The organism is Sphingomonas sp. SP6, assembly GCF_058313435.1.
Window position 1 is genome coordinate 111,419 of record NZ_JBZFLG010000003.1, and the last position, 55,683, is coordinate 167,101.

Below are 55,683 nucleotides of genomic sequence, written 5' to 3' on the forward strand. Positions count from 1 at the left end.
ATCCAGCGCGTAGAGCACCTCGGCCGTCGCGGTCGCGGCGGCGCGAAGGCCCAGGGCCTCGGGCACGATCTGATCGAGGTAGAAGCGCGCGATCGCCTGCTTGTGCGTTCCGAAGGCATCGTCACCCGCCGCCCTCGCCTCACGCTCGAGCAGCCACCCGCATACGGCGACCGAGAGCATGGTGAGGAACGGATAGCTCGCCGCGAGCCGGTCGTCGCTATCGGCGGTCTGGAGGTGTCGGCCGATCTCGCCGCAGGTCTGGGCCAGGGCCTTGAGGTCCGCGTGCTCGGCCTCGCGCGCCATGTCGTCGATCAGTGAGGCGAACGCGCCGCCGACGTCGAGGTTGAGCTTGCGGCCGACCAGATCGGCGGCCTGGATACCGTTGGTCCCCTCGTAGATCGGGGTGATCCGCGCATCGCGGAAGAACTGCGCGGCGCCGGTCTCCTCGACATAGCCCATCCCGCCGTGGACCTGGATGCCGAGCGACGCGACTTCGTTGCCCAGATCGGTCGCATGCGCCTTCGCCAGAGGAGTGACGAGCTCGAGCCGGCTGCGCGCGGCGGCGTCCCCCGCCGCGGCGCGATCGACCTGACCGGCGGCGTAATAGACCAGAGCGCGCGCGGCCTGCGTCTGCGCCTTCATCCGCATCAGCATGCGGCGGACGTCGGGATGCTCGACGATCGCGGCGGGCGCGCCGGCGCGCGCGCCCTGCACCCGCTCGCGCGCATAGCCGACCGCCTTCTGGGTCGCGGCCTCGGCGACCTGGACCCCCTGGAGGCCGACGTTGAGGCGGGCGTTGTTCATCATCGTGAACATCGCGCGCATTCCGCCGCCGACCGGGCCGATCAGCTCGCCCACGCAATTTCCCTCGTCGCCGAACGACAGGACGCACGTGGGGGAGGCATGGAGCCCCATCTTGTGTTCGATCGAGACGACGCGGACGTCGTTGGGCTCGGCCGGCGCGCCGTTCGCGTCGAGGCGGAACTTGGGGACGAGGAACAGCGAGATGCCGCGCGTGCCCGCCGGCGCATCCGGGGTGCGGGCGAGGACGAGGTGGACGATGTTGTCGGCAAGATCGTGGTCGCCGAACGAGATGTAGATCTTGGTGCCGACGATGCTCCACTTGCCTTCGCCGAGCGGGGTCGCGGTGGCGCGGAGCGCGCCGACGTCGCTCCCCGCCTGCGGCTCGGTGAGGTTCATGGTGCCGGTCCATTCGCCGGTCGCGAGCTTGGGCAGGTACAGCCGCTGCTGCTCCGGCGTGCCATGGTGGGCGAGCGCCTCGATCGCGCCGACCGTCAGGATCGGGCAGAGCGCGAAGCCCATGTTCGCGCTGCCGAGCGTCTCGAGCACCGCGCACTGGACGGCGAACGGCAGCCCCTGCCCGCCCCACTCCTCGGCGACGCCGATCGTGCCCCAGCCGCCCTCGACGAACGCCTGATAGGCGGCGTGGTAGCCGTCCGGCATCACCACGCCTTCGGGGGTCCAGCGCGCGCCGACGGTGTCGCCGACGCGGGCGAGCGGGGCCCATTCGCCGGTGGCGAACTGGCCCGCGCCCTCGAGCACCGCGTCGAGCATGTCGGCGTCCACCCCGAGTGCGCCGACGCCGGCGGTCCGGTCCAGCACGAAGCGCTGCTCGGCAATGGGGGCGGCGTAGGGCATCTCGTCTCTCCTCGGAGACGCCGCTATACCGCCGCGCGATGGAGGCTCAACACCCCGGCCTGCGCGCATACGGCGAGGCGGCGATCGCCGAGGCGGCGGCGCTGATCCGCGGCGGGGGGATCGCCGCAGTGTCGACGGAGACGGTCTATGGGCTTGCGGCGGACGCCACCAATCCGGACGCGGTCGCGCGCATCTATGCGGCAAAGGGTCGCCCCGGGTTCAATCCGCTCATCGTCCACGTGAGCGGAACGGCCGACGCCGAACGGCTGGCGACCTTCGACGCGCGCGCGCGGGCTCTGGCGGCGCGATTCTGGCCCGGCCCGCTGACGCTGGTGCTGCCGCTTCGCGCCGATGCGGGCATCGCGCCGGCGGTCACGGCAGGACTCGACACGGTCGCGATCCGGGTCCCCGCGCACCGGGCGATGCGCGCGCTGATCGCCGCCTCCGGGCGCCCGCTCGCCGCCCCGTCGGCCAACGCCAGCAACGGCATCAGCCCGACGACCGCGGCGCATGTCGCCGCGAGCCTCGGGGCGCGCGTGCCGTTGATCCTCGACGACGGCCCCTGCCCCGCCGGCATCGAATCGACCATCGTGATGGGCGATCGCATCCTCCGGCCGGGGCCGATTCCGGCGGAGGCGCTGGGGCTCGCCGCCGCAGCGATGACGGCAGGCGAGGTCCGGGCCCCGGGGCAACTCGCGACGCACTATGCGCCAGCCAAGCCGCTGCGGCTGGGGGCGACCTCTGCCACGGCCGACGAATGGCTGATCGGGTTCGGTGCGGTCGCCGGCGACGATACGCTCTCCGCGACCGGAGACCTGGCCGCGGCCGCGTCGCACCTGTTCGCCGCGCTTCACCGCGCCGATGGATCGCAAAAGTCGCGGATCGCGGTCGCCCCGGTGCCGGAGCGCGGCGTCGGCGCAGCGATCAACGACAGGCTCCGGCGCGCCGCGCAGCGATAGCTGGCCCGCTTTCCTCGCGCTTCCCGCTTGATGGGCGGACACGACAGCAGGGAAGCGAGACATGGCGTTCAACACGGGCTGGAACGGCTTCGGTGAAAACACCGGCGGCATCTTCATTAACGGCGACACGAGCAAGTACAAGGTCCGCTGGGGCGACGGATCGGAAGAGGTCGTCCGGCTGGACCAGGACGATGACGGCGACCCGCTGTCGGGCGGCACCTTCCACTCCTATGCGCAGGACGGGACCTACGATATCGCCGTGGACCAGGCCGGGGCGGGGCTGCCGCCGATCCGGCTCAAGGCGTTCATGTACTCGCACGCCACCAACGATCTCGACATCGGCGGGACGCGCCTGTCGGACCTGTTCACCGGCGGCAGCGGCCACGACACGTTGAAGGGCGCGGACGGCAACGACGCGATCGCGGGCGCGGACGGGGACGACCGACTGTTCGGTCAAGCGGGCGACGACTTCGCCGCCGGCGGACGAGGGCAGGATTCGGTCTCCGGCGGGGACGGCAACGATCTCCTGGGCGGCAACGAAGACACCGACGTGCTGCACGGCGACGGCGGCAACGACACGTTGTACGGCGATACCGGCAACGACCGGCTGTTCGGCGACGACGGCGACGACTTTCTCGAAGGCGGCTCAGGCGCCGACCGGCTGACCGGAGGCGCGGGCGCGGACGTGTTCGAGATCGCGCCGCCGCGGGACGAGAACGGCGTGCAGGTGTTCTTCGATCCCGACCGCGACATCGTCGTCGATTATCAACAAGGCGTCGACCACCTCTCCGTGGACCAGTGGTTCGCGGACAATCAGTTCACGCTGATCGGCTCCGCGAAGTTCACCGGAGCGGGGGACGAGGTGCGGTTCACGAGCCAGAACGGCGGGACGATCGTGTTCGGCGATGTCGACGGAGACAGAATCGCGGACTTCAGCATCCGCCTCGACGTGCAGGTGACGCTGACCAGCGACGACTTCGTGTTCTAACGCCAGTCGAAGGCGATCCGGGTCTCGCCGCTCGGATCGCCGGCCGGGGTGAAGCGGCGCTCGACGATCATCCCATGCCCGTCGGCAGCGACCGCGACGACGGTCGAACAGCGGGTGCCGTAGACGGGATTGCGGATGAAGATGCCGGAGAACGCGGGGTCCTCCGTCATCTCCTCGGCCAGCCCGTCGAGCAGCCGTTCGGGAATGTCGGCGGGACCGGCGAGCCAATCCGATACGATCGCCTTGAGGCGGACCGTCTTGGGCCAGGGCTCGTCGAGCCCGGCGTTGGCGACGCCGTACACGCCGGGGGCGAGCGGGTGCTGCGCCGCCTTGGGGCGGTTCGTGGAGAAGGTCGCCGCCTCGCGATCGGCTGCGATGAGGTTGTACGCGCCGTATGCGGCGGAATCGCCGGGGGCGGACCGGGTCACCGCGGCGGTGACCAAGTCGCCGCGCGAGCGCGGGGCGGGCGTCATCGTCCCGCCGCGGACGTTCGTGACCACCGCGAACCGGCCTTGTCGCGACACTCCCAACCACGTCCCTCCCGACACGAGATCCCGGCCCGCGATCACGCCCGGCAGGTCGTCCCATTCGGCGAGCGGCGCGGACTCACGGGCATGGAATTCGTCGCGATTGCCCGCCGCGACCAGCAGCCAGCGTGGGTCGGCGCGCCAGGCCAGGGCGAGGACGCACACGCCTTAGAAGGTGAGCGGATCGGGGCCGATGCGGCCGTCCGGCGAATCGAGGCCGTCGATCGCGGCGACGTCCTCGGCCGACAGCGAGACCTCGGCCGCGCGAGCGTTGTCGCGCAGGTGCTCGGCGTCGCCCGCCTTGGGGATCACCGACAGGCCGTGGTGCAGGTGCCAGGCGATCACCACCTGCGCCGGGGTCGCGCCGATCCGCTCGGCGATGCCGCCGATCGTCGCGTCCTTCAGCACATCACCCTGCCCGAGCGGGCTCCAGCTCTGCGTCACGATCCCGTGCGCCGCGTGATAGCCGCGCTGTTCGCGCTGCTGGAAGCGGGGGTGAAGCTCGATCTGGTTGACCGCGGGGGTGACGCCCGTCGCCGCCACGATCCGGTCGATATGCTCGGGGAGGAAGTTCGACACCCCGATCGACATCGCCTTGCCCGCGTCGCGGAGGCGGATCAGCGTTGCCCATGCCTCGACGAATTGGTCCTCCGCCGGATGCGGCCAGTGGATGAGATAGAGGTCGACCGTGTCGCGACCGAGCAGCGCCAGGCTCTCGTCGAGCGCCGCCTCGGCATCGGCATGGCGATCGTTCCACAGCTTTGTGGTGAGGAACGCCTCATCGTTGGTCAGCCCTTCGCCGACCCCCCGCTCATTGTGGTAGATCGCGGCCGTGTCGACCAGGCGGAAGCCGAGATCGAGCCCGTTGCGGACCACCGCCGCCACCTGGCCATCGGGGATCTGATAGGTGCCCATGCCGAGCCGGGGCATGACGCGGCCGTCGTTGAGGGTGAGATCGGTCATCCGCGTCGAACCATTGCTGCGCCGCGCCGGTTCCGCCTTCGCGCTTGCCCGCGGCGCGATCTGCGCTAGGCGGCGCCGATGGTCGAGAAGATTTTGGGGGCGCTCGCGGCGTTCGCGATCGCGGTGATCTCCGCAGGAGGCTATTGGGGAATCGCGCTGCTGATGGCGATCGAGAGCGCCTGCGTGCCCTTGCCGTCCGAGATCATCATGCCGTTCGCGGGCTATCTGGTCTCGACGGGCGAGCTGAACCTGTATCTCGCCGCGACCGCGGGAGCGATCGGGTGCAACCTGGGGTCGATCGTCGCCTACGAGATCGGCAGGCGCGGCGGGCGGCCGCTGGCGGAGAAGTACGGCCGCTACCTTCTGATCGGGCCGGGCGAGCTCGACTTTGCCGACCGCTTCTTCGCCCGCTGGGGTGGGACGGCGGTGCTGATCGGGCGGCTGCTGCCGGTGGTGAGGACATTCATCGCCTTTCCCGCCGGGGTGGCGCGGATGAAGCTGGTGCCGTTCCACCTCTATACCTTCGTGGGTTCCTGGCCGTTCTGCCTGTTCCTCGCCTGGATCGGGATGAAGCTCGGCTCCGCGTGGAACAGCGATCCGCGGCTGAAGGCCTTCTTCCACCGCGCGGACCTGGCGATCGGGGTGGTGATCGTGGCGGCGGTGGCGTTCTATGTTTGGCACCGGGTGAGGGGGATGCGGGGCCGTTGAGTTGATCCTCCCCTGCAAGGGGAGGTGGCAGCCGAAGGCTGACGGACGGGGCTCTCCGCCGGCGATACAGAGGAGGAGAGCCCCCTCCGACGCTTCGCGCCACCTCCCCGCAAGCGGGGAGGATCGAAGAAGTCAGAACAACCTACCCCCATCCGGCACCGGCTCGCTCGGCCCGATCAGGACGACCTTGCCGTCGACGTCGGGGAAGCCGAGCGTCAGGACCTCGGACATCACCGGGCCGATCTGGCGCGGGGGGAAGTTGACGACCGCCGCCACCTGCCGCCCGACCAGCTCCTCGAGCGGGTAATGCTCGGTGATCTGCGCCGACGACTTCCTCCGCCCGATCGCCCCGCCGAAGTCGATCGTCAGCTTGTAGGCGGGCTTCCGCGCCTCGGGGAACGGCTCCGCCGCGACAATCGTGCCGATGCGGATGTCGACCTTCAGCCAGTCGTCGAACGCGATCGTCTCGGCCGCGGGGGTGTTCGCTTCCGGAACGATGTGCATTAGAAGTCCGGGTCCTCATAATGGCTCGGCGGCTCGACGCCGCGCATCCGTTCGGCGAGGATCGGCCGGACGCTCCGCCGGCTCTTGAACCCACGGTACCAACGCGCGGTCTGCTCGTGGCCCTTCCAGTCGATCCCGCCGAGATAGTCGGCGATCGAGATCTGCGCCGCCGCGGCGAGATCGGCGAGGCTGATCGTCGAACCGGCCATCCAGTGGCGGTGATCGAGCAGCCAGTCCACATAGTCGAGATGCCGGATCGCGGCCTTCATCGCCTCGCGCAGCACCTTGGCGTCGGGCGAGGTGCGGCGGATCATGCGCTTCTCCATCCGCTCCTGGAGCAACGGCGCGGTGACGTCGCGGTAGAAGTGATGATCGAACCAGGCGACCAGCCGCCGGATCTCGGCGCGCCCGGTGGCGGGGCCGTTGATCATCGCGACGCGCTCGACCGTCTCCTCGAAATATTCGCAGATCGCCATCGAATCGATCAGGACGAGGCCCTTGTCGCGCTCGACCATCACCGGGGTCTGCCCGGCGGGGTTCATGTCGAGGAACTCGTCGCGTTGGTCCCACGGCGCCTCCGCGACGAGCTCGTAGCCCACGTCCTTCTCGTTGAGGAGCAGGCGGACCTTGCGGGAGAAAGGACACAGGGTGAACTGGTGGAGCTGCCACATGCGGGTCCTATGCGCGTAGGGAGCAAGCGGTGGAAGGGGCGATGGACGAAGGCAAGTGGATGACGGCGGGGCTGACGCTGGTCGCGTTCGTGATCGGGTTGACCCTGCCCGACATAGACCAGTTGGTCGGCGTGCATCGCAGCGGGGTGACGCACAGCGTGCTGCCCGCGCTGGTCGCGCTGGGGCGGGTGCGATGGCGCGAGGCGGGGTGCGGGCTCGCCGGCGGGATCGGGGTGCATCTCTCCGCCGACTGCTTCCCGCGGGCGATGACCGGGTATGCGACGGTGAAGCTGCCGTTCGAAGGGTCGATCGGGACGGTGGCCTCGTATCTGTGGCTGGGGACGAACGCGCTGCTGGCGCTGGCGCTCGCCGCCTGGGCGCTGCGGCGGTTGCACCATCCGTTCGCGGCTGCGGGCGTGGCGGCGGGGGCGGCGGTGTTCGCGACCGGGTATCTGTGGCGCGATCCGGGTGGGTGGCCGGTGCTGGGGATTGTGGCGGTGGCGGGGATGGTCTGGTGGCGGCTCAGGTCCGGGAGAGGCTATGACAGGTGATCCTTACAAGGGGTCCTGCGAGGCGGAGGTTACCGCGAAAGGTGCGCTCCAAGCCACATCCAACTGGTGCCTTGGCCGTTGATCACGGCACCGCCCGTTTTGTGGCCGTCCGTCTGTTCAGTCACAAAGTTCGATAGTTCACCATGGCCATCCGGCCATTTCCAGAGTTCTCGGTCGAAACCGGCCAACCGATCCGCTGAGACAGGCTGATGCGTAAACGCGAGGTCATCCACACCGACGAAGTGGATTGCCCGGGTCTCGGTGGCTCCCGGCACAAGGCCGGGCTGGCGGAGGGTGCCGTCATTCGTCCCCTACTCCGCCGCGACCGCCTCCAGTTCGGCGTCGTCGAGCGGATGCGTCAGCCGTCCGAGCATCTCCTTGGGCACCACCTGCCAGAAGTCGCCCGCCGTCCGGTCGAAGTCATCTAGGATGCCGTGCGCCCAGCGGCTGTCGGTCGCCACCGCGTGCTCGGCGATGAGGGCGCGGAGGCGGGTGGTCCAGTAATCGGACGCGAGGCGGCGCCAGACGATCGATTCCGGGTTGGCGCGGCGGGCGAACGAGCCGTCTGGGTCGTAGACGAACGCCATCCCCCCGGTCATCCCCGCGCCGAAATTCGCCCCGACCGCGCCCAGGATCACCGCGACGCCGCCGGTCATATACTCGCAGCCGTTGGCCCCGCAGCCTTCGACCACCACGACAGCACCCGAGTTGCGGACCGCGAACCGCTCGCCCGCCTGCCCCGCCGCGAGCAGCTTGCCCGAGGTCGCGCCGTAGAGGACGGTGTTGCCGACGATCGTGTTGTCCTGCGTCGCGAGCGTCGAGGACACCGCCGGGCGGACGACGATGACGCCTCCAGAAAGACCTTTGCCGACGTAATCGTTGGCGTCGCCCAGCACCTCCAGCCGGATGCCCTTGCACAGGAACGCGCCGAGCGACTGGCCGGCGGTGCCGCGCAGGCGGATGGTGACGTGGCCGTCGTTCAATTTCGACATGCCGAAGGTGCGGGTGATCTCCGACGACAGCCGGGTGCCGACCGCGCGGTGGACGTTGCGGACGCTGTAGGTGAGCTGCATCTTCTCGCCGCGGCTGAAGACGGCGGCGGCGTCCTTGATGATCTGCGCGTCGAGACTGTCGGGGACCTCGTTGCGGAAGGTCGAGAGCGAGAAGCGCCGCTCGGCGTCGGTCGCGTCGACCTTGGCGAGGATGGGATTGAGGTCCAGATCGTCGAGATGCTCGGCCCCGCGGCTGACCTGCTTGAGGAGCTCGGTCCGCCCGATCACCTCGTCGAGGCTGCGGAACCCCAGCCGGGCGAGGATGTCGCGCACTTCTTCCGCGATGAAGGTCATCAGGTTGATGACCTTCTCCGGCGTGCCGACGAACCTGTCGCGGAGCTTCGGGTCCTGCGTGCAGATGCCGACCGGGCAGGTGTTCGAATGGCACTGGCGGACCATGATGCAGCCCATCGCGACCAGCGACAGCGTGCCGATCCCGAACTCCTCCGCGCCGAGGATCGCGGCGATGACGATGTCGCGTCCGGTCTTGAGCCCGCCGTCGGTGCGCAGCTTCACGCGGCCGCGCAGCCCGTTCAAGGTGAGGACCTGGTTGACCTCGCTCAGCCCCATTTCCCACGGGGTCCCTGCATATTTGATGCTGGTCTGGGGGGACGCGCCGGTGCCGCCGACGTGGCCCGCGACGAGGATCACGTCGGCATGCGCCTTCGCCACGCCGGCGGCGACGGTGCCGATTCCCGCCGAGCTGACGAGCTTGACGCAGACGCGGGCGCGCGGGTTGATCTGCTTCAGGTCGTAGATGAGCTGGGCGAGGTCCTCGATCGAATAGATGTCGTGGTGCGGCGGGGGCGAGATGAGGGTCACGCCCGGGGTGGCGTGGCGCAGCTTGGCGATGAACTCGGTGACCTTGAAGCCGGGGAGCTGTCCGCCCTCGCCGGGCTTGGCGCCCTGCGCGACCTTGATCTCGATCTCCTCACAGGCGTTGAGGTATTCCGCCGTCACGCCGAACCGGCCCGACGCGATCTGCTTGACCCCGGAGTTGGCGTTGTCGCCGTTGTCGTACGGCTGGTAGCGCGCCTTGTCCTCGCCGCCCTCTCCCGACACCGCCTTCGCGCCGATCCGGTTCATCGCGATCGCGAGCGTCTCGTGCGCCTCGGGGCTGAGCGCGCCGAGCGACATGCCCGGCGTGACGAAGCGCTTCCTGATCTCGGTGATCGCCTCGACCTGATCGATCGGGACGCCGTCCGCTGGGAAGTTGAACTGGAGCAGATCGCGCAGGTAGATCGGCGGCAGGTCCGCCACCCCGCGCGAGAATTGCAGGTAGTTGGCGTAATTGTCGGTCGCGCACGCGGTCTGGAGCAGGTGCATCAGCTGCGCTGAATAGGCATGCGCCTCGCCGGTGTGGCGCTGGCGGTAGAAGCCGCCGATCGGCAGCGTGGTGACCTGCTCGTCGAACGCCGCTTCGTGCCGCTCGGTCGCGTTGACGTGGAGCGAATGATAGCCCTCGCCGCTGATCTTGGCGGGCATGCCGGGGAACAGATCGTTGACCAGCGCGCGGGAAAGCCCGACCGCCTCGAAATTGTAGCCGCCGCGGTACGACGAGATCACGGCGATCCCCATTTTGCTCATGATCTTGAGCAGGCCCTCCTCGACCGCCTTGCGGTGGTTGGCGAGGCATTGGGTGAGCGTCAGATCAGCGAACAGTCCGCGGGCGTGGCGATCGGCGATCGCGGCCTCGGAAAGATAGGCGTTCACCGTCGTCGCGCCGACGCCGATCAGGACAGCGTAATAATGCGTGTCGAGGCATTCGGCGGTGCGCGCGTTGATGCTGGCGTAGGAGCGCAGCCCCCGGCGGACCAGATGGGTGTGGACCGCCGCGGTCGCGAGCACGCCGGGGATCGCGACCCGGTCCTCGGACACGCGCTCGTCGGTCAGGAACAGCTCGCTGCGCCCCTCGCGCACCGCCTGTTCGGCCTGGTTGCGGATGCGCTGGATCGCGGCGCGCAATTTCTCGGGACCGCCGCCGATCTCGAAAGTGCAGTCGATCTCTGCCGCACCCGCGCCGAAATAGGTCTTGAGCCGCGCCCAGTCTTCGCCGGTCAGCACGGGCGATTCGAGCACCAGCACCCGCTCGCGCCGGTCCTCGGTGTCGAGGATGTTGGCGAGATTGCCGAACCGGGTCTTCAACGACATCACGTAGCGTTCGCGCAACGGGTCGATCGGCGGATTGGTGACCTGGCTGAAGTTCTGGCGGAAGAATTGGCTGATGATCCGCGGCTTGTCGCTGATGACAGCGAGCGGGGTGTCGTCGCCCATCGAGCCGATCGCCTCCTTGCCGGTCTCGACCATGGGCGCGAGGATCAGCTCCATATCCTCGAGCGTCTGCCCCGCGGCGACCTGGCGGCGGGCGAGCTCGGCGCGGGGGTAGCGCGTGATCGTGTCCGCCGAAGGCGGCGGCAAATCGTCCATCACCGCGAATTCGCCGATCATGCCGGCGTAATCGTGCTCGGCGGCGATCCGATCCTTGACCGCCCGATCCTCGAGCAGGACGCCCTCTTGCAGGTCGACCGCGATCATCTGCCCGGGGCCGAGCCGGCCCTTGGCGACGATCGTCGATTCGGGGACCGAGACCATCCCGCTTTCGGAGCCGACGATCAGCAGTTCGTCCGACGTGCGCGTGTAGCGCAGCGGGCGGAGCGCGTTCCTGTCCATCCCCGCGACCGCCCAGCGCCCGTCGGTCATCGCCAGCGCGGCGGGGCCGTCCCACGGCTCCATGACGCTCGCCAGATATTGGTACATCGCGGTGTGCGCCGGCGGCATGTCGCCGCCGTCGACCTGCGCCTCGGGCACCAGCATCAGCTTGGCGGTGGGCGCGTCGCGGCCCGAACGGCAGATCGCCTCGAACACCGCGTCGAGCGCGGCGGTGTCGCTCGCACCTGCGGGGATCACCGGCTTGATGTCTTCCGAATGCTCGCCGAAGGCGGTGGCCGCCATCTTGATCTCGTGGCTGAGCATCCAGTTCTTGTTGCCGCGAATCGTGTTGATCTCGCCGTTGTGCGCGAGGCAGCGGAACGGCTGCGCAAGCCACCACTGCGGGAAGGTGTTGGTGGAATAACGCTGGTGGAAGATCGCGACGCGGCTCTCGAAGCGGCGATCCTGCAGGTCGGGGTAGAAGAGCGACAGGCTCTCGGCGAGGAACAGCCCCTTGTAGACGATGCTCCGGCAGCTGAGCGAGCAGATGTAGAAGCCCTGGATCTGCGCGGCGATGATCCGCTTCTCGATCCGGCGGCGGACGAGGTAGAGCGTCTTCTCGAACTCGTCGGCCGACTGTTCGTCCGCGGTCGGTCCGGCGATCATGATCTGCTCGATCTCGGGGCGCGTCGCCTGCGCCTTCATGCCGATGACCGATACGTCGACCGGCACCTGACGCCAGCCGTAGATCGTGTAGCCGGCGTCGATGATCGCGCTTTCGACGATCGTGCGGCAGCTCTCCTGCGCCGAAAGATCGGTGCGCGGCAGGAAGATCATCCCGACCGCAAGCCGGTTCGGCAGCACCTTGTGCCCGCCGGCGACGATGGCGTCGTCGAAGAAGCGGGTCGGCAGGTCGACGTGGATGCCCGCGCCGTCGCCGGTCTTGCCGTCGGCATCGACCGCGCCGCGGTGCCATACCGCCTTGAGCGCATCGATCGCCGACTGGACGACGCGGCGCGACGCCTTGCCGTCGGTCGCGGCGACGAGGCCGACGCCGCAGGCGTCGGACTCCATGTCGGGGCGATACATGCCCTCTTGCGCGAGGCGCGTGGCGAGGTGGGTGCGGGGGTCAGTCATCGGACGATTCTCGATCGCTCGCAAAGCGAGTGGAAATCAGGTGGAGCGCGGCGACGAGGCGTTCGGCGGCAGCCAGCGCATCGGCGAGTTCGCGTCGACGCTGCTCCGGCGTCATCGCATATTCGTGAATCAGCCGGTTGCGCTGCTCGTTGAGTTCAATCCAGACGGGGACATTCTCGATGATCTCATAGCCATCGAGACGATCGAGCATCGCACCCAAGGGATGACGAAGGTCGCGTCCTTCCAGCACCGCCAGGAGGCGCGGGAACAGCTTCCGCAACGTCAGGTCCGTGACCTGCTGGAACCGCTGGAGAAAGGCGTCGGTGGCGAGCAGATCGAACCGCGTCTTGCCGTCCTCTTCCCTCAGGATCGCGTCCGCATCTTCGTGCAGCGAGCGCTCAAGCCGCGCGATGGCGCCGGCGAGAGCCCGCGCGGTCTCGGCCAGCCTGGCCTCTCGGGTGCTCACAACCGCTGACCTTCGGCCATCGCACGCGCAACGACATCGGAAATTGGCTGTCCGGCGATCGAGACGAGGATGTCGTATTCGCGGTCGCCTACCCAGCGATCGAGCAGCGCCCGGAAACGAGCGCGCGACCCCGGCGCGGGCTCATCGGAAGAAAGAATGTGAAGGTCGATATCCCCACCCCGCCGAGTATCGTCGAGCCGGCTGCCGAACAGCCGAACGACTGCGCTGTCACCGAAGGCCTCGCGCGTGGCCGCCTTGATCGCGGCGACCTCCTCCGGCGTCAGCCTCACGGTCGCACCTGCGGCGGGTCCTTGAGCTGGGCCGGCGCGACACCCAGCGCCTTCGCCATCTGCGCCTTCTGGACGGGCGTCAGCTCCTCCAGCTTGCGCGGCGGCGGGAGCGCAGCGGTCGCCTTCTGCGCGGCCTCGACGAAGCGCGGCATCTGGGCGATCATCTTCGGCATCATCGCCTTGGTCACGTCCATGATCGCCGGATCGGTCGCCATCGTCATGTAGCGCGCGGCGAACTTCGCGCCGGTCGGTGTCGCGAAGTAGCGGCCGAGGTCCTTCAGTTCGTCGAGCGTGAAGGTGTGGACCAGTGCGCGCGCGTAAGCCTCGCGCAGGTCGGGCTCGACGCCCGCGAAGAAATCGCCCATCGCGGCGAACATGGCGCGCATCTGGAGCTTGGCTCGCTCCTGCCAGTGCGGATCGTAGATCGCCAGGACCCGCGCAAGATCGACCCTGTCGAGCGCCGCCGCCTGCTTTTCGTCAAGCCCGCCGAGCTGAGCCAATTGCTTCAACGGCATTGCGCCGATGCTGTCGCCGATCGAGTCCATCAGCGGCCCCATGGTCGTGCCCATCAGCCGCTGGTACGTACCAGGCGGCAGCAGCCTGACGGCGATCGCCCGCGCCTCGGCGAGCGCAGCCGGATCGTCGGGACCAGCCGTGACGGGAGCCGAAGCCACTTGCGCGACGGCAGGCGCGGCAAGCGACAGCGCCGCCGCCATGACGATGAAGCCCAACCTGCTCACGCCGCCACCCCCTCGCGCACCTTCGCCCGCAGGTACTTGTGCATCGACGCCGCGACATCGCGCCCGTCGCGGATCGCCCAGACCACCAGCGATGCACCCCGCACGATGTCGCCGGCGGCGAAGACGCCATCGAGCGAGGTCATCAGCGTCTCGCCGTCGGCCAGCACCGTGCCCCAGCGCGAGACGCCGAGATCGGGGGCGCCCCACAACACAGGCAGGTCCTCGGCGTCGAAGCCGAGCGCCTTGATGACGAGATCGGCGGCGAACGTCTCCTCGCTGCCGGGATCGACCTCGGGCGCCCGCCGGCCGCTTGCGTCGGGGCTGCCGAGGCGCATCCGGTGGGCGCGAACGCCTGTGTCCTCGAACGCGGCGGGGGCGGCGAGCCAGACGAACTCGACGCCCTCCTCCTCGGCGTTGGCAACCTCGCGCTGTGACCCCGGCATGTTGGCGCGGTCGCGGCGGTAGAGGCACTTCACGCTGGCCGCATCCTGGCGGACCGCGGTGCGGACGCAGTCCATCGCGGTGTCGCCGCCGCCGATCACGACGACATGCTTGCCCGCGGCGTCGAGCGAACCATTCTCCAGCTCCGGTACGGCGTCGCCGAAGCCGCGCCGGTTGGACGCGGTGAGATAATCGAGCGCGGCGACCGCACGGTCGGCGCCCGCGACCTCGACCTGGCGCGCCTTGTAGACGCCGGTCGCGATCAGGAGAGCGTCGTGGCGCGCGCGGAGATCGTCGAGCGAGGCCTCGCGGCCGACCTCGAAGCCTTCGTGGAAGACGATCCCGCCCGCCTTCAGCCGATCGACCCGGCGCATCACCACCGGCTTCTCGAGCTTGAAGCCGGGGATGCCGTAGGTCAGCAGCCCCCCGGCGCGGTCGTGGCGATCGTAGATGTGGACCTCATAGCCGTGGCCGCGCAGATACTCCGCCGCCGTCAATCCGGCCGGACCGGCCCCGATCACCCCGACCGACTGGCCGCGCTCGGCTCCCGGAACGAGCGGCTCGACCCAGCCTTCCTCCCAGGCGGTGTCGGTGATGAACTTCTCCACCGCGCCGATCGTCACCGCGCCGTGGCCGCTGAACTCGATCACGCAATTGCCCTCGCACAGCCGGTCCTGCGGGCAGATGCGCCCGCAGATCTCGGGCATGGTAGAGGTCGCGTTCGACAGCTCGTACGCCTCGCGCAGCCGCCCCTCGGCGGTCAGGCGGAGCCAGTCGGGGATGTGGTTGTGCAGCGGGCAATGGACCGAGCAATAGGGCACGCCGCACTGCGAGCATCGACCCGCCTGGTCCTCGGCGGTGGGGACCGCATAGCGAGCGGCGATCTCGCGGAAGTCTTCCGCGCGCTCGGCGGCTTGGCGCTTGGCCGGATAGGCCTGCGGGCGCGCCGTGAACTTGAGCATCGTATCCGCCACACGCACCTCGGCCGAGTCGCGGTCCGCGTGGCCGCCCCGAACCGCTATTCGCAGGCGCGATCGACTACAAGGCAGCTATGCTGCCGCTTTCATGCACGTTTCATGCATTGATCCGGTCCTGCGAACGTTTGCGCTCCTTGCAATAGGACCGCTCTGTTACCTAAACATCAACCAGGCGAGCGCGGCGGTACCCGCGACGATGCGGTACCACGCGAATGGCGCGAAGCCGGTCCGCCCGATCATCGTCACGAAGCCGCGGACCACGACCAGCGCCACGACGAACGACACGACCATGCCGACCCCGATCGCGCCCCAGCCGACACCGCCGCCCGCGGCCAGGGCATGGCGGTTCTTGACCAGTTCGAGCGCGGTCGCCCCGACCATCGTCGGGATCGCCAGGAAGAAGGAGAATTCGGCCGCGGTCCGCCGCTCGACCCCGAGCGAAAGCGCGCCGAGGATCGTCGCGCCCGAGCGGCTGACGCCCGGAACCATCGCCAGACACTGGATGACGCCGACGCCCAGCGCGGTGCCGAGCGGGATGTCGGCGACCCCGCGCACCGCGCCGGGCTTCGCCAGCCGCTCGACCAGGAGGATCGCGACCCCGCCGACGATCAGCGCCACCGCAACCACCTCCGCATTGCCGAGCAGCGCCTCGACCTGCTTGTGGAGCGCGAGCCCGATCACCGCCGCCGGGATGAAGGCCACGAGCACGTTGCGCGCGAAGCGCCACGCGCCCGCATCGCCGCGCAGCAGCCCCGACGCGACGGTCCAGACCGTGCGCCAGTAGAGCGCGACGATCGCCAGGATCGCGCCGAGCTGGATGACGACGTTGAAGGTCGCCCAGCGCCCGGCATCATAGCCCAGCAGCTCGGTCGCCAGGATGAGATGCCCGGTCGAGGAGACCGGCAGGAACTCGGTCACCCCCTCGACGATGCCGAGGAGGACCGCGGTCAGCAGGTCCGACATCAGGATTGCAGGGCTTCGAGCGCCCCGAACCGCCCGGCCCGGCGATAGCGGACGAGCCAGGTCGGCGCGATCGCCTCGAGCGGGGTCGGGGTGACGCCTAGCGCCGCCAGCCCCTTGCTGCCGGGCGCGGCGACGGCGTCGCGCTGAAGCATCTTCCACTGATCGGCGGTGATCGGCGCGCCGGGCAGGAAGCCGAGCGCGGCGATCGCGCCGCCCGCCATGTCGGGCAGCGCGACGAACTCGGGGCTGCGCCCGATCGCAACCGCGATCCAGCGTTGCAGCGCAATCATCGTCAGCACCTCCGGACCGCCGATCTCGTAGGTCTCGCCGCCATAGCGCGCGGGGTCCGACAGCGCCGCCGCGATCGCCTGGGCGACGTCGCCGACGAACACCGGCTGGAACTTCGCGGGCGCGCGCAGCACCGGGACGATCGGGAAGCGCGCGATCATCTGCGCGAAGCGGTTGATGAACTGGTCCTCGCGCCCGAACACCGTCGACGGCCGCAGGATCGTCGCCGCGGGGAGCGCCGCGCGCACCGCCGCCTCGCCCTCCCCCTTCGTCGCGCCGTAGCGCGACGACGACGCGGGGTCGGCGCCGATCGCCGAGACATGGACCAGCGCCGCGCCCGCCTTCGCCGCCGCCTCCGCGACCGTGCGCGCGCCGTCGACGTGGATGCGGCGGAGGTCGCCGGTGAAGGTCCCGACCAGGTTGACGACCCCGTCCGCACCCTCGCAGGCGCGTGCGATCGTGTCGGGCCGGGTCACGTCGGCGGCGACGAACTGGGTCTGGCCGAGCCCGCCCTGCGGCTTGAGGTACAAGGCGCGGCGGGGATCGCGCTCCGCGACCCGCACCCGCGCGCCGGCCTCGAGCAACGCCTGCACGGCATAGCGGCCGAGGAACCCCCCGCCGCCGACCAGAGTGATGAGCGTGTTGTTGAGCATGTGACCTTCTCGATCCGGGGCGCGACGTCGCCGCGCCTCTGCCCTCGCGATGCCCGATTGACAAGGCCGCGGGGGTCCCTCTAGAGGCGCGCCCCTACCCCGTGCCCAGATGGCGGAATTGGTAGACGCACCAGCTTCAGGTGCTGGCGGTCGCAAGGCCGTGGAGGTTCGAGTCCTCTTCTGGGCACCATTTTCCGTCGCGTGGCGCGACGTTCCGATTTCTCGGCGTGACCTCGTCTCACGGGCTGGTTGCATCCGTTCTGGCGGCAAGTTCCGCTTGACTCGACGACTGCCAACGTGCCCTTTTTGTTCCGGCGGGAGGGGCGGATGATCCACTGGCGGGACGAGGCGGACGCGCTGCACGAAGGCCCGCTGTTCGGCGCGTTCGCGGCGCTGGCGCGGGGCGAGGCGTGGAGCTTTCCGGCGCTGCGCCCGCATCAGCGCGAGCCGTGGCACGCCTTCACCGTCCAGGTCGCGGCGATGGCGCTGATCCGCAGCGGGCGCGACGCGCTGCCGGAAGACGAGGCGAGCTGGCGCGAGCTGCTGCTGGCGCTGTCGGACGGCGTTGCCGAGGCGTGGGAGCTGGTGGTGGACGACTGGTCCAAGCCGGCGCTGCTGCAGCCGCCGGTCGTCGCTGCGACGAACCGGCTCGACTATAAGAGCGTCCTCTACACCCCCGATGCGTTGGACATGTTGGTCACCGCCAAGGCGCACGACCTGAAGCCCGAGCGGATGGCGGCGGCAGGCGACGAGGACTGGCTGTTCGCGCTGGTGACACTCCAGACGTACGAGGGTTTTCTCGGCGCGGGAAATTATGGGATCAGCCGGATGAACGGCGGGTTCGCCAGCCGCATGAGCCTGGGCATCCGGCCCGCGGGAGGCGGCGCGGCGGCGGGGTTCCGGCGCGACGTGGAGCGGGTGGTCGCTCATGCGCGCGGCCGGCGGGATCGGCGCAACGGTCTCGCCCTGGTTTGGACCGCGCCTTGGGACGGGGCGGCCTCGCTCGACTTCCAAACGCTCGACGAACTCTACGTCGAGGTCTGCCGTCGAGTCCGGCTGCGGCGCAGCGGCGACACGATCGACGGAGTCGCGGCCGGATCGAGGTGCGCGCGGATCGCGGCGGCGGAGTTGAAGGGCAAGACCGACGACCCGTGGTTGCCGGTCAAGGCCGATGGCTCGTCGAGCCATACGCCGACCGGCGCGGGGTTCGGCTACCGGCAGATGGCGAACCTGCTCGATCGCCAGAAGGTCAGCGAGCCGCTGCTGGCGCGGCTCGCGCCGGAGGACGATCGACAAGGGCTGGCGATCGTCGCCGCGGCGCTGGTGCGGGGGCAGGGCAAGACCGAGGGGCTGCACCGCCGCATCGTGCGGACGACCCGGGTTGAGGAGATCGAGGAGACGGGAGAGGTCGACGTGCTCGACCGGATCGGCGATGTCGCGCAGGTCCGCTCCGGTGAGGCGGGACAAGCTTCAGATAAGCTACGGTACGCCTTGTATGCGCTACTCCAAGGCGCTCCATCAGAACCGGGCGCCAACAAACGACTTGCTGTCCGTTTGAACGACAAAGCGTCCATAGCTCGAGCGGAAGAATGGACGGTGCTGTTCGACGCGCGAGTAGATCGTGTCTTCTTTGATGGTGGTTTCTGGGCCGAGGCCGCCGAGCGCGACGGCGACCATCGCCGCCGCTGGCGCGAGCGGCTGCGCGTGCTCGCGACCGAGGTGTTCGACGAAGCGGCGGAGGCCGCGCCGCGGACCGAGATGCGCCGTATCCGCGCGATCGCGCGCGCTAAATCGTATCTGGATGGTCAGATGACCAAGTGGCTGGGAGAGCTCGCATGACCGAGATCGCACCCGACGTTCCCGTGGAGGAGCGCGCAAAGGACCCGGTCGCCTCGATCGCGGGGCAGATCACCAAATTGTCGACCGGCGACCGCGCGGCGCTGCGCCGCATCTATCTCACGCGCTCCTACGAGGCGGACGGGATCGTCGTCGGTCTGCTGACCCGCGCCGGCGTGACCGTTTCCGAGCGCGAGGACGTGTTCGCACCGTGGCGGCTGATCGCGCATGTCGCCGCGCTGCTCGCGGGGACGGCGGCGGCTCAGCCGCACGCGCCGGCGCGCCGCCTCGGCTCCGCGCTGCACGCCTCGGGCTATTCGGAGAACCGGCTCTTGCGGCTGACCGCCGCGCGTGGGCCGGCGCTGCACGGACAGGTCGTGCGCGCGGCACGGATGCTGGCGCAGGCGGGCGAAGCGCCGGTGAACCTGTGGACGTTGCTCAACCTCGTCGGACGCGATCCCGACAAGGCCGAGGAAGCCCGCATCCAGATTGCCCGAGACTATTACGCCGCCGCCGCGCGGGCCTGAGGGGGAAACCATGACGCCGAAGTTTCTGCAAATCCACTTCCTCGCCGCCTGGCCGGGGGCACTGCTCAACCGCGACGACGCCGGGCTGGCCAAGCGGCTGCCGTTCGGCTCGGCGACGCGGACGCGGATCTCGTCGCAGTGTCTCAAGCGGCATTGGCGCGTCGCCGACGACGACCGGGCGCTGCATAGGCTCGCCAAGGAACAGGGCGTCGAGGGCGTCCGCTCCAAGATCACGATCGAGCGCGCGGTGACCGGACCATTGCGACAGCGATACGACGGCAAGGCGGTCGACGCGGTCGAGGGCGTGTTTCTCACCCATTTCTACGGCAAGAACGCCAAGTCGTCCGACAGCCGCCAGGCTTTGCTGTTCGGGCGGCCGGAGATCGCGTGGATGCGCGAGAGTGCCGAGCGGCTGCTGTCGGAGAACCCCGACGCTAAAGGCGTCGAAACCGCCGCTACCGCGTGGATCAAGGAGGGCCGCGCCAACCTCAACCAGCTGCGCGAGCAGACCGCGCTCTCGGCAAGCCTGGAAGCCGCGCTGTTCGGGCGAATGGTGACGAGCGACACCCGCGCCAACACCGACGCCGCGATCCATGTCGCCCACGCCTTCACCGTCCATGAGGAGCAGCCCGAGCTCGATTACTTCACCGTCGTCGACGACCTGCGCGACCGCGCGCAGGGCGACGACGCCGGGGCGGCCGGCGTGTTCGACACCGAGCTGACCTCGGGGCTCTATTACGGCTACGTCGTCGTCGACCTGCCGCTGCTCGTCTCGAACCTGACCGGCTGCGACCGCAAGGACTGGACGGGCGAGCACGACCGCGACCTGGCAGCGCGGGTGGTCGAGAACCTGATCCATCTCGTCGCCGAGGTCTCGCCGGGCGCGAAGAAGGGGTCGACCGCGCCGTACAGCCGCGCCGAGCTGGTGCTGGTCGAGGCGGGCGACCGCCAGCCGCGCACGCTCGCCAACGCCTTCCGCGACGCGATGCCGCTGACCGATCGCGACTCGAACCGCAGTCTCGGCCACCGCACGGCGGCGGCGCTCCGCAAGCATCTGGCGGACATGGACGCGGTCTATGAGACGCGCGAAGCGCGCCGCCATATGGCCCTGCCCGACCTGGCGCTGGCCGGCATCGACGGCGGCTCGCTGCGCGCGCTCGCCGGCTGGGCCGGCGGCATCGTCCGGAGCGCTTCGGTCGAGGCGCCCGACGAGGCTGCGGCGGCGTGAGGCACCTGCTCCTCGATCTCGACGCGCCGCTGATGAGCTTCGGCGGCGACATGGTCGACGCTTACGGCGTCGTTCGCGACTTCCCGGCCAAGTCGATGGTCGCGGGGCTGATCGCCAACGCGCTCGGCTGGGAGCGATACGAGGCGGACGCGCACGCACGATTGCAGGAGCGGCTGGTGATGGGGAGCGTGCGCGCGGGGGAAGGCCGGCGGATGCGCGACTTTCAGACGGCGAAGCTCGGCGCGGGAGACCGCGGCTGGACGACGCGCGGACGCTTCGAGGGGCGCGCCGGCGGGGCGGCGACCTACGAGTCCCCCCACATCCGCTACCGCGACATGGACGCGGACGCGCGCGTGCTCGTGGCGCTGCGGCTCGAACCGGCGGACGACGCGCCGACGCTCGACGACGTCGCCGCCGCGCTCGACCGGCCCGAGCGCCCGCTCTTCGTCGGCCGCAAGCCGTTCCTTCCGTCGCGGCCGCTGCTGCTTGGCATCGTCGAGGCGGAGGGCGTCCCGGCGGCGCTCGCGACCGCGCTCCACGTGATGCGCGACGCTCCCGCACACGACGAGGACGTGCGCGCGCAATGGCCGCTGCGTGAGCCGGTCGATGGCGAACTGCTCGCCCGGCAGTCCGACGGATCGCCGATCGATCCGCAGGAGGAGGAACTGACCGACGAGCGCCGCTGGCCCGCCGGCGTCCACGCCGGGCTGCGGCGCGTGATGGAGGGCCGGCTGCGCTGGCCGGCGCCCGCGGAGGCCGCGGCGTGACGCTCCACCTCGTCCGCCTGCCGGTGAACCTGCGCGCGCTCGCCGCCTTCGCGGTCGCCAACCGCGCGAGCGACGACGACGGCGGCTACGCGCTCCATCTCGCGCTCCGCCGCCGCTTCGGCGAGGCCGGGCCGCAGCCGTTCCGGCTGTTCGCCGACGACGGACCGACCGCCCCTCACTTGCTCGGCTATGCCAAGGATGAGCCCGCGCTCGCCGACATGGCCGCGCTCCCCGCCGCCGATCCGGCCCTCGACGCCGCCTTCGGTGAGCCGCAGCTGCGCGCGATGCCCGAGACCTGGCGCGACGGCGCGCGCTTCGGCTTCGACGTGCGGGTGCGGCCCGTCGTCCGCTTCGGTGGGCGGGTCCGCGCGGCGCGAGCCGGTCGCGACGACGCCTTCCACACGGGTCGCGCCAAGCCTGCGCAGGAGATGGACGCCTATCTCGCCGCCTGCGAACGCGCCGGGCCGCTCCAAGAGGGCGCGCCGACGCTCGGTCGCGAGCCGGTCTATGTCGACTGGCTGGAGCGCCAGTTCGCCGCCGCCGCGACCCTCGAAGGCGTCGAGCTGCGCCAGTTCCGCCGCGTCCGCAGCCGCCGCGCGCGCCACGCTTCGCCCAGCGGCGGTGCGCCGGCGACCGGCCGCCCGCAGGTCGAGGGCCCCGAGGCGCTGATGGCGGGCACGCTCACCGTCCGCGACCCCGCCGCCTTCGCCGCATTGCTCGCGCGCGGGGTCGGGCGGCATGCGGCGTTCGGCTACGGCATGCTGCTGCTCTCGCCGCCGCGGCGCGGGTAGGTGCTCTCGGGCCGCCTCGGGCTCGAACGCGCGCGCATCCCGCATGCGGACCGGCAGGGGCTGGTGTGGCTCGATCGCGGGCGGCTGGAGGTCGAGAACGGCTGCCTGCGCTTCGTCACCGCCGGCGGCGATCTCGCGGCGGGCGATTACCAGATCCCGCATCAGGCGATCTCGATCGTGCTGCTCGGCCCGGGATCGAGCGTGACCCACGACGCGCTGCGGCTGCTCGCGCGGCACGGCTGCGGGCTGGCGGCGATCGGCGAGGGCGCGGTCCGCTTCTACACCGCGCCGCCGCTTCTGCCCGACGCCTCCGCGCTCGCCCGCGCGCAGGTGACGCGCTGGGCCGATCCCAAGCTCCGCATGGAGACCGCGCGCGCGATGTACGCGATGCGCTTCGGCGAGATCGTGCGCACGCGCGACATCACCGTGCTGCGCGGGCAGGAGGGCGCGCGGATCAAGCGGGCTTATGTGCTCGCCGCCGAGCGCCACGGCATCCCCTGGGCCGGTCGCCGCTACGACCGCGAGAACCCGGAGCTGGGCGACCTCGCCAATCAGGCGATCAATCATGCGGGCGCGGCGATGACCGCCGCCGCCTGCGTCGCGGTGGCGGCGACCGGCGCGATCCCGCAGCTCGGCTTCGTCCACGAGGAGAGCGGGCAGAGCTTCTGCCTCGACGTCGCCGATCTCTACCGCCACGACGTGCTGCTCGACATCGCGTTCGGCGCGGTCAAGGAGGCGCGCGCCCGCGGCGCGGCGCCGATCGAGCGGCTGGTGAGGAAGCGCGCGGCGCTGCTGTTCCGCCAGCGTGAGGTCATTCCGGGCATGATCGACCGGATCAAAACGCTGCTCGCGCCCGGCGCGGCGCTCACGGGCGAGGCGGACGCCAAGGGCGGGGCGGAGGAAGGCTGATGCCGCTGACCGTCGTGATCACCCGCGACGTGGAGGATCGCTACCGCGGGTTCCTGGGCTCGGCGATGCTCGAGCTGGCGCCCGGCGTGTACGCGCAGCCGCGGATGAGCGCGGGCGTGCGCGAGCGGGTGTGGGCGGTCGTCGCCGAATGGTACGCGCGGCTGCGGCGCGGCAGCATCGTGATGTGCTGGGCCCAGCCGGGCGCCTCGGGCGGGCTCGGGCTGGCGACCCTAGGCGAGCCGCCGAAGGAGGTCGTGTCCCACGACGCCGTGCTGCTGGTGCGGCGGGGGCTGGTGGCGTCGGCGGCGCCGACCGGCCCGCCGCGACCGGGGTGAGTCCGGCTGCTCTTTAACATTGTCGAACGGAACCAAGCCGTTGTAGGGCAGAGGCTCCCCCGCATGCGCGGGGATAGGCCCAAGGTGCGGCACGGCAACCCCGAATACTTGGGGGCTCCCCCGCATGCGCGGGGATAGGCCCGCGCAAGCCTAAGGACCTTTCGGCCCTTATCCGGCTCCCCCGCATGCGCGGGGATAGGCCCCCTATGAACGCCTCGACCCCGCGAACACGAAAGGCTCCCCCGCATGCGCGGGGATAGGCCCCTGCTCGATCGCCGCGTCGAACGTGAGGGCGGGGCTCCCCCGCATGCGCGGGGATAGGCCGCAGATCAACCGCAAGGGTCAGGTGCTCGTGGAGGGCTCCCCCGCATGCGCGGGGATAGGCCCTCCTCGATGTAAGCGTCGAGCATCTGGTCGATGGCTCCCCCGCATGCGCGGGGATAGGCCCTCCGACACGCCGACGTCGACCGTGATCGCCGAGGCTCCCCCGCATGCGCGGGGATAGGCCCAACCTCAAGCTGGCGCAGAAACTGCTCGGGCAGGCTCCCCCGCATGCGCGGGGATAGGCCCACCCAGCCCATCGTGGTCGATCCCGACCAGACGGCTCCCCCGCATGCGCGGGGATAGGCCCCACCGGGACCAAGCTGCCTCCGGGCGTGAACAGGCTCCCCCGCATGCGCGGGGATAGGCCTCACGTCCCGTCGGCGCCCGGCACCCCGCCGAAGGCTCCCCCGCATGCGCGGGGATAGGCCCGATATACTGCTGGTAATCGCCCGGCAGCGCCGGGCTCCCCCGCATGCGCGGGGATAGGCCCACTTGTGAGGTCGAGAGCCCGGAGGCGGACCTGGCTCCCCCGCATGCGCGGGGATAGGCCCGGAAGATGTCGGTTCGCGTGCCCTTCTCGGCGGGCTCCCCCGCATGCGCGGGGATAGGCCCTTCTTCTGATCAAAGGACAGGCGTGTCCACTTGGCTCCCCCGCATGCGCGGGGATAGGCCCTTGATCTTGTCAGCGAAGAACGCCTTGGCGTCGGCTCCCCCGCATGCGCGGGGATAGGTCCCTCGACGGCACGATCGACCTCTACGATAGCACGGGGCTCCCCGCACCCGCGATAACAGGCCCGGCCGAGACCGCTCAGGCGTCGGCCGCGCGGGTGCGTCTCTCGCCGCGGCCGAAGCCCAGCGTCCGCGCGATCTTGCTGCGCGTTTCCGAATAGGCGGGCGCGACCATCGGATAGGATTGGGGCAGGCCGTACCGGGCGCGATACTCGTCCGGGGTCAGCCCGTGCGCCTTCAGATGGCGGATCAGCGAGGCATAGGGTTTGCCGTCGATCATCGAGATGATCCGGCCGACGATCTTGAGCGACGCCTTCGCACCCACGGCAGGCTTGTGTTCGGGCCGCTCGGGGACGGCAGGCGCGACCGGCTCCGGATGGTCGAGTTGCTCGACCGCGGCATAGACGCTGGCGAGCAACGCCCCGGCCTGATCGGCGTCCGCGCGGGTGTGGGGGCTGGCCAGCCAGGCAAGCGTGATGTCGGTCGCGCGGGCAAGACTGTTCTGTTCTGACATGGCGTGATCCCCCTCGATGACGAGCCTGGCCAGTAGAGGATAGTTACCGTTCGAAGACAATGGCCGTTTCGTAACAATCGTCCTTAACCCGGCACTGCGGTCGTGAAATAGTCGAGCGCGATACTGTCCCCCAGCGCGAAGCCGCCGGCGCCGAGCGTCAGGCCGCGGGTGTCGACGATCCGGAGGCCCGCGCCGACCAGCAGCGACGCCAGGTCGGCCGGCGTCAGAAACCGCGACCAATCGTGGGTGCCGCGCGGGATCCGGCCGGTGCCCTCGGCGACCGTGATCAGCGCGAGACGCGACAGCGCCGTCCGGTTGGGGGTCGACAGGACCAGCAGCCCGCCCGGCGCCAGCCGCGCGGCGAGCCCGCGCACGAACGTCTCGCGGTCGGCGACGTGCTCGATCACCTCCAGGCAGCTGACGACGTCGAACGCGCCCTCGATCGCTTCGACCCCGCCGTGACGATAGTCGATCGCGAGCCCGGCCGCCTCGGCATGGGCGCGTGCAACCGCGATAGTCTCCGCCGCCGCGTCGACCCCCGTCACGTCCGCCCCCATCCGGGCGAGCGGCTCGGCCAGCAGCCCGGCGCCGCAGCCGACGTCGAGCGAGCGCTTGCCGGCGAGCGGCGCGAAGCCGGCCGGATCACCGCCCCAATGCGCGTCGACCCGTTCGCGGATGTAGCGCAGCCGCACCGGATTGAGCCGGTGGAGCATCGCCGACGAGCCCTTCGGATCCCACCAGTCGGCGGCCATCGCGCCGAAGCGCCGCGCCTCCTCGGCGGAGATGGTGGTATCGGTCGTTACGGTTGCGTGGTCCATGCGCCGCTCCTATCAGCGCACACCCGTTCCCCAAAGCGTGAGGCAAGTCGAGACGTGGCCCGCATCGTCATGAAATTCGGCGGCACGTCGATGGCCGGGATCGAGCGGATCAGGAGCGTCGCGACGCGGGTCAAGCGCGAAGTCGACGCCGGCAACCAGGTCGCGGTGGTCGTCTCGGCGATGGCGGGGGAGACCGACCGGCTGGTCGGCTTCTGCCGCGAGGCGTCGCCGCTCTACGATCCGCGCGAATATGACGTGGTGGTCTCGGCGGGCGAGCAGGTGACGAGCGGGCTGCTCGCGATCGCGCTCCAGGCGATCGGGGTACCGGCGCGCAGCTGGCTCGGCTGGCAGCTGCCGGTCAACACCTCCTCCGCCCACGCCTCGGCGCGGATCGCCACGATCGAGACCGACACGCTCGACGAGAGCCTCGCCGCAGGCGAGGTCGCGGTGATCCCCGGGTTCCAGGGCGTCGCAGTCGGCGGGCGGGTGACGACGCTGGGGCGCGGTGGCTCGGACACCTCGGCGGTCGCGGTGGCGGCGGCGATGAAGGCCGATCGCTGCGACATCTACACCGATGTCGACGGCGTCTATACGACCGATCCGCGGATCGTCCCGCGCGCGAGGAAACTCGCCAAGGTGACGTACGAGGAGATGCTCGAGCTCGCGAGCGTGGGGGCGAAGGTGCTCCAGACCCGCTCGGTGGGCCTCGCGATGAAGGAGAAGGTCCGCGTCCAGGTGCTGTCCTCGTTCACGGGACCGGACGCGCCAATGGCGGATGCATTGCCCGGCACGATGATCGTCGGCGAAGAGGAGGTAGACGACGTGGAACGCCAGCTCATCACCGGCATCGCGCACGACAAGAACGAAGCGAAAATCACGCTGACCGCGGTGCCGGACAAGCCCGGATCGGTCGCGGCGATCTTCGAGCCGCTGGCGAACGCCAACATCAACGTCGACATGATCATCCAGAACATCGCGCATCGCAGCGCGAGCGCGTCGGCGACCGATGTGACCTTCACCGTCCCCGCCGCCGACCTCGCGCGCTCGATCGAGGCGCTCAACCAGGCGCGCGAGGCGATCGGCTTTGCGGAACTGGTCCACGACACCCGCGTCGCCAAGGTCTCGGTCGTCGGCGTGGGGATGAAGAGCCACGCCGGCGTCGCCTCGACCATGTTCACCACGCTCGGCGCGCGCGGGATCAACATCCAGGCGATCTCGACCAGCGAGATCAAGGTCAGCGTGCTGATCCACGAGGACGAGACCGAACTTGCGGTGCGGGTGCTGCACACCGCTTACGGGCTGGATGCGGACGAGGTGGCGTAGCGCGGCGCGGCGCGGGAGACGGATGGAGGCGCCGATCCGGTTGCGGAGAGTTTGCGAGCGGTGGGTGTCGAGGAGGTTCCGCGAACACGCGGAGTCCAGGACCTTCGGTGAGCGTTCGCCGCATCTGACGACGAGGCGGCAGCTCCCACAGGCGCAAGCCCGGGCGATGGACCGCACGGAACGATTCCATCACGGCTCTTTCAACATCGCTGGATGCAGTTCGACGGAGGTGCGTCGGCGTCTCCCATCTTGTCAGCCCATCGGACGATAGCTCGCGATTTGCGGATGTTCCAATGGCGGCGCGCCCATCCGCCATGTAGGTGTTCTCACAAGATAAATCGCTCGGACGCACCTGATCATGCTCGTTCTATTTGCTGCCGCCGCGGTGGCATCTTCCGCACCGGAGCCGGTCTCTCCGATCGGTTCGCTCGTCGGGGCCTCCGATTACCCGCCGGGGGCAATTCGACAAGGTGTCACCGGCCGCGTCGGCTTTCGGTTGCGCGTGGATACCACCGGCAAACCCGATGGGTGTGTGGTGTCGCAATCGTCCGGCTCGACAGAGTTGGACAACGTCACTTGCGACCTGATGTTAACTCGCGCGCGCTTCAAACCGGCACGCGGACCGTTCGGAGAGCCGGTCCGTGGAGATTTCGAGGCCCGAATCGCCTGGGCGATCGACAACGAGCCAGAGGCTGTCGCTAGCTAAGTCATTCGCGTGCGGAGCGAGCTTGATTCTGCGGGCAGGGTCGTATCCTGCACGGCCGTTCCCGCAGAAGCCGCTGCCGAATTCGGCGGCTGCACTTTGTTTGGTGATCCTCGCATGCTCGGCCATCTGGTCATGCGCCCGCTGAGCGGGCTGTCCTGGGTGGAGATGCGCATGATCAAGCAAGCATCGACCGGCGCGCCGGTCGCAGATCCTGTTCCCGCAGGCGCGATCAAGAGAGTGCTGGCGAGATCGACCGTCACTATCACGCCGAGCGGCGCCATGGGCGGCTGCACAAGCGACGTCGTTACAGAATTTGAGGGTCGCCCGTTGAATCTCTGCGCCATCGGGCAAGTGGACCCAGACACCAAGTTTACACCCGCCGTGACGGCTGAGCCCCGCCTGCTCACCATCATCATGGAGGTGGTGTCGCAAGCCCGGTGACCTGGGCGCCCGAATGATTGCGTTTGAGCTCATCATCGATGGTCACAGATAACTGAGTGTGGGTGGTCGCGCCGCCACTTCGCATATCATGTCGGATCGCTCATCTCTCACCCTTGCCGCGCTCGTTAGCGCGGCGGCAGTGGGTCCTCTATCGGGCGCTTTCCGTCCGGCCGCTTTCCCTCTTGGCACACCCCCACTAAGCCGCGCGCCATGACCTGGCGGTTCTGGATCGATCGCGGCGGCACCTTCACCGATGTCGTGGCGCGTGCGCCCGATGGCGCGGTCCACACCGCCAAGCTGCTGTCCGAGGACCCCGCTTATACCGACGCCGCGGTCGAAGCGGTGCGGCGGATCGCGGGGACGATCCCGGCCGACCTAGAAGTGCGGATCGGGACCACCGTCGCGACCAACGCGCTGCTCGAACGCAAGGGCGAACCGACACTGCTCGCGATCACCCGCGGCTTTGGCGACGCGCTGACGATCGGGTATCAGGAGCGCGCCGATCTGTTCGCGCTCGACCTGCGTCGCCCCCCTCCCCTGTTCGCGCGCGTGGTGGAGATTGACGAGCGGGTCCAGGCGGACGGGGCGGTGCTGACCGCGCTCGATCGCGAGGGGGCGCGAGCGGGGTTCGTGGCGGCATATGACGCCGGACTGAGGGCCGTCGCGATCGTGCTGATGCATGGGTATCGCTTCCCCGCGCACGAGGCGGCGCTGGCGGACATCGCGCGTGAGGTCGGCTTCGCGCAGGTGTCGGTCAGCCATGAGGTCGCGCCGCTGATCAAGCTGATCGGGCGCGGCGATACGACACTGGTGGACGCCTATCTGTCGCCGGTGGTGCGGCGCTATGTCGGGAGCGTCACCGGCGACCTCGGCGAGGCGCTGTTCATGCAGTCGTCGGGCGGGCTGGTCTCGGGCGGCGCGTTCCGCGGCAAGGATGCGGTGCTGTCGGGGCCTGCGGGCGGGATCGTCGGGATGGCGGCGACCGCGCGGGCGGCGGGGTTCGACCGGGTCATCGGCTTCGACATGGGCGGCACCTCGACCGACGTGTCGCACCATTCCGGCGCGTTCGAGCGCGACAGCGAGACGCGGGTCGCGGGGGTGCGGCTGCGCGCGCCGATGCTGCGGATCCACACGGTCGCGGCGGGGGGCGGATCGATCTGCCGCCACGAGGGCGGTGCGCTCCTGGTCGGGCCGGAGAGCGCGGGGGCGACGCCCGGCCCGGCCTGCTACCGCCGCGGCGGTCCGCTGACCGTCACCGATTGCAACGTGCTGCTGGGGAAGCTCCGGCCCGAGCTGTTCCCGGCGCTGTTCGGACCGAATGGGGACGAGCCGCTCGATGCCGAAGCGGTGCGGGCGCGGTTCACCGAGCTGGCGCTCGATCCGCACGAGGCCGCGGAAGGGTTCGTCGCGGTGGCGGTGGCGAACATGGCGAATGCGATCCGGACGATCTCGGTCGCGCGCGGGCATGACGTGGCGAAGTACACGCTCGCCTGCTTCGGCGGTGCGGGCGGGCAGCATGCTTGCCTGGTCGCCGACGCGCTGGGGATGGCGCGGGTGATGATCCATCCGCTCGCCGGCGTGCTCTCCGCCTACGGGATGGGGCTGGCCGACCGGCGGGTGCTGCGCGAGGAGACGTGCGGCGTCGCGATCGGAGACCACCGGGCGATCGACGCCGCAGTGGCGCGGCTGAGCGAGGCGGCGCGGGCGGCGCTGGCGGAACAGGGCGTGGCGGCGGATCACCTGGCGGTGCGGCTGGAGCTGCGCCGCGGCGCGACCGAGCATACGATCGCGGTGGCTCCGGACTCCGTGGCGGCGATGACGGCGGCGTTCGATCGCGAGCACCGCGCGCAGTTCGGCTACCGCGCCGACGCGCCGCTGGTGGTTGACCGGGTGTCGGTCGAGGCGATCGCGCGGTCGGGGGTCGAGGATGTCGGGCCGGTGCTGCCGGAGGTGGCCGCGGCTCCGCTGGCGACGGTGCCGGTGTACATGGCGGGCGAGTGGCGCGACGCGGTCGTTCACGCACGGGACGGACTGCCCGCGGGGCATGAGGTCGCGGGGCCGGCGCTGATCGTCGATCCTGTGTCGACGACGGTGGTGGAGGCCGGCTGGCAGGCGACGGTCGATCGCTTGGGGAACCTGATCCTGGAGCGCGAGGTTCCTCGACTTCGCTCGGGACGAACGGAGGATCGCGACGCCCTTCCTCTCCCGGTCGTGCCAAGCGACGTCGGGGCACCAGACCCCACGCGGCTCGCGATCTTCGCCGGGCTGTTCATGGGCGTCGCCGAGGAGATGGGGGCGGCGCTCCAGCGGTCGGCGATGTCGGTCAACATCCGCGAGCGGCTCGACTTCTCGTGCGCGGTGTTCGATGCGGGCGGGAGCTTGGTCGCGAACGCGCCGCACATCCCGGTCCATCTCGGCTCGATGGGCGACAGCATCCGCGCGGTGCTGGCGTCTCGCGGCGGGAGCGCGCGGGGCATCCGCGCGGGCGACGCCTATGCGCTGAACAACCCCTATCGCGGCGGGACGCACCTGCCCGACGTCACCGTGATCGTCCCGGTCTTCGCGAACGAAGACGACCCTGCCCCGGCCTGGTTCGTCGCCGCGCGGGGACATCATGCCGATGTCGGGGGAACGACGCCAGGGTCGATGCCCGCCGACAGCCGCTCGGTTGAGGAGGAAGGGGTGCTGCTCGACGACGTGCTGGTGGTCGACCAGGGGCGCTTCCTAGAGGCGGAGTTGCGGACGGTGTTCGCTTCGGGCCCGCACCCGGCGCGCGACATCGACCAGAACATCGCCGACCTGTCGGCCCAACTTGCCGCCTGCGCGCGCGGCGCGACGGGATTGCGGCGGATCGCGAGCGACTATGGGGCGGAGGTCGTCTCCGCCTACATGGAACATGTCCAGCACCATGCCGCCCAGGCGGTGCGGCGGCGGATCGCGACGCTTTCGGACGGCGCGTTCGCGTACGAGATGGACGACGGCGCGGTGGTGCGCGTGACGCTGCGGGTCGCGGGCGACGCGCTGAGGGTCGACTTCACGGGCACGAGCGGACAGCGCCCGAACAACTTCAACGCGCCGACCGCGATCGTGCGCGCGGCGGTGCTCTACGTCGTGCGGACGCTGATCGGCGGCGACGCCCCGCTCAACGACGGCTGCCTGCGGCCGGTGACGATCGTCGTACCCGAGGGCTCGATGCTGGCCCCGCGGTATCCGGCGGCCGTGGTGGCGGGGAACGTCGAGACCAGCCAGGTCGTCACCGACGCGCTGTTCGGCGCGCTCGGCGTGGTCGCGGCGAGCCAGGGGACGATGAACAACTTCACGTTCGGCGATGCCTCCCGTCAGTATTACGAGACGATCGCGGGCGGCGCGGGCGCGGGCGCGGGGTTCGACGGCGAGGATGCGATCCAGACGCACATGACCAACAGCCGGCTGACCGATCCCGAGGTGCTGGAGACCCGCTTCCCGGTGCTGCTCGAGGAGTTCGGCATTCGCCGCGGCTCCGGGGGGATAGGCGCGCATCGCGGCGGCGCCGGCGCGACGCGGCGGGTGCGGTTCCTGGCGGACATGACGGCGAACATCCTCGCGAACCGCAGGCGGGTGCCGCCGTTCGGCGCCGGCGGCGGGATGCCGGGCGAGGTCGGCGCGGCGTGGGTCGAGCGGGCGGACGGCGGCCGCGAACCGCTGGGCTCGACCGGACGCGCGGAGCTTCGTGCGGGCGACGTGTTCGTGATCGAGACGCCGGGCGGCGGCGGGTTCGGGCGAGCGTGAGGCTGGACGCCGATCTCGCGACGCGCTTCGCCACGCTGACGCTCGGGCACCTCGGGCGCGAATGGCCGTACAAGCTCGATCAGGTTCTCACCGGCCCAGGTGACCTCGCCCGACCGTCGGCGCTCCATCCGATCTTTCACGGCAGCTTCGACTGGCACAGCTGCGTCCACGGCTGGTGGCAGGTCGCGCGCCTCGCGCGGCTGTTCCCCGATGCGCCATTCGCGGCGGAGGTGGCGATGCGGGCGGACGCGACGTTCACGGCGGAGACGGTCGCCGGAGAACTGGCGACGCTGGCGCGGCCCTACACGGCAAGCTTCGAGCGGCCGTATGGCTGGGGCTGGCTGCTCGCGCTTCACGCTGAGCTTGCGCTCCGGCCCGAGCCGTGGGCGGCCGCGTTCGAACCGCTGGCGCGCGAGATCGCGCGGCGCTTCGCCGATTATCTGCCCAAGCTCCCCTACCCGGTGCGCAGCGGCAAGCACGACAACACCGCCTTCGCGCTGGTTCATGCGCTCGACTGGGCGCGCGCGTTCGATCCGGCGCTGGCGGCGCTGATCGCAGCGCGAGCGCGCGGCTGGTTCGGCGACGACGACGACGTACGGCCGCTGGAGCCCTCGGGCGAGGACTTCCTCTCGGCGACCCTGTGCGAAGCGGTGCTGATGCGCGCGGTGCTCGGGACGGCGTTCGGCGCGTGGCTGGCGCGCTTCCTCCCCGATCCGTTCGCGGTCGGTTGCCTCGGCAAGCCGGCGGTCGTCACCGATCGCAGCGACGGTCGGCTCGCGCATCTCGACGGGCTCAACCTGTCGCGCGCCTGGGCGTGGCGGACGATCGCGGCCGCGACCCCCGATCCGGAGCGCGCTCGCGCAATCGCCGACCGCCACGTCGCCGCGGCGCTGCCGCACCTCGCCGACGATTATATGGGCGAACACTGGCTCGCCACCTTCGCGCTGCTCGCGCTGGAGTAGGCGTGTCCCCGCGAGGGCGGGGAGCCAGGGCCACCAGCCGGATCGCTGGACACTCTGGGCTCCCGCCCTCGCGGGAGCGAGCCTCACTCGCTGAACGCGGTCTCCTTGAGGCGGGTGATCGGGGTCAGGATGTACTGCATCACGGTGCGCGGATCGCCGAGCAGGTTGACCTCGGCGGTCATGCCCGGGCCGATCGGGAGCAGCTTGCCGTTCGGATCGCGCAATCCCTTCTCGTTGGTGCGGACGCGGACGATGTAATACGGTTCCTGCTGCGGCCCCGCCCGCTCGTCGGTCACCGCGTCGGGCGACATCGATTCGACCTTGCCGAACATCGAACCATAGACCGAGCTGTCATACGCGGTGATGTTGACGCGCGCGCGCTGGCCGATGCGGACGCGGGCGATATCCTGCGTGCGGATGTGGCCCTCGACCAGCAACGTGTCGCGCGACGGCGAGATCTCGACGATCGGCGCGCCCGGCGAGACCGCGGCGCCGACGGTGGTCACCAGCACGCGGTTGATCCGGCCGGTCATCGGCGCGCGGACGGTGGTCCGGGCCAGCCGGATCTGCAACGCCGGCAGCGCGCTCGACCGGGCCGCGAGCTCCGCCTGCGCCTGGGCGAGTTCGTCGGCGGCCTTGGCGCGCCAGTCCTGCCGAGCCTGGGCGATGCCCGCTTGCGCCTCCGCCACGCCGGCGCGGGCGCGGGCGATCGTCTCGGCGGCGCCCGCCGCCTCGTTCTGGGCGACGATCGCCGCGCTCTCCGCCTGGTGGAGCGTCATCTGCGATTCGATGCCCTTGGCCGCGAGCGGACGGATCGATTCGAGATCGCTCGTCCGCTGCTGCGCGGCGCTGGTCTTGGCGGCGTAGCTCGACTGCGCCTCGGCCACCGCGCGCTGCGCCTGAACGCTGCGCGCCGCGTTCGCGCCGGTGATCGCCGCCAGTTCCTGCATCCGGGCGGCGTGGAGCGAACGCTCGATCTCGATCTGCTGGGCGATGGCTGGGTTGGTGGCGGCGGGATAGACCGGCTCGCGCCCCAGGACCTCGGCGCGGAGCCGGGCGATCTTCGCCTGGAGGGCGCCGGTCTGCGCCTCGCCCGAACCCAGCTCCGAGCCCGACGCGGTCGGGTCGAGGAGGACGAGCACCTCTCCCTGGCGCACGACCTGGCCGGTGCGGACCAGGATCTTCTTCACCACCCCGCCCTCGAGGTTCGAGACGGTCTGGAGCGAGGAGCTGGCGATCACCTTGCCGGTGCCGCGGACCGTCCGGTCGATCCGCGCCCAGTTCGCCCAGATGATGAAGGCGACGAAGAAGCTGACGATCACGTAGAGCAGGATCGTCGACGCCTGCCGCGGCTTGATGTGGTCGGTGAGCGACTCGAGCCCGTGTTCGGGTTCCTTCAACCCGATCGGGTCGAGGACGGAGGCTTGGGTGTCGGTCATCGGATCAGGCCACCTTGGGTCGGGTCAGCTGCTGCAGCACGGCGTCGCGCGGGCCGTCGGCCATGATCCGACCGCCGTCGAGCACCATCACCCGCTGCACCAGCGCAAGCAGCGACGGGCGGTGGGTGACGAGCACGAAGGTGCGGCCCTGGATCTCGCGGCTGAGGCGTTCGATCAGCGCGCTTTCGGTCTGGGTGTCCATCGCCGAGGATGGTTCGTCGAACACGAGAAGCTGCGGCTTGCCGGCGAGCGCGCGGGCGATCGCGATCGACTGGCGCTGCCCGCCCGACAGCCCCTCGCCGCGGTCGGCGAGGCGGAGGTCGTAGCCGTTGGCGATCTGCCCCATGAACTGATGAGTGCCGCTGAGCTCGGCGGCGCGCAGCATCTCCGCATCGTCGACGGTCCTGCGGCCGAGCGTGATGTTGTCACGGACGCTGCCGGAGATCAGGACGCTGTCCTGCATCGCGGTGCCGACCCGACGACGGAGCGCGGCCGGATCGAGCTGGCGGATCTCGTTGCCGTCGATCAGCACCAGCCCGTCGCCCGGCGGATAGAGGCCCAGGATCAGTCGCGTGATGGTCGACTTGCCCGAGCCGACCCGCCCGAGCAGCCCGATCCGCTCGCCGGGCTCGATCACGAACGAGATGCCGTTCAGCGCATTCTCGCTTGCCCCCGGATAGCGGAAGCTGACGTTGCGGAACTCGATCCGTCCCTTGAGCGTGCCGATCTCTAGCGCCTCGCCGACCGGGCCCTCGCTCGGCTGGATCATCATCGCGTTGATCTGCTTGTAGGCGGTGCGGGTCGCCGACAGCCGGGTCAACAGCTGCGAAATCTGCGCGAGCGGCGCGATCGCGCGACCCGAGAGCAGCGAGCAGGCGATCAGCCCGCCGGTGGTCAGCTCCCGCGCGGCGATCAGATTGACGCCCACGATCACCATCGCCGCATAACTGATGGTCGACGCCGAGCCGGCGACGTTGATCGCCAGCGACGACACCATGCGCTGGCGAAGCGACGAGTCCGACTGCTGACGCACCGCGTCGAGCCAGCGCGCGGTGAGCAGGTCGCCCGCGCCCGACGCCTTGACCGTCTCCAGCCCGCCGATCGCCTCCACGAGCACCGACTGCTTCGACAGACCTTCACGCATCGAGCGCGCCGACAGCCGTTCGAGCGCGGGATTGGTCGCCCAGCCCGCGAGCAGCACCAGCGGGATGATCACGAACAGCACGATCACCACCTTGCCGCCGATCGCCCAGATGACGAGCACGGTCAGCAGCAGGAACGGCAGGTCGACGAGCGTCGAGACGGTCGCCGAGGCGAAGAAGTCGCGCAGCGCCTCCAGCTCGCGCATCAGCCCGGCGAGCGCCCCGGTCGACCCGCGCTTGAGCTCGAGCCGCATCGACAGGATCTTCGCGAACACCTGCTCGCCGATCTTGTGGTCGATGTCGGCCCCGGCGATGTCGACGAAATAGGCGCGCAGCGTCTTCAGCACGAAGTCGAAGATCACGACGACCGCGAAGCCGATCGACAGCGCGGTCAGCGACGCCATTGCGTTGTTCGGGACGACCCGGTCGTAGATCACCATCGAGAACAGCGAGGTGACCAGCGCGAACAGGTTGATCAGCACCGCGGCCATCGCGACCTTCATGTAGGTCGACTTGTTGGCCGCCATCGGCTCGAACAGCCACGGCGCGAACCGCGGCTTGGGATCGGCGACGAGCGTGTGGTCGCTCATTCCTGGGGTCCTATCACGGGCTTGTCGGCGTTCTTGATCGTGTCGGGCGCGGCGGTCGCCCCCGACAGGCCGAGGGTGGAGAGCAGGGTGTTGGTCCGCGACAGCAGGACGTAGCGCGCCGCGTCGAGTTCGGTGACCGCCTGCAGGTACGACGCCGCGGTCTCGAAATAATTGTCCTCGGCCGAGATCACGTCGAACAGCTCGCCGGTCGAGACGCGGAAGCGCTCGGCGATCGCGTCGCGCGAGCGGCGGCTGGCGAGATAGGTCGCCTCGGTCGCGGTCAGCTGGTCCTGAAGCGCCTGGACGTCGGTCCAGGCGATCTCGGCGTCGCGCTGCGCGTCGCTCGAGACGCGGTCGGCTCGTGCCGTGGTCGAGCGCGCGCGCGCATCGGCCTGCTTCGCGCGCTCGGGGATGCCGCCGAACAGCCGTTGGCGGATCGTGAGGCGCGCACGCACGTCATAGTCGCGCGGCGTTTCGTAGATCCCGTAGCGTCCGGCATCCATGCCGATCGACAGGCTGGGGGCCATGTCGGCGTGCGCGGCGCGCGCGTCGCGGCGCGAGGCGTCGGCGGCGGCGCGGGCCGAGCGGACCGCCGGGGTCTCGATCGCGCGCATCGCGGCGAGATCGCGGCTCTGCGGCACGCCTCCGAACGGCGCACGGGCGAGGCCTGCGGGCGGGGCGCGGCCGGTCAGCGCCTCGAACCGGGCATCGGCCTGCTGCGCCTGCCGACGGAACCGCGCCAGCCGCGTGTCCGCGGAAGCGATGTAGCTGTCGACTCGCGCGATGTCGGCGGGCGCCGAGACCCCGCGCTTGATCCGTTCGCCGACCATCTCGCGCAGCTCGCGCTGGCTGGCGGCGAAGGCGACCGCGATGTCGACCAGCGAATGGTAGGTGAAGACGTCGTACCAGGCGGAGACGGTCTCGAGCGCGGTGCGATCGGCGGAGCTTTCGACGTCGAGGTCGGCGCTCTTCAGCCGTGCGCGCGCCGCCCCGATCCGCGCATTCGCCGCGCCGCCGTCGAGCAGGAGCTGGTCGATCGTGATCAGCTGGTCGGTCCGCCGGTTCGGACGGGCTGCCTCGATCACGTTCTCCGGGCTGTTCCCGAAGTTGCGGCTGATCACGCGGTAGCTGCTGACCGACAGATCGATGCTGGGAACATAGGCGGCCTTGGCCTCGGCAACGGCCGCGCCCGCTTCGTCGCGCGACGCCTCGGCCTCGGCGCCCTGCGGGTCGCGCGCGATCGTCTCGGCGATGATCTGGCGGAACAGCGGAAGCGGCGAGGTCTCCTGCGCCAGCCGCAGCAGCGGATCGTCCTGGGCCTTGATCGCCATGGGATCGCCGCTGTGGCTCGGCAGCAGACCGGCGGCGTTGGCGGTGGCGGGAGACGCCGCGGACGGAGCGGCGGGCTTGGGCGCGACGGGCCTCGGCGCCTGCCGCGGCGCCTGGGCCGACGAAAGCGGCGAGCCCACGGGCATCTGCTGCGCCGCGCCGGCGACGGCGACACCGATCAGCGTCGTGCCTGCCGATAGCCTCAACGCAGCGCCGATCCGCGCTCGTCCGTTCGACGGAATCACCAACCCCACCCAATCCCCCCCGGGAGAAGCCAGCGCCACTACAGTCCTTTACCGGCCGCGCCAAGCGGCGCGAATGCCGCTTCGTCTCACGGTGTGGCGAATTGGTCGCAGCTACTGCCCGAAGCGGGCTTGGCGGTACAGGAGCGTGATCGCGACCCGGCGGTTGCGCGGATCGGCGGGGTCGTCGGTAACCAGCGGCTCGCGGTCGGCGACGCCCTCGATCCGGCTGAAGCGCGGCTCGGGGATACCGCCCAGCGCCAGCCGCCGCCGGGTCGCCTCGGCGCGCCCCGACGAGAGCATCCAGTTGTTCATCGCACGCGGATCGCCGTAGGGTACGCTGTCGGTGTGGCCGCGGATCATCACCGGGTTGCGGGTCTCGCCGACCGATCGCGCGACGAGCCCGATCAGGTCGGACGCCTCGGGTTCGAGCGCCGTGGTCCCGAGCGCGAACATCGAATAATCGGCATTGTCGACCAGGTCGATCCGCAGCCCCTCGCTCGTCATGACGAAGCGGATGTGGCTGGCGAGCTTGCGCAATTCCTTCGAGCCGGCGATCTCGGCCGTCACCCTGCGGCGCATCGCCTCGAACGTCTTCTTGTCCTCGGCGGCGATCGCGCTGGCGCTCCGTAGCGAGCCCTTGTCGCCCGATCCCGCCTTCTCGCCGCCGGTCCCGTCGGTCGGCATCGCGATCGACTGGATGATCGACGACGACGCCTTCGGCCCGAGCTTGTTGGTGCTCGTGATCGACTCGCCCCCCATCGGGCCGTTGCCGCCGATCCCTTGCGTGCGGGTGTCGAGCAGGGTCGGGGCGAAATAGTCGGCGATGCCCTTGCGCTGCTTCTCCGTCGTCGCGCCCAGGAGCCACAGGAGCAGGAAGAACGCCATCATCGCGGTGACGAAATCGGCGTACGCCACCTTCCACGCGCCGCCGTGATGGCCGCCGTGCCCTTCGATGTAGATCTTCTTGTAGATGATCCTGGGCGGCTGGTTCGAGCCGTGGGGCGCTCTGGCCGCCATTATGCGGCGCCTCTCGGCGCGGGGCGGCACCAGCCCGTCGGCGTGAGCCGATCAACCATCATTTGCCCCGGAGTCCGTCGAACACCTCGGCGAAGCCGGGCTGGTTCTTGTGCGCGATCCCCGAGCGTGCCGCCTCGATCACGAGGGGCTGCGGGTGGCCGTGGAGCGAGGCGATGATGATCTGCTTGACCACGTGGTAGATCGCGCCGTCGGCGTCGATCACCTGCTTCAGTCGCGAGGCGAGCGGGGCGACCATGCCGTAGGCGAGCAGCACCCCCATGAAGGTGCCGACCAGCGCCGAGCCGATCATCCCGCCCAGGATCGTCGGCGGCTTGTCGATCGAGCCCATCGTCTTGACCACGCCCAGCACCGCGGCGACGATGCCGAGCGCGGGCAGCGCATCCGCGAGCGAGGTCAGCGTCGTGTGCGGGCCCTCGACCTCGTGATGGTGGGTCTTGATGGTGTTGTCCATCACCTCCTCCACCGCGTGGACGTCGAGCGTGCCCGACGAGACGACGACGAGGCGCAACGTGTCGGCGATCAGGTTGACGAGGGTCTGGTCGGCGAGGAGGCGCGGATATTCGGCGAAGACGGCGGAGGATTTGGGATCCTCGACATGCGGCTCGAGCGCGATCGGCCCTTCCATCCGCAGCATCTTCATCAGCTTGGAGACGAGAAAGATGACGTCGAGATAGTCCTGCTTCTTGTACTTGGGCCCCTTAAACACCTTCATCAGGCCGCCGCCCATCGCCTTCAACTCCTTGCCGGAATTGCCGATGATGAGCGCGCCCGCGGCGGCGCCGCCGATGATGAGCATCTCGTGCGGGATCGCCTCCATCACCGGGCCGAGCGCGCCGCCGGTGATGGCGAAGCCCCCGAACACCATCACGAGCAGGACGACGAGGCCGATGGCGGCGAACATGCTTTTCCCCAGTTGCGCCTTTCGGATTAACCCTGTCGGGTAACCGAGTCGTTAACCGCGCCTCAGCGCAGGTAGTCGAACAGCGACAGGTTCGAGAGCTTGGCGAAGCTCGCCTGCGTCGCCTGGAGGACGGTCATTGTCTTCTGGAGATCGGTGATCGCCTGGCTCACGTCGACGTCCTCGAGGCTGGAGCGCGCCGCCTCGCGGTCGACCGCCGCATTCGTCTGCTGCGCGGCGACGAGATCGACCCGCGCCGCGCGCGCGCCGAGCGAGGACTGGGCGGCGGTGGTCTGGTCGGTGATCGACTTGAGCGCGTCGGCCGACCCTTCGGGCAGCGCGTCGCCGCTGTTGAGCGCATCGATCATGCCGGTGAGCACGCTGGCGACGTCGCCCGCGTCGGAATTCAGGAAGCCGCTGGCGTTGAGCGTCGTGTGGACGGTCTGGCCGTCGCCGATCGGGATCGCCCCTGCGGTGCCTTGCGCGAAGGTCAGCTTGCCGTCGGCGAGCGTCACCGCCGCGCCGTCGTCCGCGCCGCCGAACATCGGCTGACCGCGCGCGTCCTTGGTGTTGGCGAGCGAGACGATCGAGTCGAGGATGCCCTGGAGCTGGCCGGCGATCGCCGTCTTCGCGTCGGCGCTGAGCGTGCCGTCGCCCGCCTGGACCGCGAGGTCGGACGCGCTCTGCAACTGATCGCGGATCGCGCTGAGCGTCGAGTCGGCCTGGCCGAGCAGCCCCTGCGCGAGCGTGACGTTGGCGCTGTCGACCCCGGCGTTCGCCTTGGCCTGCACCAGCCCCTGGAGCTTCGCCCAGGCGGCGCTGTCGTCGGAGGGCGAAAGGATGCGCTTGTTGGTCGACAGTTCTTCGTACAGCCGGTTCGCCGACGACGTCAGCGACGACATCTGCGAGTTGGAGCGCCCGTAGAAGAGGCTGGTGGAGAAGCCGTAGTCCATCACTGGATCTCCAGGATCGACTGGAAGGTCTCGCGCGCGACCTGGATCACGCGGCTCGACGCCTGATACGCCTGCTGGAACCGCATCAGATCGACCGCCTCATTGTCGAGATTGACCCCCGACACCGCATCGCGCGCGGCGACGGCATTGTCGCGGATCGTGCCCTGCGCGCTGGCGACGGTGGCGCGGCTCTGGATCGCCGCGGCGTTGGCGGCGACGAGCCCGGTCAGCCGCGTCTCGAAGCCCCCGCTCTGACGCAGCGACGCCAGCGCGGCAAGGTTGCCGTTGCCGCGGCTGCCCTCGCCCGGGGAGGCGGCGGCGATGCCGTTCGGATCGGTCATCGCTACGGTCAGGCTGGTCGGCGGCGTGCCGATCGTGAAGATCGGCTGGCCCGGCTGGCCGTTCGCATCTTCGCCCTGCGCCTGGACCGCGTTGACCTTGTTCGCGAAATCGGTCGCGAGCGCGTTCAGTGATTTGGTCGCGTCGGCCAGCTTGACGGCCCCGTCGGCGACGCCGGCGAGCGCGCCACCGTTGAGCGAGACGAAGGCGGTCTCCCCCGCCCGGTGGACCGCGAACGAGACCGCGCCGTCGGCATTGCGCGCATAGCCGATCGTGCCCGCCGTCGCGCCCGAGACGAAGGTCGGCCCGCCCGCGCCGCCGAGCTTGACGGTCGCGCGGCCCGCCGCGTCGAACTGTGTGTCGAGATCCGACAGCGCGCTCATCTGTTCGAGCACGGCATCGCGCTGGTCGGCGAGCCCCGCGGCGGCGGCGGTCCCGGGCTGGGTCGAACCGAGCGCGTCGTTGATCTTGGCGAGCGAGGCGCCGAGCGCGTTGAGCGTCGTGGTCGCCGACGTGGCGGTCGCATCGAGGTCGCCGGTCGCGGTCGCCAGCGCCTCGCCCGACGCCTTGAACGACGCCGCGGCCGAAGACGCGCTTTCGAGCATCACCGCGCGCGCCGCGGTCGACGTCGGATCGGCGGCGAGCGCCTGCGCGGAATTGAAGAAGCCGGTGATCCGCGCGAGCAGATCGTTGCCGGTCAGCCCCGACTGGACGCCCTGGAGCCACGTCGCGCCGACCTGGGTCCGCGCGAGGTCGCTCGATGCGGTCCGGACCGCAGCGCTGCGTTGCGCGTCGCCCGCGCGCCAGACGCCGGTGACCATCGCGCCCATGCCGGTCGCGTAGCTCGAGCCCGGCACGATCAGCTCGGCGATCCCGGCCGCGCGGCGCGTGAAGCCGAGGTTGCCGGCGTTCGCGATGTTCTCCGACACCGTCGTCAGCGCGATCTGATACGCGCGCACGCCCGAGGCGCCGATGGAGAGGAGGTCGCTCATCGACTAGCCGGTGGGGCCGCCCTGGTTAACATCGGGTGTGGATTGGAGGCCGCGCGACAGGAAATCGGTCATCGCCTTGCCGATCCCGATCGGGGTGTGCTCGGCCATCTGCTGGACAAGCTTCTGGTCCTGCATGTCGCGGAAGGTGTCGAGCGCCTTCGAGTCGAACAGCGGATCGGCAAGCTTGGCCTGCCGCATCGACTTGAGCATCATCCCGGTGAACGCGGTCTCGAACTGCTGGCCCGCCTTCTTGAGGTTGGCGGCCGTCGCGGTCCGCGCGAGCCCGGTATCGAGCCCGGTCGCGCCGCTGATCTGCGGCAGATCGCTCACAGCACGATCAGCTCGGCGCGCAGCGCGCCGGCTTCCTTGAGCGCTTCCAGGATCGCCACCAGATCGGCCGGCGACGCGCCGATCGCATTCACCGCCTTGACGATGTCGGCGAGCTTGGGGCCGGGATTGATCAGGAACATCGGCTTGTGCTCCTCCTCGACCGCGACGCCGCTCTTCTGCTCGACCGCGGTCTGGCCCTGGCTGAACGGCTGCGGCTGGCTGATGCGCTGGCTCTCGTCGATGCGGACGGTGAGCTTGCCGTGGGTCACCGCCGCCGGGCCGACGCGGACCGCGGAGTTGATGACGACGGTGCCGGTGCGCGCGTTGACGATCACCTTGGCGGGGGGCTCGGCGCTGGTCACGTCGAGGTTCTCGATCGTCGACATCAGCGCCGCCCGCACGTCCGCCCCCTGCGGCGCGCGGATCTGGACCGAGGCGCCGTCGGTCGCGATCGCGGTGCCGAAGCCGAGCCGCTGGTTGATCGCGGCGGCGACGCTCTGCGCGGTGGTGAAGTCCGCGCGCTGGAGGTTGAAGGTCAGGCCCGGCGTGGTCTCGAACCCGGTCGCGACCGCGCGCTCGACCGTCGCGCCTTCGGGGATGCGGCCGGTCGAAGGGACGTTGACGACGATCTGCGACCCGTCCTTGCCCTCCGCGCCCAAGCCGCCGACCGCGAGGTTGCCCTGCGCCATCGCGTAGATCTGGCCGTCGGCGCCGAGCAGCGGCGTCATGACGAGCGAGCCGCCGCGCAGCGACTTGGCCTTCCCCATCGAGGCGACGGTGATGTCGACGCGCTGGCCGGGCTTGGCGAAGGGCGGCAGCTCGGCGGTGATCATCACCACGGCGGCGTTCTTCAGCCCCGGGTTGACGCTCGACGGCAGCTGGAGGCCGAAGCGCGAGGCGACCGCCTTCATCGACTGGATCGTATATTCGAGGTTGTCGTCGCCGGTGCCCGGCAGACCCACGACCACGCCGTAGCCGGTCAGCTGGTTCGAGCGGATGCCCTGAAACGCGCCGAGGTCCTTGACCCGGTCGGCGTAGGCCGGCCCGGCGAGCAGCATGGCGGCAAGAACGGCGATTCCCCACCCCGTTCGTGTCGAGCGAAGTCGAGACACGTGGGCGGGCTGAGTAGACGGGGTCCTCGACGTCGTTCGGAACGAACGGAGGAGGGAGAACAGGCTCGTCATCAGAACGGGCTCACCACCTGGAAGAAGCGGGACAGCCAGCCCTGGCGGCTGGCGCGGGCGACGTCGCCCTTGCCGGTATAGGCGATCTGGGCGTCGGCGACGCGGGTCGAAAGGATGCGGTTGTCCCGGTCGACGTCCGCGGTGCGGACCAGTCCCTTGATCTGGACGAACTCGTCGCCGCGGTTGAGCGTGACGCGCTTCTGGCCCTGCACCAGCATCGTGCCGTTGGGATAGACTTGCGCGACCGTGACCGAGATCTCGCCCGACAGGCTGTTCGCCTGGTCGGCGGTGCCCTGGCCGTTGAAGTTGCGGGTGCCGCTCATGCTCGCATCGGTGCCGCTGAACAGGCTGAGCGCGCCGGTCGTCGGCGGAGTGATCCCGAAGCCGCCGCCCGAATCGAGCTTGGAGCCCGCCGATTTGGAGGCCGCGGTGCGCTCGACCAGCACGATCGTCAGCGGATCGCCGACCTTCTTGGCGCGCCAGCCTTCGTAAAGAGCGGCATAGCCCTGATCCGCCTGGAAGATGCCGCCATTGGCGGGCGGCGGCGCGGCCGGCTGCATCGGCGCGCGGACGACGGTGAAATCTTCGGCCGGCTTCTTCTTGCCACCGAGCAGGCCGGCATTTGCCGGGCTCGGCAGGAACGCGGCGGCGACGAGCGCGGCGATGCCGGCGCCGAGCGCGAGTTCGACCCACAGGCCGGACAAAGGGTTGGGAGCGCGGCTGGCCATCAGATGTTCTGGTTCACGTACTTGAGCATGTCGTCGGTGGCGGAGATCATCTTCGAATTGACCTCGTAGGCGCGCTGGGTCTCGATCATGTCGACCAGCTCCTCGACGACGTTGACGTTCGACGCCTCGAGCTGGCCCTGGCGGACCCGCCCGCGCCCGTCCTCGCCGGGCACGCCCAAGTTCGCCGCGCCGGAGGCGGCGGTCTCCTTGAGGTAATTGTCGCCGGTCGCGAGCAGCCCCGCGCCGTTGGGGAACGACGCGACCTGGATCTGGCCGAGCTGCTGCGCCTCCGCCTGCCCCGGGATGGTCGCGGAGACGGTGCCGTCGAGCCCGATCGTGACCGCGGTCGCGCCCTCCGGAATGGTGATGCCAGGCTGGACCTGATAGCCCTCGTTGGTGATCAGCAGCCCTTCGGGCGAGCGCGAGAAATTGCCCGCGCGGGTGTAGCCGAGCTCGCCGCCGGGCATCTGCACCTGAAAATAGCCGTCACCGTCGAGCATCATGTCGAGGCTGTTGCCGGTCTGCTGGACCGATCCCTGCGTGTCGATCCGCGCGGTGCCCTGGACGCGCACGCCGGTGCCGAGGTTGAGCCCGGTCGCGTACTGCGTCTCCTGGGTGGACTGCGCGCCGGGCGAGGTGACGGTCTGATAGGCCAGCGTCTCGAACGCGGCGCGATCGCGCTTGAACCCCGTCGTGTTCACGTTGGCCAGGTTGTTCGAGATGACGCGCATCCGCATGTCCTGGGCGTCGAGCCCGGTACGCGCGATGTGCATGGCGGCGGTGGTCATGGCTGATCCTTCGATCGGTTCGGAGGCAGTTTAAGCAATCTTCGTGCCAGTGACTTCACGGTTCGTGTCGAGCGGGACACCGCGGCGATGCCCATCGACTTCGCCCGGAGCGACGAGGTTGGTCAGCCCGGCATCCGCATGACGGAGGCGGCGCCTTCGTCCATGTCCTTGGCGTTCTTGAGCAGGTTCGCCTGCACCTCGTAGCTGCGCTGGTTCTCGATCATGTCGACCAGCGCCTGGGTCATGTTGACGTTCGAGCCTTCGAGCGCCCCGGCGACCATCTTGGCGTTGGCGTCCTGCGGCAGCGCCCCGCCGCCCTTGACGTGAAGGAGGTTGTCGAGCCCCTTCACCGTCTGGCTTCCCTTGGTCGAGGCCAGCTTGATCGTGTCGATCACGGTCGTCTGCCCCGACTTGTCACCCTGCGGCACGATCGAGACGGTGCCGTCGCTGCCGATCGTCAGGCTGTCGTAGGGCGGCAGAGTGATGGGGCCGCCCGACCCCATCACCAGATAGCCGTCGCCGGTCTGGAGCGTGCCGGACGGCGAGACCGAGAGGTCGCCGCGCCGGGTATAGGCTTCCGTCCCGTCGTTCGCCTGCACCGCCATCCACGTGTCGTTGGCGAGCATCGCGACGTCGAGCGGACGCCCCGTGGTCTGGATCGCGCCGGGCGAGCGGTCGAAATCGGGCACTTCCGCCCCCGCCGGCGCGCGGCTGGCGAACTCGTCGCCGCCGCCCTGGAGCGAGAGGCGATCGAACACCACCCGGTCGGCGCGGAAGCCGGTGGTGGAGGCGTTCGCCATGTTGTTCGCGATCGCCGCCTGCGCCGCCATGTGCGCCTTGAGGCCCGTCGCCGCCGTATAGACCAATTTGTCCATGGAACGCCCCCGCCGCCTTCAGATCACGAACGGATGTTGAAGATCGTTTGGGTGATCTGGCTCTGGGTATCGAGCGCCTTGGCGTTCGCCTGGAAGTTGCGCTGCGCCGAGATCAGGTTGACCAGCTCCTCGGTCACGTCGACGTTCGAGCCTTCGAGCGTACCCGTGAGCAAGCGGCCCGCGGCGCCCTCGTTCGGGGTGCCGAGCGACGGCGCGCCGGAGAAGGCGGTCGCCTCCCAATGCCCGTCGCCCATCTGCTTGAGGCCGGTCGGGTCGGTGAAGGTCGCGATCGCCACCTTGCCGAGGTTCATCGTGTCGCCGTTCGAGAAGCTGGCGGTGATGAGGCCGTCGTCGCCGATCGTGAGGTTCGAGAGCTGACCGACGGTCGCGCCGTTCTGGGTCTGCGCGGCGACGCTGAACACGCCGAGGTTCGAGGTCGAGCCCGACAGGTCGAGCGTCAGATTCTGCGCCGCGCCCCCCGCCGGGGTGAAGGCGTCGAACGCGATCGGGGCAGCGGGAACGGTCATCACGCCGGTGGCATCGAACGTCATCGCCTGCCCGTCGACCCCGCCGGCGGTGAGCGGCTGGTCGCCGACGAAGCTGTACGCCTTCCAGTTGGTCGCGCCGTCGCCCAGGTCCGATGCGGTGTCGCGGACGTAATAGGTGGTCATCGTCATCGCGTTGCCCGCGCTGTCGAAGATGCGGGTGGAGGTGACGTTGTTGTAGCTGGTCGGGTCGGTGCGGTTGAACGGCGTCACCGCCGGCGCGGTCGCGGTGTTCGACAGGTTCACGCCGAGCCCCACCTTGGTGGTCGCGATCGCGGTGCCGCTGCTTTCGGGCAGGCGGACGTCGACCAGCCCCTGCGGACCGGTCGAGACGACATTGCCGTTGGCGTCGACGGGATAGGCCTGGAGCAGGTTGCCCTGCGAGTCGACGATGTTGCGGGTGGTCGTATCGACCTTGAAGCCGCCGTCGCGGGTATAGGTGACGTTCGCGCCGCCGTTGGGCGAGCGCACCGCGAAGAAGCCGTCGCCCGAGATCGCCAGATCGAGCATCGATCCGGTCGATTTCAGCGAACCCTCGCCGAAGTTCTGGCGGTTCTCCATCGCGACCACGCCCGAGCCGACCAGCGTGCGCGGATCGGACGAGAAGCTGGACGCCATCACGTCCCCGAAGAACGAGCTGCTCGACTTGAACCCGTTGGTCGAGACGTTGGCGAGGTTGTGCGAGATCGTCGACATGTCGAACTGCGCGGCCTGGAGGCCCGAGAGCGAGGTGTAGAAAGACATCGGAAGAGGCTCCTGTTGATCGCGTGAAGGAAGGGATCAGCCGATCTGGCGGACCTGGCTGGCGGGGACCTCGCCCACGCCGGGCAGGGTCAGGATGATCTGGCCCGAGGTGGTCGACACCGACTGGACCGGAGCCCACACCAGCGTCCCCGCGGGAACGTCGTCGGCCCCGGATTTCGCGTCGACCGAGACCTTGAACGGGCCCGGCCCCGAATCCTCGCCCGCGCCGTTCTTGCCGTCCCAGTCGAAGTAGAGCGTGCCGGCGGTCTGCGCGCCCATGTCGAGCGTCTTGAGGACCTCGCCGTCGGCGTTCTTGATCGTGACGGTGACGTTGGTCGCGTTGCCCGCCAGCTCGACCCCGCCCGAGATGCCGCCGCTGGTGCGTCCGAACGCGACGTCGCCGGCGGCGAGCACGGTCTTGCCGATATAGCTGACGGCCTCGTTCGCGCTGGCCCCGGCAAGCTTGGCCTGGATCGCTTTCAGCGTCGTCGACATTTCCGAAATGCCCGCGACGCTCGAGAACTGCGCCATCTGCGCGACCATCTGCGTGTTGTCGACCGGGCTGAACGGGTCCTGGTTCTGGAGCTGCGCGGTCATCAGCTTGAGGAAGTCCGCCTGCCCCAGCGCCCCGGACCCACCGACCGCGGACTGGGCCGCGGTGTTGGCGGTGGTGTTGATGCCCAACGTGGAGAGAGTGGTGTCGAGGCTCATGGTCAGCGGCCCAGCTTGAGGGTGTCGACGATGAGGCTCTTGGCCGTGTTCATCACTTCGACGTTGTTCTGGTAGGAGCGCGAGGTCTCCATCATGTCGACGAGCTCGCGGGTCTCGTCGACCGCGGCTTCGAAGACGTTGCCGTCCTTGTCCGCCATCGGATTGCCCGGGTCGTAACGCTTGGTCGGGGCCTCGCCTGCGGTGACGACCGACTGGACGTCGACGGTCGACATGCCCGACGCGGCATCGAAGCTGGTGCGGAACACCGGCTTCATCGTGCGGTAGGCGGCGCCCTCCGACGAGGCGATGCCGCCGGCATTGGCGAGGTTCGACGCGGTCGTGTTCATCCGCACGAGCTGCGCGGACATCGCGCGGCCCGCGACCTGGAAGATGGTGAGCGGCGACTGCGACACCCTTATTCTCCCCTCAGCGCGCGGGTCAGCTGCGAGATGCGGCCGTTGAGGAACGAGAGCGTCGTCTGATACTGGACCGCATTCTCGGCGAAGGCGGTCTGCTCCTGGCTGAGCTCGACGGTGTTGCCGTCCATCGAAGGCTGGTTCGGCACGCGGTACATCGTCGCCGCCGACGCGCCGGTGTCGGGGTCGCCGTTCGACGTCGCGGTGGCGAGCGCCTGGCGGAAGTCGATGTCCTTCGCCTTGAACCCGGGGGTGGAGGCGTTGGCGATGTTCGACGCGAGCACCCCCATCCGCTGCCCACGCAGCTCGAGCGCGGCGCCGTGGATCCCGAAGAGACTGTCGCTGGCCACCTGGCCGAACCTCCTTGCACGTCAGTATGCGGCGGACTGTCAGCAAGGGACGTGCCAGATTGGGGACCATATACCTCCCCGGCACGGGGAGGAGCGCCGAATGGCGCGGGTGGGGCGGCCGCAGGCGGGACGATCGAGACTGCACTGCTTGGGGCTGCCCCACCCGCCACGTTCGTGGCTCCTCCCCCTGCCGGGAAGGTAGAAGGCGGTTGAACGAATCCCGCCCGGCAAACCCTTGCCGCCCTTCCGGCAACCCTTGCCGCTTGCCGCGCCCGCGATTGCCGCACCGCCGGAGCGGCCCGAACTGGCACATCCCGTGCAACTTGCTCCCCGATGACTCCCGGCACCTTCCTCGACCCGCTCGCGCTCGCGATCGTCGGCGGCGGCACGATCGTCGCGACGCTGCTCCGCTCGCCGCTGCGCGACGTCGGCCGCGCGGTCGCGGCGGTGCCGACGATGGCGCGTGGCCGGTTCAGCGCCGATCCGCTGCTCGCGCAGATCGCCTCGCTCGCGAAGATCGCCAAGCGCCACGGTACGATGGCGCTCGATCGGTCGGTGATCACCGATCCCGATCTCGCGGCGGCGGTCGCCGGGGTGGTCGACGGCCACGCGCCCGATCGGATCGCCCGAGCGCTCGCGGACGCCCGCCGGCGGCGCGTCGAACGCCACGCCGCCGCCGCCGACGTCTGGGCTGGCGCCGCGGAGGCCGCACCGGCGATGGGCATGGTCGGCACGCTGGTGGGCCTGGTCGCGATGTTCACGAGCATGACCGATCCGCAGGCGATCGGCGGCGCGATGGCGGTGGCGCTGCTCGCCACCCTCTACGGCGCGCTGGTCGCCAATCTTCTCGCCGCGCCCGTCGCCAATCGCCTTCGCGCCGCCGCCCGGATCGAGGCGGCCGAACGCGAACGCCTCGAAGCGCCGCTCATCGACCTCGCCGCGCGCGAGGCCCCGCGCAGCGTGCGTCCGGTCCATTTCTCTCCCGCTCCGGCCGAACTCGCGTGACGGCCGAAGACCTCCTCGCCCCCTGTCCCGCGCGGCCGCTCTGGCTGGTGACCCTCGCCGATCTGGCGCTGCTGCTGGTCGGCTTCATGGTGCTGATCCACGCCACCGCGATCGACCGGCACGCACTCGCCAGGGGTCTGAAGGCCGGGTTCGGGGTCGCTGCGCCCGCCGACGAACCGATCCCCGTCGCCGCGGCCGCGATCACCAACTTCGCGCCGGGTTCCGCCGCGCTGCCGGCCTCGCCCGCCCCTCTGGTCGCCTGGGCACGGGAGTCGCTGCGCGATCCGCGCGTCTCGCTGCGCGTCGCGGGCGCGGTCGACGGATCCGCGCGCGACGTCGATCCCGTCACGGGCAGCGGCGCGGTGCTCGCCGCCGACCGCGCCCGCGCGGTCACGGTCGCCCTCGCCCGGGTCGCGGACGGACGGCTGAGCGTCGCGACCGCGCCGCCCCGCCACCGCCAGGTGATCGTCACCCTCGCCTTTGCCGGCGAACGCCGAGGACCCCAATGATCCGCTTGCTGCCGTTCCTCGCTCTGCTGGCCGCCGCGCCCGCGCTCGCTCAGCCGTTCCAGGACACCGCCGGGCTCGACCGGGCGGTGGTCGCCTTCACCGGCCACGCACTGGGCGAGGCCGGGGGGGCGCGCGCCGTCGTCGATTCGCGGTTGAAGCTCGCGCCCTGCCCCACGGTCTCGCTGTCGTGGCGCACCGAGGCGCACGATGCCGTGGTGATCGGCTGCCTCGGCCCCGAATGGCGGATCTTCGTGCCGGTGATCGGCAGGGTCGACGCCGCGGCCCCGGCTGCCGCACCCGCTCCGAAGATCGCCGCGCAGCCGCCGGTCATCAGGCGCGGCGATCCGGTGACGATCGAGGCCGGGCAGGACGGCTTCTCGATCACGCGCGAAGGGATCGCGATGGGCGACGCCCCCGCCGGCGCGCGCGTGCTGATCCGCGTCCCCGACGCCCGGACCCCGGTCCAGGCGGTCGCGATCGAGAGCGGACGCGCCACGCTGCCCGGCTGGCCGGAGTAGAAGATGGTAACCGCGGCGCTCACGATCATTTCGTTTAAGTTCATGCGAGCACGGTCGTTTCCTCCTTTGCGAGGATCGCCCGGAGCAGTGTGTGATGGTGGAGTCAGTGGGATCGAAGGGCGGAACGGTGAGCGACGTCTCGCTCGCACCCGTCGCGCGGACCGCCGCGTCCGCGCCGGTCAAGCCGGTCGCGAGCGAGAGCCCCGCCGCGCAGGCGGCGACGACCGCCTCGACCGCCAAGACGCTGGCCGCCGGTCCGCCGGTCGACGCCGAGCGCGTGCGGCGGATCAAGGCGGCGGTGCAGAGCGGCGCCTTCCCGATCTCTCCCGCCACGATCGCCGACCGGCTGATCGCCCTGCGGTACGAATGGATGTCCGATGACAAGGCGTGACGCGCTGATCGCGGTGATCGAGGCCCTCCATGCGGAGATCGCCGCGCTCAAATCGAACGACGTCGGCGCTCTGGAGCGCGCGACGGAGGCCAAGCTTTCGGCGATCGAGGATGTGCGCCGCCTGGGCGACGGACCCGCCGGCCCCGAGCTGCGCGCGCTCGCCGACGAGGCCGACAAGCTCAACGAGACCTGCCGCATCTACGTGAACCTGATGGCGGCAAATGTCCGCCGACGCCTGCAGATTCTGTCCGGCGACGCCGGGACGGCCTACGGGCGCGCGGGGCTGGCCTACGCTTGACGTCTTCTCTCCCGCGCGGAGCGGGGGAGCGATTTTCCATCTGGCACACCGCTTGCTGTGATCCTCCCCGAACAGGGACTCCGTCACAGCGCATGACCGTCGAAAGCATCTCCGCCGCCGGGCGCGTCCAGTCGGCGATCGCGCGCGCCGCGTCGCGCACCGGCGTCGACTTCAACTATCTGCTGGGGCAGGCCAAGCTGGAGAGCGGCTTGAACGCCAACGCCCGTGCGGGCACCTCCTCGGCGAGCGGACTCTACCAGTTCATCGAGCAGAGCTGGCTGTCGGTGGTCAAGAAGCACGGCGCGGAGCACGGGCTCGGCTGGGCCGCCGATGCGATCGGCTCCTCGGGCGGGCGGCTGACCGTCGCGGACGGCGCCACCCGCTCCGCGATCCTGGCGCTGCGCAACAACCCGGAGGTCGCGAGCCTGATGGCGGCCGAACATGCCTCCGACAACGCCGGCGCGCTGCAATCGACGCTGGGTCGGGCGGCGACCGGGACCGACCTCTACATGGCGCATTTCCTGGGACTCGGCGGGGCCAAGCAGTTCCTGTCGGCGATGCAGGTGTCGCCCGATCGTACCGCCGCGGCGATGTTCCCGGCCGCCGCGCGCGCGAACCGCAGCGTCTTCTACGACACCTCCGGCAACGCACGCTCGCTCAGCGAAGTGTACGACCGCTTCGCCGGCAAGCTCGGCAACAGCGGTGCCGCGGGCGGCAACCGCTTGCCGGCGATGCAGTTCGCCGCCCAGTCGCTCGACATGGACGGCGCGACCGTCGTCACCGGCAACGGCGAGGCGGCGTCCGACGCGCTCAGCTGGGCGAATGCGGCGATGAGCCGGTTCCGCACGACCGCGCCCGCACCGAACGACGCCTCGGTCCTGCGCCCGTCGCCCCAGAATGCGCGGCTGGCGTATATGATGCTCGCGAGCATGGGCGCATGAGGCTGCTCGGCAACGCGCGGCAGGCGGCGCTCCCCGCCGCGATCCTGCTCCTCGTCGTCGTGATGGTGGTGCCGATCCCGGCCTTCCTGCTCGACGTCTTCTTCATCGCGAACATCGCGATCAGCCTCGCGGTGCTGATGGTCGCGCTCAACGCGCAGAAGCCGCTCGACTTTTCCGCCTTCCCGACTGTGCTGCTGTTCGCGACCCTGTTCCGCCTCGGCCTCAACGTCGCCTCGACCCGCGTCGTGCTGGTCCACGGGCATGAGGGCGAGGCGGCGGCGGGGCATGTCATCGAGGCGTTCGGGACGTTCCTGATCGGCGGCGACTATGTCGTCGGCATCTTCGTCTTCGCGATCCTGATGATCATCAACCTGATCGTCGTCACCAAGGGCGCCGGTCGCGTGTCCGAAGTGTCCGCGCGCTTCACCCTCGACGCGCTCCCCGGCAAGCAGATGGCGATCGACGCCGATCTCAATGCCGGACTGATCACCCCCGATGACGCCAAGAAGCGCCGCGTCGAGGTCGCGACCGAGGCGGACTTCTACGGCTCGATGGACGGCTCGTCGAAGTTCGTGAAGGGCGACGCCGTCGCCGCGATCCTGATCCTGGCCGCCAACGTGATCGGCGGGCTGATCCTGGGGCCGGTCAGCCACGGCATGGGGATCGCCGCCGCCGCCAAGGGCTATATCCTGCTCGCGATCGGCGACGCGCTGGTCGCGCAGCTCCCCAGCCTCATGCTCTCGATCGCCGCCGCCGCGATCGTCACCCGCGTCAGCGACGAGAGCGACCTCGCCGGCCAGATCGGCCGCCAGTTCGGCTCGGCGCGGACCTGGACCCCGGTCGCCGGCATCCTGACCCTCCTCGGGCTGATGCCGGGGATGCCGCATGTCATCATCCTCGCCGCCGCCGCGCTCGCCGGCTTCGCCGCATGGAAGCTCCACCAGATCGCCAAACGCCCGGTGATGGTGGACGCGCCCAAGGTCGAGGCCGCCGATCCGTCGCGCATCGCCTGGGACGAGGTGACCGAGACGATGCAGGTCAATCTCGACGTCGGCTACGGCCTGGTGCCGCTGGTCGACGAGCGTCGCGGCGCACCGCTGATGGCGCGGATCACCGGCGTCCGGCGTCAGCTGTCGAAGGAACTCGGCTTCGTCGTCCCGCAATGCCGGGTCCGCGACGACATCAACCTCGCGCCCTACACCTATCGCCTCGTCGTCGGCGGGGTCGTCGTCGGCGAGGATCAGGTGTCGCCCGACGAGATGCTCGCGCTCGACACCGGGACCGCGGTCGGCACGCTCCTCGGCAAGAAGGCCAAGGACCCCACGTTCGGGCTCGACGCGACCTGGATCCAGCCGGGCGACGCCGACGCGGCGACCGGTCAGGGCTTCCTCGTGGTCGACGCCGGCACCGTCATGGCGACCCACCTCAACCACGCGCTCGCCTCGAACGCCGCCGACCTGCTCGGCGCCGACGAGGTGCAGGCGTTGCTCGACGGCCTGAAGGAACGCTCTCCCCAGCTCGTCGCCGCGCTGACGCCGCAACCCTTGCCGCTGACGACGCTGACGACGGTGCTCAAGGGCCTGCTCGCCGAAGGCGTGCCGCTCAAGGAATTCCGCCGCATCGCCTCCGCGATCGCGACCGCGGCGCAGAAGACGCTCGACGCCGACGAGATCGTCGAGCTGATCCGCCCCGCGCTCGGCGGACTGATCGTCGGCAAGCTGTGCGGGGTGCGCGAGCCGCTGCGGGTGATGACGCTCGAGGGCAGCCTCGAGGCGATCCTCGGCCAGGCGATGCGCGGCGACAGCGCCAGGCGGCATGTCATCGAGCCCGACCTCGGCCGCCGCATCGTCGATGCGCTGCAGCAGGCCGCGCAGCCGCTGATCGCCGAAGCGAAGCCCTTCGCGCTCGTCGTTCAGCCGGCGATCCGCGTCGCCATCCGCAAACTGGTTCGAACCGTATTGCCGGACACCCCCGTGATGAGCTTCTTCGAAGTGCCAGAGGACAAGGCGGTCGAGGTCGTCGCCGTGATCGGCGCGCACCAGCAGCAGCAGGCGCTCGCGGCATGAGCGCCGCGCCCCTCACCTACGGCCCGCGGAGCCGCGCGCGCGAGGACAAGGCGCGGGTGGAGGAACACCTCCCCCTCGTCCGCCGGCTGGCGTGGCACGTCCACGGCAGCGTCTCGACCGCGGTGGAGGTCGAGGACCTCGTCCAGGTCGGGCTCGTCGCGCTGGTCGAGGCGGGCTCGGCGTTCGAGGATCGCGGGCTCGTCACCTTCAAGCAGTATCTGACGACGCGGGTGCGCGGCGCGATGATCGACGAGCTGCGCCGCCACGCCGCCAACACCCGCGGGGCGATGCGCCGCCGGCGCGCCTATGGCGAGGCGGTGCGCGCGCTCACCGCCGAACTCGGTCGCACGCCGAGCGAAGCGGCGGTCGCCGAGCGGCTGGGGGTCAACGTGGCCCGGCTGCGCGCCGAATATCTGACGGCGGAGGCCGCCCGCTTCGATTCCCTCGACGAGGTCTATGCCGATGACCAGCCGTGGTTCGCCGACGACGCCCCCGACGCCTTCGAGCAGCTTGCCGAGGGCCAGCTCCGCGACCGGCTGATCGCCGCCATCGCCGCGCTGCCGGAGCGCGAGCAATTGGTGATCCAGCTCTATCACGTCGAGGAGTTGAACCTGGAGGAGATCGGCCGGGTGCTCGGTGTCGGCGCGGCGCGCGTCTGCCAGATCAAGGCGTCGGGGCTGGCCCGCCTGAAGACGGCGATGCGACGCTGATCCGCCGAGCTGCTTGATCCAGATCAGCGCCTTGCCCGGGAACAGTCGCAGCGCGCAGAGAGTCTAATCGGGGATGCCCGAACCGAAGACTCCCATGTTCCCCTGGCGCCATCCGGCGCAATCGGAACTCGAAACGCTGCTCAAGACCCATGTCGAGGCCGCCGCCTTCCCGTGCGTCGGCGCCAAGGCGGCACTCGCAAAGGGCACCTTGAACGTCCTGGCCTGCAACCGGCTCGACAGCGCCTGGGACGATCTGCGCATCCACGACGGGCTGATGCGCTTCGCCGCCGACTATCGCGAGGAGCCGACGCTGTTCCGCAGCTTCGCGGTCGTGTTCGACGGTCCGGTCGATTTCGACGAGCCGACGTTCGAGCAGGCGCTGTGGGCGCGCGTCCAGTCCCTCAGCGACAAGGACGTGTGGCGCGGCCAGCCGTACGACACGCGG

General features: G+C 70.1%; 55 protein-coding genes, 1 tRNA gene and 1 CRISPR repeat array (2 of these 57 only partly in view). Of the genes, 27 read left to right on the forward strand and 29 right to left on the reverse strand.

Annotation, left to right across the window (positions count from 1 at the left end; all coding sequences use genetic code 11):
* Positions 1–1,659, reverse strand: the 5' portion of a protein-coding gene (locus tag AC4GYY_RS10670) for an acyl-CoA dehydrogenase family protein (protein ID WP_491120439.1). The gene continues 21 nt to the left of window position 1, outside the view; only the first 1,659 of its 1,680 coding nucleotides appear in the window; the start codon lies at positions 1,657–1,659; its stop codon lies beyond the left edge, outside the window.
* A gap of 38 nt (positions 1,660–1,697) precedes the next feature.
* On the opposite strand from AC4GYY_RS10670, the gene AC4GYY_RS10675 reads away from it, so the two are divergent.
* Both AC4GYY_RS10675 and AC4GYY_RS10680 read left to right on the forward strand, forming a co-directional pair.
* Complete coding sequence (locus AC4GYY_RS10675; RefSeq protein ID WP_491120441.1) at positions 1,698–2,618, forward strand: L-threonylcarbamoyladenylate synthase; 921 nt, start codon at positions 1,698–1,700, stop codon at positions 2,616–2,618.
* Positions 2,619–2,679: 61 nt separating this feature from the next.
* Complete coding sequence (locus AC4GYY_RS10680; protein ID WP_491120443.1) at positions 2,680–3,606, forward strand: calcium-binding protein; 927 nt, start codon at positions 2,680–2,682, stop codon at positions 3,604–3,606.
* Here AC4GYY_RS10680 and AC4GYY_RS10685 read toward each other — a convergent pair.
* The gene (locus tag AC4GYY_RS10685) at positions 3,603–4,298 is read right to left on the reverse strand and encodes an NRDE family protein (protein ID WP_491120445.1); all 696 of its coding nucleotides are present in this window, start codon (positions 4,296–4,298) and stop codon (positions 3,603–3,605) included. The genes AC4GYY_RS10680 and AC4GYY_RS10685 overlap by 4 nt on opposite strands.
* Before the next feature lie 3 nt (positions 4,299–4,301).
* Positions 4,302–5,096 (reverse strand): aldo/keto reductase, encoded by a 795-nt coding sequence (locus AC4GYY_RS10690; protein WP_491120447.1) that lies wholly within the window; start codon positions 5,094–5,096, stop codon positions 4,302–4,304.
* 78 nt (positions 5,097–5,174) lie between these two features.
* Here AC4GYY_RS10690 and AC4GYY_RS10695 point away from each other — a divergent pair, with 78 nt between their 5' ends.
* Positions 5,175–5,804 carry a DedA family protein gene (locus tag AC4GYY_RS10695; RefSeq protein ID WP_491120449.1) on the forward strand — a complete coding sequence of 210 codons (630 nt, stop codon included), beginning with the start codon at positions 5,175–5,177 and terminating at the stop codon, positions 5,802–5,804.
* A gap of 132 nt (positions 5,805–5,936) precedes the next feature.
* Here AC4GYY_RS10695 and AC4GYY_RS10700 read toward each other — a convergent pair whose 3' ends face one another.
* Together AC4GYY_RS10700 and AC4GYY_RS10705 are read right to left on the reverse strand one after the other, a co-directional pair.
* The gene (locus AC4GYY_RS10700) at positions 5,937–6,308 is read right to left on the reverse strand and encodes a tRNA-binding protein (RefSeq protein WP_491120451.1); all 372 of its coding nucleotides are present in this window, start codon (positions 6,306–6,308) and stop codon (positions 5,937–5,939) included.
* Positions 6,308–6,979 carry a glutathione S-transferase family protein gene (locus AC4GYY_RS10705; RefSeq protein WP_491120453.1) on the reverse strand — a complete coding sequence of 224 codons (672 nt, stop codon included), beginning with the start codon at positions 6,977–6,979 and terminating at the stop codon, positions 6,308–6,310. Before AC4GYY_RS10705 ends, AC4GYY_RS10700 begins: the two co-directional genes overlap by 1 nt.
* A 41-nt stretch (positions 6,980–7,020) precedes the next feature.
* On the opposite strand from AC4GYY_RS10705, the gene AC4GYY_RS10710 reads away from it, so the two are divergent.
* Positions 7,021–7,530: a hypothetical protein gene (locus AC4GYY_RS10710; protein ID WP_491120455.1), complete on the forward strand. Its 510-nt coding sequence runs from the start codon at positions 7,021–7,023 to the stop codon at positions 7,528–7,530.
* Positions 7,531–7,841: 311 nt separating this feature from the next.
* On the opposite strand, the gene gltB is transcribed toward AC4GYY_RS10710, so the two are convergent.
* Positions 7,842–12,368: a glutamate synthase large subunit gene (gltB, locus tag AC4GYY_RS10715; protein WP_491120457.1), complete on the reverse strand. Its 4,527-nt coding sequence runs from the start codon at positions 12,366–12,368 to the stop codon at positions 7,842–7,844.
* 40 nt (positions 12,369–12,408) lie between these two features.
* Here gltB and AC4GYY_RS10720 point away from each other — a divergent pair, with 40 nt between their 5' ends.
* Positions 12,409–12,843, forward strand: coding sequence for a hypothetical protein (locus AC4GYY_RS10720; RefSeq protein ID WP_491120458.1), 435 nt, complete (start codon positions 12,409–12,411; stop codon positions 12,841–12,843).
* Here the strand turns inward: AC4GYY_RS10720 and AC4GYY_RS10725 are convergent.
* The 5 genes from AC4GYY_RS10725 to AC4GYY_RS10745 all read right to left on the reverse strand — a co-directional run bounded on the left by AC4GYY_RS10725 (position 12,831) and on the right by AC4GYY_RS10745 (position 17,186).
* On the reverse strand, positions 12,831–13,124 hold the full coding sequence (locus AC4GYY_RS10725) for a hypothetical protein (RefSeq protein WP_491120459.1): 294 nt from the start codon (positions 13,122–13,124) through the stop codon (positions 12,831–12,833). The two genes, AC4GYY_RS10720 and AC4GYY_RS10725, sit on opposite strands and share 13 nt — an antisense overlap.
* Positions 13,121–13,864 carry a DUF2059 domain-containing protein gene (locus AC4GYY_RS10730; protein ID WP_491120461.1) on the reverse strand — a complete coding sequence of 248 codons (744 nt, stop codon included), beginning with the start codon at positions 13,862–13,864 and terminating at the stop codon, positions 13,121–13,123. Before AC4GYY_RS10730 ends, AC4GYY_RS10725 begins: the two co-directional genes overlap by 4 nt.
* Complete coding sequence (locus tag AC4GYY_RS10735) at positions 13,861–15,267, reverse strand: NAD(P)-dependent oxidoreductase (protein ID WP_491120463.1); 1,407 nt, start codon at positions 15,265–15,267, stop codon at positions 13,861–13,863. The genes AC4GYY_RS10730 and AC4GYY_RS10735 overlap by 4 nt, the downstream gene beginning before the upstream one ends.
* A gap of 168 nt (positions 15,268–15,435) precedes the next feature.
* Positions 15,436–16,245, reverse strand: coding sequence for an undecaprenyl-diphosphate phosphatase (locus AC4GYY_RS10740; protein ID WP_491120465.1), 810 nt, complete (start codon positions 16,243–16,245; stop codon positions 15,436–15,438).
* A complete protein-coding gene (locus AC4GYY_RS10745) occupies positions 16,245–17,186 on the reverse strand; it encodes a complex I NDUFA9 subunit family protein (protein WP_491120467.1) in 942 nt (313 codons plus the stop codon). Before AC4GYY_RS10745 ends, AC4GYY_RS10740 begins: the two co-directional genes overlap by 1 nt.
* Positions 17,187–17,289: 103 nt before the next feature.
* Here AC4GYY_RS10745 and AC4GYY_RS10750 point away from each other — a divergent pair.
* From AC4GYY_RS10750 to cas2e, 8 genes are all read left to right on the forward strand, one after another.
* A tRNA-Leu gene (locus tag AC4GYY_RS10750) sits at positions 17,290–17,376 on the forward strand.
* 137 nt (positions 17,377–17,513) lie between these two features.
* Complete coding sequence (locus tag AC4GYY_RS10755; RefSeq protein WP_491120469.1) at positions 17,514–19,025, forward strand: hypothetical protein; 1,512 nt, start codon at positions 17,514–17,516, stop codon at positions 19,023–19,025.
* Positions 19,022–19,549, forward strand: coding sequence for a type I-E CRISPR-associated protein Cse2/CasB (casB, locus tag AC4GYY_RS10760; RefSeq protein WP_491120471.1), 528 nt, complete (start codon positions 19,022–19,024; stop codon positions 19,547–19,549). The genes AC4GYY_RS10755 and casB overlap by 4 nt, the downstream gene beginning before the upstream one ends.
* Positions 19,550–19,559: 10 nt before the next feature.
* On the forward strand, positions 19,560–20,777 hold the full coding sequence (gene cas7e, locus AC4GYY_RS10765) for a type I-E CRISPR-associated protein Cas7/Cse4/CasC (protein WP_491120472.1): 1,218 nt from the start codon (positions 19,560–19,562) through the stop codon (positions 20,775–20,777).
* Positions 20,774–21,544: a type I-E CRISPR-associated protein Cas5/CasD gene (cas5e, locus tag AC4GYY_RS10770; protein WP_491120473.1), complete on the forward strand. Its 771-nt coding sequence runs from the start codon at positions 20,774–20,776 to the stop codon at positions 21,542–21,544. The genes cas7e and cas5e overlap by 4 nt, the downstream gene beginning before the upstream one ends.
* A complete protein-coding gene (locus AC4GYY_RS10775) occupies positions 21,541–22,335 on the forward strand; it encodes a type I-E CRISPR-associated protein Cas6/Cse3/CasE (protein WP_491120475.1) in 795 nt (264 codons plus the stop codon). The genes cas5e and AC4GYY_RS10775 overlap by 4 nt, the downstream gene beginning before the upstream one ends.
* Entirely contained in the window at positions 22,336–23,244 is a 909-nt protein-coding gene (gene cas1e / locus AC4GYY_RS10780; protein ID WP_491120477.1) for a type I-E CRISPR-associated endonuclease Cas1e, read from the forward strand.
* Entirely contained in the window at positions 23,244–23,579 is a 336-nt protein-coding gene (cas2e, locus tag AC4GYY_RS10785) for a type I-E CRISPR-associated endoribonuclease Cas2e (protein ID WP_491120479.1), read from the forward strand. The genes cas1e and cas2e overlap by 1 nt, the downstream gene beginning before the upstream one ends.
* 52 nt (positions 23,580–23,631) lie before the next feature.
* Positions 23,632–24,637: a CRISPR direct-repeat array (repeat unit 29 nt; unit sequence GGCTCCCCCGCATGCGCGGGGATAGGCCC).
* Positions 24,638–24,711: 74 nt separating this feature from the next.
* Here cas2e and AC4GYY_RS10790 read toward each other — a convergent pair.
* Together AC4GYY_RS10790 and ubiG are read right to left on the reverse strand one after the other, a co-directional pair.
* Positions 24,712–25,146, reverse strand: a complete 435-nt coding sequence (locus AC4GYY_RS10790; protein WP_491120481.1) for a MucR family transcriptional regulator — start codon at positions 25,144–25,146, stop codon at positions 24,712–24,714.
* Positions 25,147–25,229: 83 nt separating this feature from the next.
* Positions 25,230–25,964 carry a bifunctional 2-polyprenyl-6-hydroxyphenol methylase/3-demethylubiquinol 3-O-methyltransferase UbiG gene (gene ubiG / locus AC4GYY_RS10795; RefSeq protein ID WP_491120483.1) on the reverse strand — a complete coding sequence of 245 codons (735 nt, stop codon included), beginning with the start codon at positions 25,962–25,964 and terminating at the stop codon, positions 25,230–25,232.
* A 54-nt stretch (positions 25,965–26,018) separates the two neighbouring features.
* Between ubiG and AC4GYY_RS10800 the strand changes: the two genes are divergently transcribed.
* The 5 genes from AC4GYY_RS10800 (at position 26,019) to AC4GYY_RS10820 (ending at position 33,164) form a co-directional block, all read left to right on the forward strand.
* Positions 26,019–27,287: an aspartate kinase gene (locus AC4GYY_RS10800; protein ID WP_491120485.1), complete on the forward strand. Its 1,269-nt coding sequence runs from the start codon at positions 26,019–26,021 to the stop codon at positions 27,285–27,287.
* Between the two features lie 358 nt (positions 27,288–27,645).
* A complete protein-coding gene (locus tag AC4GYY_RS10805) occupies positions 27,646–27,993 on the forward strand; it encodes an energy transducer TonB (protein WP_491120486.1) in 348 nt (115 codons plus the stop codon).
* Between the two features lie 114 nt (positions 27,994–28,107).
* The gene (locus tag AC4GYY_RS10810; protein WP_491120488.1) at positions 28,108–28,434 is read left to right on the forward strand and encodes a hypothetical protein; all 327 of its coding nucleotides are present in this window, start codon (positions 28,108–28,110) and stop codon (positions 28,432–28,434) included.
* A gap of 210 nt (positions 28,435–28,644) precedes the next feature.
* On the forward strand, positions 28,645–32,202 hold the full coding sequence (locus AC4GYY_RS10815; RefSeq protein ID WP_491120490.1) for a hydantoinase B/oxoprolinase family protein: 3,558 nt from the start codon (positions 28,645–28,647) through the stop codon (positions 32,200–32,202).
* A complete protein-coding gene (locus tag AC4GYY_RS10820; protein WP_491120492.1) occupies positions 32,199–33,164 on the forward strand; it encodes a DUF2891 domain-containing protein in 966 nt (321 codons plus the stop codon). Before AC4GYY_RS10815 ends, AC4GYY_RS10820 begins: the two co-directional genes overlap by 4 nt.
* 83 nt (positions 33,165–33,247) lie before the next feature.
* Here the strand turns inward: AC4GYY_RS10820 and AC4GYY_RS10825 are convergent, their stop codons facing one another.
* From AC4GYY_RS10825 to flgB, 16 genes are all read right to left on the reverse strand, one after another.
* A complete protein-coding gene (locus AC4GYY_RS10825) occupies positions 33,248–34,603 on the reverse strand; it encodes an HlyD family type I secretion periplasmic adaptor subunit (protein ID WP_491120494.1) in 1,356 nt (451 codons plus the stop codon).
* A gap of 4 nt (positions 34,604–34,607) precedes the next feature.
* Positions 34,608–36,335 carry a type I secretion system permease/ATPase gene (locus tag AC4GYY_RS10830; RefSeq protein WP_491120496.1) on the reverse strand — a complete coding sequence of 576 codons (1,728 nt, stop codon included), beginning with the start codon at positions 36,333–36,335 and terminating at the stop codon, positions 34,608–34,610.
* Positions 36,332–37,870: a TolC family protein gene (locus tag AC4GYY_RS10835; protein WP_491120498.1), complete on the reverse strand. Its 1,539-nt coding sequence runs from the start codon at positions 37,868–37,870 to the stop codon at positions 36,332–36,334. The genes AC4GYY_RS10830 and AC4GYY_RS10835 overlap by 4 nt, the downstream gene beginning before the upstream one ends.
* Positions 37,871–38,020: 150 nt before the next feature.
* The gene (locus tag AC4GYY_RS10840; RefSeq protein WP_491120499.1) at positions 38,021–38,926 is read right to left on the reverse strand and encodes a flagellar motor protein MotB; all 906 of its coding nucleotides are present in this window, start codon (positions 38,924–38,926) and stop codon (positions 38,021–38,023) included.
* Positions 38,927–38,984: 58 nt separating this feature from the next.
* Positions 38,985–39,848, reverse strand: coding sequence for a flagellar motor stator protein MotA (gene motA / locus AC4GYY_RS10845; RefSeq protein ID WP_491120501.1), 864 nt, complete (start codon positions 39,846–39,848; stop codon positions 38,985–38,987).
* A gap of 62 nt (positions 39,849–39,910) precedes the next feature.
* Positions 39,911–40,798 carry a flagellin N-terminal helical domain-containing protein gene (locus AC4GYY_RS10850; protein WP_491120502.1) on the reverse strand — a complete coding sequence of 296 codons (888 nt, stop codon included), beginning with the start codon at positions 40,796–40,798 and terminating at the stop codon, positions 39,911–39,913.
* Positions 40,798–42,129 carry a flagellar hook-associated protein FlgK gene (gene flgK, locus AC4GYY_RS10855; protein WP_491120504.1) on the reverse strand — a complete coding sequence of 444 codons (1,332 nt, stop codon included), beginning with the start codon at positions 42,127–42,129 and terminating at the stop codon, positions 40,798–40,800. Before flgK ends, AC4GYY_RS10850 begins: the two co-directional genes overlap by 1 nt.
* 3 nt (positions 42,130–42,132) lie before the next feature.
* Entirely contained in the window at positions 42,133–42,459 is a 327-nt protein-coding gene (locus tag AC4GYY_RS10860) for a rod-binding protein (protein ID WP_491120506.1), read from the reverse strand.
* Positions 42,456–43,517, reverse strand: a complete 1,062-nt coding sequence (locus tag AC4GYY_RS10865) for a flagellar basal body P-ring protein FlgI (RefSeq protein WP_491120508.1) — start codon at positions 43,515–43,517, stop codon at positions 42,456–42,458. The genes AC4GYY_RS10860 and AC4GYY_RS10865 overlap by 4 nt, the downstream gene beginning before the upstream one ends.
* A gap of 125 nt (positions 43,518–43,642) precedes the next feature.
* Positions 43,643–44,371 (reverse strand): flagellar basal body L-ring protein FlgH, encoded by a 729-nt coding sequence (locus AC4GYY_RS10870; RefSeq protein ID WP_491120510.1) that lies wholly within the window; start codon positions 44,369–44,371, stop codon positions 43,643–43,645.
* A complete protein-coding gene (gene flgG / locus AC4GYY_RS10875) occupies positions 44,371–45,159 on the reverse strand; it encodes a flagellar basal-body rod protein FlgG (protein ID WP_491120512.1) in 789 nt (262 codons plus the stop codon). The genes AC4GYY_RS10870 and flgG overlap by 1 nt, the downstream gene beginning before the upstream one ends.
* Positions 45,160–45,281: 122 nt before the next feature.
* Positions 45,282–46,034 (reverse strand): flagellar basal body rod protein FlgF, encoded by a 753-nt coding sequence (locus tag AC4GYY_RS10880; protein ID WP_491120514.1) that lies wholly within the window; start codon positions 46,032–46,034, stop codon positions 45,282–45,284.
* A gap of 23 nt (positions 46,035–46,057) precedes the next feature.
* Positions 46,058–47,323 (reverse strand): flagellar hook protein FlgE, encoded by a 1,266-nt coding sequence (locus tag AC4GYY_RS10885; protein ID WP_491120515.1) that lies wholly within the window; start codon positions 47,321–47,323, stop codon positions 46,058–46,060.
* Between the two features lie 36 nt (positions 47,324–47,359).
* Positions 47,360–48,034 carry a flagellar hook assembly protein FlgD gene (locus AC4GYY_RS10890; protein ID WP_491120516.1) on the reverse strand — a complete coding sequence of 225 codons (675 nt, stop codon included), beginning with the start codon at positions 48,032–48,034 and terminating at the stop codon, positions 47,360–47,362.
* A 2-nt stretch (positions 48,035–48,036) separates the two neighbouring features.
* Positions 48,037–48,447: a flagellar basal body rod protein FlgC gene (gene flgC / locus AC4GYY_RS10895; protein WP_491120517.1), complete on the reverse strand. Its 411-nt coding sequence runs from the start codon at positions 48,445–48,447 to the stop codon at positions 48,037–48,039.
* Positions 48,448–48,449: 2 nt separating this feature from the next.
* Positions 48,450–48,800, reverse strand: coding sequence for a flagellar basal body rod protein FlgB (flgB, locus tag AC4GYY_RS10900; protein WP_491120518.1), 351 nt, complete (start codon positions 48,798–48,800; stop codon positions 48,450–48,452).
* 333 nt (positions 48,801–49,133) lie between these two features.
* Between flgB and AC4GYY_RS10905 the strand changes: the two genes are divergently transcribed.
* From AC4GYY_RS10905 to gntA, 9 genes are all read left to right on the forward strand, one after another.
* Complete coding sequence (locus tag AC4GYY_RS10905; RefSeq protein WP_491120520.1) at positions 49,134–49,805, forward strand: MotA/TolQ/ExbB proton channel family protein; 672 nt, start codon at positions 49,134–49,136, stop codon at positions 49,803–49,805.
* Positions 49,802–50,314 (forward strand): flagellar motor protein MotB, encoded by a 513-nt coding sequence (locus AC4GYY_RS10910; protein ID WP_491120522.1) that lies wholly within the window; start codon positions 49,802–49,804, stop codon positions 50,312–50,314. The genes AC4GYY_RS10905 and AC4GYY_RS10910 overlap by 4 nt, the downstream gene beginning before the upstream one ends.
* On the forward strand, positions 50,311–50,832 hold the full coding sequence (locus tag AC4GYY_RS10915) for a flagella basal body P-ring formation protein FlgA (protein ID WP_491120523.1): 522 nt from the start codon (positions 50,311–50,313) through the stop codon (positions 50,830–50,832). Before AC4GYY_RS10910 ends, AC4GYY_RS10915 begins: the two co-directional genes overlap by 4 nt.
* Before the next feature lie 127 nt (positions 50,833–50,959).
* Positions 50,960–51,223: a flagellar biosynthesis anti-sigma factor FlgM gene (gene flgM / locus AC4GYY_RS10920; RefSeq protein WP_491120525.1), complete on the forward strand. Its 264-nt coding sequence runs from the start codon at positions 50,960–50,962 to the stop codon at positions 51,221–51,223.
* Entirely contained in the window at positions 51,210–51,521 is a 312-nt protein-coding gene (locus AC4GYY_RS10925; protein ID WP_491120527.1) for a flagellar protein FlgN, read from the forward strand. Before flgM ends, AC4GYY_RS10925 begins: the two co-directional genes overlap by 14 nt.
* Before the next feature lie 92 nt (positions 51,522–51,613).
* Positions 51,614–52,462 carry a lytic transglycosylase domain-containing protein gene (locus AC4GYY_RS10930; RefSeq protein WP_491120529.1) on the forward strand — a complete coding sequence of 283 codons (849 nt, stop codon included), beginning with the start codon at positions 51,614–51,616 and terminating at the stop codon, positions 52,460–52,462.
* On the forward strand, positions 52,459–54,528 hold the full coding sequence (gene flhA / locus AC4GYY_RS10935; protein ID WP_491120530.1) for a flagellar biosynthesis protein FlhA: 2,070 nt from the start codon (positions 52,459–52,461) through the stop codon (positions 54,526–54,528). Before AC4GYY_RS10930 ends, flhA begins: the two co-directional genes overlap by 4 nt.
* The gene (locus AC4GYY_RS10940; RefSeq protein ID WP_491120531.1) at positions 54,525–55,238 is read left to right on the forward strand and encodes a FliA/WhiG family RNA polymerase sigma factor; all 714 of its coding nucleotides are present in this window, start codon (positions 54,525–54,527) and stop codon (positions 55,236–55,238) included. Before flhA ends, AC4GYY_RS10940 begins: the two co-directional genes overlap by 4 nt.
* 73 nt (positions 55,239–55,311) lie before the next feature.
* Positions 55,312–55,683, forward strand: the 5' portion of a protein-coding gene (gene gntA, locus AC4GYY_RS10945) for a guanitoxin biosynthesis heme-dependent pre-guanitoxin N-hydroxylase GntA (protein ID WP_491120532.1). It continues 336 nt past the right edge of the window; the window shows 372 of its 708 coding nt (coding positions 1–372); its start codon is at positions 55,312–55,314; its stop codon lies off the right edge, out of view.

Excerpts from the sequence above, each read along its gene's own strand:
- motA (WP_491120501.1), bottom strand. The coding sequence starts at position 39,848 with ATGTTCGCCGCCATCGGCCTCGTCGTCCTGCTCGTGATGGTGTTCGGG.
- AC4GYY_RS10905 (WP_491120520.1), top strand. The coding sequence starts at position 49,134 with ATGACTCCCGGCACCTTCCTCGACCCGCTCGCGCTCGCGATCGTCGGC.
- AC4GYY_RS10825 (WP_491120494.1), bottom strand. The coding sequence starts at position 34,603 with ATGACCGACACCCAAGCCTCCGTCCTCGACCCGATCGGGTTGAAGGAA.
- AC4GYY_RS10915 (WP_491120523.1), top strand. The coding sequence starts at position 50,311 with ATGATCCGCTTGCTGCCGTTCCTCGCTCTGCTGGCCGCCGCGCCCGCG.
- AC4GYY_RS10890 (WP_491120516.1), bottom strand. The coding sequence starts at position 48,034 with ATGAGCCTCGACACCACTCTCTCCACGTTGGGCATCAACACCACCGCC.
- AC4GYY_RS10815 (WP_491120490.1), top strand. The coding sequence starts at position 28,645 with ATGACCTGGCGGTTCTGGATCGATCGCGGCGGCACCTTCACCGATGTC.
- AC4GYY_RS10940 (WP_491120531.1), top strand. The coding sequence starts at position 54,525 with ATGAGCGCCGCGCCCCTCACCTACGGCCCGCGGAGCCGCGCGCGCGAG.
- AC4GYY_RS10880 (WP_491120514.1), bottom strand. The coding sequence starts at position 46,034 with ATGGACAAATTGGTCTATACGGCGGCGACGGGCCTCAAGGCGCACATG.
- AC4GYY_RS10805 (WP_491120486.1), top strand. The coding sequence starts at position 27,646 with ATGCTCGTTCTATTTGCTGCCGCCGCGGTGGCATCTTCCGCACCGGAG.
- cas2e (WP_491120479.1), top strand. The coding sequence starts at position 23,244 with ATGCCGCTGACCGTCGTGATCACCCGCGACGTGGAGGATCGCTACCGC.
- AC4GYY_RS10705 (WP_491120453.1), bottom strand. The coding sequence starts at position 6,979 with ATGTGGCAGCTCCACCAGTTCACCCTGTGTCCTTTCTCCCGCAAGGTC.
- flhA (WP_491120530.1), top strand. The coding sequence starts at position 52,459 with ATGAGGCTGCTCGGCAACGCGCGGCAGGCGGCGCTCCCCGCCGCGATC.
- AC4GYY_RS10755 (WP_491120469.1), top strand. The coding sequence starts at position 17,514 with ATGATCCACTGGCGGGACGAGGCGGACGCGCTGCACGAAGGCCCGCTG.
- AC4GYY_RS10840 (WP_491120499.1), bottom strand. The coding sequence starts at position 38,926 with ATGGCGGCCAGAGCGCCCCACGGCTCGAACCAGCCGCCCAGGATCATC.
- AC4GYY_RS10675 (WP_491120441.1), top strand. The coding sequence starts at position 1,698 with ATGGAGGCTCAACACCCCGGCCTGCGCGCATACGGCGAGGCGGCGATC.
- AC4GYY_RS10735 (WP_491120463.1), bottom strand. The coding sequence starts at position 15,267 with ATGCTCAAGTTCACGGCGCGCCCGCAGGCCTATCCGGCCAAGCGCCAA.
- AC4GYY_RS10870 (WP_491120510.1), bottom strand. The coding sequence starts at position 44,371 with ATGGCCAGCCGCGCTCCCAACCCTTTGTCCGGCCTGTGGGTCGAACTC.
- AC4GYY_RS10680 (WP_491120443.1), top strand. The coding sequence starts at position 2,680 with ATGGCGTTCAACACGGGCTGGAACGGCTTCGGTGAAAACACCGGCGGC.
- casB (WP_491120471.1), top strand. The coding sequence starts at position 19,022 with ATGACCGAGATCGCACCCGACGTTCCCGTGGAGGAGCGCGCAAAGGAC.
- AC4GYY_RS10700 (WP_491120451.1), bottom strand. The coding sequence starts at position 6,308 with ATGCACATCGTTCCGGAAGCGAACACCCCCGCGGCCGAGACGATCGCG.
- gltB (WP_491120457.1), bottom strand. The coding sequence starts at position 12,368 with ATGACTGACCCCCGCACCCACCTCGCCACGCGCCTCGCGCAAGAGGGC.
- AC4GYY_RS10695 (WP_491120449.1), top strand. The coding sequence starts at position 5,175 with ATGGTCGAGAAGATTTTGGGGGCGCTCGCGGCGTTCGCGATCGCGGTG.
- AC4GYY_RS10925 (WP_491120527.1), top strand. The coding sequence starts at position 51,210 with ATGACAAGGCGTGACGCGCTGATCGCGGTGATCGAGGCCCTCCATGCG.
- AC4GYY_RS10850 (WP_491120502.1), bottom strand. The coding sequence starts at position 40,798 with ATGGACTACGGCTTCTCCACCAGCCTCTTCTACGGGCGCTCCAACTCG.
- flgG (WP_491120512.1), bottom strand. The coding sequence starts at position 45,159 with ATGACCACCGCCGCCATGCACATCGCGCGTACCGGGCTCGACGCCCAG.
- AC4GYY_RS10690 (WP_491120447.1), bottom strand. The coding sequence starts at position 5,096 with ATGACCGATCTCACCCTCAACGACGGCCGCGTCATGCCCCGGCTCGGC.
- AC4GYY_RS10745 (WP_491120467.1), bottom strand. The coding sequence starts at position 17,186 with ATGCTCAACAACACGCTCATCACTCTGGTCGGCGGCGGGGGGTTCCTC.
- flgK (WP_491120504.1), bottom strand. The coding sequence starts at position 42,129 with ATGAGCGACCTCCTCTCCATCGGCGCCTCGGGCGTGCGCGCGTATCAG.
- AC4GYY_RS10790 (WP_491120481.1), bottom strand. The coding sequence starts at position 25,146 with ATGTCAGAACAGAACAGTCTTGCCCGCGCGACCGACATCACGCTTGCC.
- AC4GYY_RS10930 (WP_491120529.1), top strand. The coding sequence starts at position 51,614 with ATGACCGTCGAAAGCATCTCCGCCGCCGGGCGCGTCCAGTCGGCGATC.
- cas7e (WP_491120472.1), top strand. The coding sequence starts at position 19,560 with ATGACGCCGAAGTTTCTGCAAATCCACTTCCTCGCCGCCTGGCCGGGG.
- AC4GYY_RS10740 (WP_491120465.1), bottom strand. The coding sequence starts at position 16,245 with ATGTCGGACCTGCTGACCGCGGTCCTCCTCGGCATCGTCGAGGGGGTG.
- AC4GYY_RS10830 (WP_491120496.1), bottom strand. The coding sequence starts at position 36,335 with ATGAGCGACCACACGCTCGTCGCCGATCCCAAGCCGCGGTTCGCGCCG.
- ubiG (WP_491120483.1), bottom strand. The coding sequence starts at position 25,964 with ATGGACCACGCAACCGTAACGACCGATACCACCATCTCCGCCGAGGAG.
- AC4GYY_RS10865 (WP_491120508.1), bottom strand. The coding sequence starts at position 43,517 with ATGCTGCTCGCCGGGCCGGCCTACGCCGACCGGGTCAAGGACCTCGGC.
- AC4GYY_RS10710 (WP_491120455.1), top strand. The coding sequence starts at position 7,021 with ATGGACGAAGGCAAGTGGATGACGGCGGGGCTGACGCTGGTCGCGTTC.
- AC4GYY_RS10810 (WP_491120488.1), top strand. The coding sequence starts at position 28,108 with ATGCTCGGCCATCTGGTCATGCGCCCGCTGAGCGGGCTGTCCTGGGTG.
- AC4GYY_RS10885 (WP_491120515.1), bottom strand. The coding sequence starts at position 47,323 with ATGTCTTTCTACACCTCGCTCTCGGGCCTCCAGGCCGCGCAGTTCGAC.